This window comes from Phytohabitans rumicis, assembly GCF_011764445.1.
GTDB lineage: Bacteria > Actinomycetota > Actinomycetes > Mycobacteriales > Micromonosporaceae > Phytohabitans > Phytohabitans rumicis.
In genome coordinates this window covers 7,680,893-7,738,563 of sequence record NZ_BLPG01000001.1, presented here as the reverse complement: position 1 = coordinate 7,738,563, position 57,671 = coordinate 7,680,893, and the positions used below count along the sequence as shown (strand labels likewise).

Here is a 57,671-nt window from a genome sequence, read left to right as displayed (position 1 = left end):
TTTCGGGGTACGGCGCAAAAGGCTACATCAGGTTGAGGTGCCCGAACGACGGAGCCACACGGTCGCTCCTCACCCGGCCGTTCAGCGGGAACCGCAACGATCCGGCATGTGGTGCACGGAGCGACCGGTAGCGGTGATGAACCAGCGTGACGTCGGCGAAAGTCAGCGTGATCGGATCGACGAATAGCCTCGCCACATCGTCAACGAGCGAGTCGTAGTCGCGGCAAGGACGCTTCATGAAGCCCAAGCGCATGTGCACGAACCCGTGCCGAGCCGGATCGGTATCCCACGCCCGCCGACCCAGATTGAAATAACGGGGAAGCCGCGTGTTCAGGCGGTCCAGCAACCCGGACCTTCGTCCCGTCGAATCGTCGTCGGCGCAGCTACCGAGCAGCTGGAACCCATTGTCGGACAGATCCAACCGGTCAAGCCTGACCGTGATGGTGCCGAGTCCCTCCGTCTCGCGCGCCAGGATGTCGCACAATCGCTGCGTTTCAATTCCTGGCTTCACGAAGTCGGCGAGGCGGACGGGTCCCCAGGCGCTGCTACGGGTCAGCGTCAGGTGCGTGCAGTGCAGCTGTTCGATGTCGTAGAACTCGACCAACGGCTCGTCCGACCCGACGACCAGGTGACGGTCCAGCACCTTCTGCACGAGCCGCTGAAGCCGCAGCAGCGGGGCAGCCGACCCGCTCCGCGCGAACGAGACCAGGGTCAGCCCCCAGCGACGCTCCAGATCCCTCGCGGCGGCCAACGCGGAGAACTCCACGGCATCAGGGATATCACAGGGGTACGGGGTGGACCCGGTAGCCGCTGGCCTGGACGGTGAACAGTTGGGCGTACTCGCCACCGGCGGCGATCAGCTCGTCGTGCGTGCCCTGTTCGAGGATCAGCCCGCCGCCCAGGACCACGATCAGGTCGGCGTCCCGGACCGCCCCGAGCCGGTGCGAGATCAGCAGGCTGGTACGCCCCGCCCGGTGCTCCTGCAGCCGGCGGTGTACCCGATGTTCGGCCTGCGCGTCCAGGCCGGAGCTGGGTTCGTCGAGGATGAGCAGGTCACGGCCGTCGCGCAGGAGCGTGCGGGCCAGGGCCAGCCGCTGCCACTGCCCGCCGGACAGGGTTACTCCCGCCGCCGGATCGTCCTCGTCCGGTTGGCCGAAGAAGATCCGGCTCAGCAGCGTGTCGTACCCGCGCGGCAGGGCCTCGACGATGGTGTCGGCGTGGGCCATCCGAGCGGCGGTGGTGATCCGGGAGCGGTCCTGCAGCGCGTCCAGTTCACCGATCCCGACGTTCTCGGCCGCCGTCAGGTCGTAGCTCATGAAGTCCTGGAAGAGGACGCCCATCCGGCGGCGGAGCTCGCCGACGGGGACGTGCCGGATGTCCACGCCGTCCCACAAGATCACTCCACGGGTCGGGTCGTAGAACCGGCACAACAGCTTGACAAGGGTGCTCTTGCCGGCGCCGTTGAGCCCGACCAGCGCGACCGATCGGCCGTACGGGATGGTCAGATCGACCCCGCGCAGCACCCACGGAAGGCTCTCGTCGTAGCGGAACCACACGTCGCGTAGCTCGATCCCGCGGCGCAGGGGTGCCAGGGCCGCCGCCCGAGGCGGCGGGAGGTCGTCCGGCAGCGCCGTCACCGCCGCGTGATAGCCGAACAGCAGCAGGGCCTGGTGTGCGGTGGCCAGGTTGTCGACCAGCCCAACCAGGGCAGCCTGTGCGCCGGCCACGGCGGCGACGAAGGCCATCACGTCACCCACGCTCAGGTGGCCCGCCGTGGCGGATCGGGCCGCCCAGACGAGCCCGAGGCCGGCGACCCCCGCCGAGAAGAGTGCGAGGAGCGCCTGGGTCAGGGCCTCCCGGCGATCGAGCCGGCGCTCGCCGGCTTGGATGATGTCCAGCTGCCCGAGCAGCCGCTGCCGGAGGAAGTCGCCCAGCCCGAAGAGGCGGATCTCCTTGGCGGCCTGGACATCGGTGATGAGCGAGGAGTAGAAGAGCTGCCGCCGCCCGGCCGCGGAGAGCCCGGCGAGCACCGTCACCCGCCGCTTGGACAGTCTCACCCGGGCGATCAACACCGGCACCGCCGCCGCGGTGACCACGGCCGCCATCACCGGGCTCAGGACGGACAGCGTCGCCAGCAGGCTCACCAGCGTGATGACGTTGCGTACGCTGTCGAACAACCCGGTCGTCACCGGTCCCAGCGAGCCGCCCGTCGCCTGCGTGGCCATCCGGAGCTGGTCGAGGAAGTGCGGGTTCTCGAACCGCGACAGACCCTGGAACCGGTTGACCGCCGTGTACAGCTCGTCCTGCATCAGCCGGTCGAGCCGGCGGCTCAGTTCGGCGTGCAGATAGCCGGTCAGGTGCGGCAGCGCGGCGACGGCCAGCCCGATCGCGGCCAGCCCGGCCGCCCAGCCCAGCACGGCCCCGGACCGTCCGGCGGTGAGCCCGTCCACGAGCAGCTTCGTCAACCAGGTCGTGCCGGCTGGCAGGAGACCGGCCAGGCCGGCGACCACCAGGTGTCCAACGGTCTGGCCGCGCCCGGCGCACCAGCAGAGCCACCATGCCGTCCCGGCGTGCCGGATCAGCCGCCGCGCGTCGGGTGACGGCGGGCCGACCGGCGGTGTCACGCCGGCGCCGTCGCCATCAGGCCATCCACTGTGGTCAGTTGCGCGTGCAGTACGGTGCCTTCGGCGTCGACCCGCACGAAGGTGGGGTACGCCCGGATGCCCACGCTGGCCGACACGTCGGTGGCCCGCTTGCCCAGCAGCACGGTCGGACCGCCCGCCAGCAGGGCGACCAACTCGTCGACCCCTTGCCCCGTGCCGGTGACGACCGCGACGCTCGGAGCCCGCCGGGAGGCGACCGCGAAGTCCGGCGCCAGCTCGTGGCAGGACGAACAACCCGCGTCGAAGAAGCCCACCAGCTCGGGCCGGTCGCCGGTCGCGGTCACCAGGTCGGACAGGCTACGCCCGATCAGCGCGCCCGCCTCCTCGGCCGCCGGATCGGCCGGTCGCGACCGCAGCCGGTCCAGTTCGTCGGTGTGCTCCCGCAGCCGGCGCAGCACCGCGAAGATGAGCAGCAGGTTGAGCAGACAGATCGCGGCGAGCAGCACCACGGCCGCGGCCAGAAAAGCCATCATGGGTACCTCAACTGTGTCGGGGCGAGCGGCGGAGGCACGCCCGGGTCGGGTGGCCTGCGCGGGGGGCGCGCCGGTCAGCCACCCGACCCGGGGCAGAGCGTCAGCTCAGCAGCCGCCGCCCAGGATGCACGGCTCACAACTCGTCGTGCCGTTGATGTTGTGACACCGCTTGATCCACTTGGTGCCACCCGAGCAGTAGCAGGTGACCCAGTAGGTGGAGTCGGCCTTCGCGGTGGCCTTCGGCACCAGCCGCTCCAACATCCGGTCAGCGAACCGAAGCAAGCTATCTGTCATTGAGGTCCTCCTCCGTGTAGATCGGACCGGAGCTTGGCACCCTCGACTTGGCAAATCCTTGTCAAACGGTTGACCGAGGAGAGCCCCAGGTCCGCGAGCCAAACCTCCAAGATCGCGTTGATCAGGGACTGGCTCCCCCGACACACCGCAACACGCCCGAGCCACACCCTGATCAACACGTCGCCCTAGGATCGCTGCGATGTCAGGGTGGTTGGTGGGAGTGCTGGTCGTTGTCGGGTTGGCGGTCGCATTGGGCGTGCGTTCGGTCCGCGGCCGGTATGTCGTGGTCACGGTGGAGGGCGTGAGCATGGCGCCGACCCTCGTCGACGGCGACCGGGTGGTGGTACGCCGTCGATCGGCGACCGAGGTCCGTCCGGGCGACGTCGTGGTCCTGGAACCGCCCGCGGACGCATCCGCCGGTACCGGGCCCGGTGGCCCGGTTGGCCCGCGGTGGAATATCAAACGGGTCGTCGCGGTCGCGGGTGACCCGGTGCCCGATGATGTCCCGGTCGAGGGGGTCGATCGGGTGCCGGCCGGCTCGCTGGTGGTCTTCGGGGACAACCCGGACGGTGTCGACTCGCGGCAGCGTGGGCTCTTCGAGTCCGCTCGGCTCCTCGGCGTGGCGGTACGCCGGCTCGGCGGGCGCCCCCTGTGAGTACGGCTAGCCCAGCCTCGCTCGGGCTTCGCCGGCGTCCGGGTGGCCGAGTTCGTGCAGGATGGTCAGGGCACGGCGCCAGTGCTCCCGAGCGGTGTGGTGGTCCCCCACCGCGTGCCGGGTGTCGCCGAGGCGGATGAGCGTGTCGGCTTCGTTGTACCGGTCGCCGATCTCGCGGTACAGCTCCACGGCGTTTCGACCGCAGGCGGTGGCCTGTTCGTGGTGGCCGAGATGGCGGTGGGCGTACCCGAGGCTGTCCCAGGTGCTGGCCTCGCCTCTGCGGTCGCGGGAGTCCCGGTGCAGCGCGATGGCCGGTTCACAGTGGACCAGAGTCTGTTCGTAGTTGCCCAGTTGGGCGTGGTACCAGCCGACGGCGTTCAAGGCGTTCGCCTGTCCTGCCGCGTTGCCTGCCTCGCGGTACAGGGCGAGGGCCTGGATCGCGTGATCGAGTGCCTGCGGACGGCGGCCCTGGCGGTCGAACAGCCATGCCACCCCAAGGTGGGTATGGCCCTGGCTGGTCCGGTCGTCGAGCTCGGTGAACAGCTCAAGGGCCCGGTTGAAGTGTGTGAACGCGTCGTCGTGCCGGCTCAGCCGCGCGTACGCGATGGCGAGGCCCCGATGGGTGTGGGCCTGTCCAAGGTGGTCGGTCTGGCCATGGATGGCTTGCAGAGCGGTGCGGTGCGTGGCAGCCCACTCGTGCCAGTGGCCCTGCCGGGCGAAGAACTCCGTGAGCGCCCAGGCCAGTTGCCAGGAGTGGGTGTCGAAGCCTGCCTTGGCGGCCTGCGCCACGACGGCGACCAGGACGGCGCGCTCAGCGACGAACCAGGCAAGCGCCTGTACGTCGTCGGTGAGAGGCTCCGTGGCGACCTCCGGCACAGGTACGCCGACCGCGACCGGGTCTCGATGCGGGGTCAGCAGTCGATGCGCCGCGTGGGCGGTGTGCAGGTAGTGGTCGAACAGCCGGTGCAGCGCCGCGTGGCGTTCGGTGCCGTGGTCATGGGTATGGGCGAGCTCCGCGGCATACGCCCGCAGAAGGTCGTGGAAACCGTACCGGCCGGGGCTGTTCTCGCTGACCAGATGCGCTCGGGCCAGTTCGTCCAGCAGCAGGCGCGCCGGCCCGATCGGCGTGCCGGCGAGGCTCGCCGCGGCGGGCGCCGCGATGTCGGGCCCGGGGTGCAGGCCGAGCAGCCGGAAGAGCCGCGCCGCGCCGTGGCTCAGTGATTGGTAGGACCAGGAGAAGACGGCGCGTACCCGGGTGGCCTGGTCGCCACCGTCGAGGGTGTCCAGGCTGACGCGCGGATCGTGTGACGCACCGACGAGCGCGGCGAGGGCGAACGCCGGGTGCGTCGCCGCGCGGGCCGCCACGATCGCCAACGCCAACGGCAGTCGCGCGCACTTGGCGATGATGTCGTCGACCGCGCCGGCCTCGGCGGCGACGCGTTCGGCACCGAGACGGTGGGCCAGCAGCTCGCGGGCCTCGTCCGCGGACAGCAGGTCCAGCGGCAGCAACCGGGCACCGTCGACGACCAGCAAGCTGGCGAGTTGGTTGCGGCTGGTTATCACGACGGCACAACCGGGCGCCCCGGGCAGCAACGGCCGCACCTGGTCCGCGTCGCGGACGTTGTCCAAGATGATCAACATGCGCCGGCCGGCCAAGAGGCCGCGGTAGGAGGCGACCTGGGCCTCCAGCGTGGCCGGGATCCGCTCCGCGGGCACCTGCAGTGTCTGCAGCAGTACCGGCAGCGTTTCGCTCGGGCCGGCCGGCGGGTCGACCGGATCGAAGCCGCGCAGGTTCAGGTACATCTGGCCGTCCGGAAAACGATCGCGGGCCCGCTGCGCCCAACGCACCGCCAGCGTCGTCTTACCCACCCCGGCCGTCCCGGTGACCAGGCAGATCGAGGGTGCGGTCGCGCTGCCATTCTCGGCCAGCAGCGCGTCGAGTCGGCGCAGTTCCTCGGAACGACCGGCGAAACTGGCCAGATCGGGCGGGAGTTGGGCCGGCACGACGCGCGCCCGCGTACCCACGGGGAGCAGGTCCTCGGTCCGGGCGGTGTCGGCGATGATGGACGCCTCCAGCGCGCGCAGCTGCGGACCCGGTTCCAGGCCGAGCTCGGTGACGAGCAGCTGGCGAGCTCGGCGGAAGGCATCGAGGGCGTCGGCGCGCCGGCCGCACCGGTACAGGGCCATCATCAGCTGGCCGTGCAGCCGTTCCCGCAACGGGTGCTCGATGGTGAGGCTGGACAGTTCGGCGACCACGTCCGCGTGCCGCCCGGCGTCGAGCTCCGCGTCGATCCGGTCGGAGATCGCCGCGAATCGCGACTCCTCCAGCTCACTGCACAACCGTTCGCGCGCGTCGCCCGTCGCCGCGTCCCCGAGCGCCGGCCCTCGCCACAGGTCAAGCGCCGAGGCCAGCCGCGCGGAGCGCGCGGAGGGATCCTGAACGGCGCGCGCCTCGTCCACGAGGCGGTTGAACCGGTGCAGGTCCACGCACTCCGGCCGGACCTGCAGCAGGTAGCCCCGCCCCGGGCCAGCAGCCGCACCGACTCGTCGGCGGCACCGTCGGTCGCCGACCGTAGCGCGGTCCGGATGTGCGACATCACGGTCTGCAGCGCCGCCCGAGCCATCGGCGGCGGCTTCTGGTTCCAGAGCAGGTCGACCAGGCGGTCGACGGGGACCGCCCGGCCGGGCTCCAACAGCAACACCGCCAGCGCGAGCCGTTCCTGGCGCCGCCGCAGTGGGATCAGCACGCCGGTCTCGGATCGGACTTCTACCGGCCCGAGCAGCCGCAACTCCACATCGGGCACGCTACGGTGATCCGCGGACCGGGCGCGGCGTGAACAGATAGATCAGGTCGTCCAGGCGGATCAGCACCAGCGCGCCGACCGCCCCGGCCGGCAACGCCACCGCCACGCCGGCCAGCCCGAGCGGCTGCACCCGGGCCGCGGCGATGCCCAGCACCGCGACCGCGACCGCCGCCAGCAGCAGGCCGTTTCGGACCAGGTGGCGGGCGCCCAACGGCTGCTCCGCCGCGCCGAAGCACGCGCACCGCGCGCCGGTGTCGCGGCGCACGGCGAGCGCCACACCCGCGGTGAACACCGCCAGCAGGCCGCCGGTCAGGGCGAGCATCACCGTCGCGAGCGGCCGCGCCGGTGACCACCCGCCGGCCACGGCCACGACGGCCAGGCCCAGGCCGAGTACGACGCCGGCCTCCGCCATGGTGGTCGCCGCCGCCGCCCGGTGCACCAGGCCAGCCGGTACGAACGGCAGCGGGCGCAGCGACTCCGCGAACGCCTTCTGGGCGGCACGGCTGCGCAGCTTGCTCCACGCGGACGCGGCGAACGTGCACCACAGCGTCGCCATCAACCCCAATGACAGGTACGACATCGTCCCCGACCGTACCGCAGTCGCCGTGCACCCATGTTGTATCAATAGATGTAAATATCGAGGTCGATTCCGTCCAGGAGGAACTCTCGCATGACTTCCAAGGCTCGATTGCGCGTCGGCGCGGTCGTCGCGGTGCTCGCCGCCGCCGTGGGCGCCGTCGCCATCACCACACCCGCGAGCGCCGCGTCTTCGTGGATATCCGTCAGCGCGGGCCAAAGCCTCACCTGCGGCATCAAGACGGACAACACCCTGTGGTGCTGGGGCGGCTACGCCGTCCTCATCTACGACGAGGACGTTCCGGTGCAGGTCACGACGCCGAACGTCCTGTGGGCGTCGGTGAGCGTCGGAGGCGTCCACGCTTGCGCGCTGACCACCGGCGGCACCGCGTACTGCTGGGGCAGCAACTTCTACGGCCAGCTTGGCACAAACGACAAGGTCACCTACCTGACACCGCGCAGCGTCGCCATCGCCCGCACCATGGTGGCGATCTCCGCCGGTGGCTCCCACACGTGCGCCATCGCCACCACCACTCAGCTCTACTGCTGGGGCGACGGCCGCTCCGGCTCCCTGGGCCTCGGCACGGAGACCGAGTGGACCTCACCGCGCCTGGTGAGTTCGGGCTGGTCGGTCGTGTCGGCAGGCGACTTCGCCACCTGCGCCATCAACACGTCCGGCACCGCGCACTGCTGGGGCTCGAACTACCACAGCGAGCTCGGCATGGGGGACGTCGACGACCAGTGGTCGCCCGCCCCGATCTCCAGCACCGGCGACTGGCTCGACATCGACACCTCCGCCGGGCACACCTGCGGCGTCTCGACCGCTCACCGGCTCTACTGCTGGGGCGCCAACCGCAGCGGTGAGCTGGGCATCGGTACCCTCAGCACCACCTCGACCAACGTACCGACCCGGGTCGGCTCGACCAGCAACTGGTCCAGCGTGGATGCCGGTGGTCACCGCGACAACACCTGGTACGACGCCTCCACGTGCGGGCTATACACCAACGGCACCCGATTCTGCTGGGGCTACAACGGGGACGGCCAGCTCGGCATCGGTGACAACACGAACCGCAACGCACCGCGCCGGCTGCTCGATGAGGCCGGCTGGTCGGTCATCTCCGTCGGCGACGACCACACCTGCGGCATCAGGTTGACCGGCACGCTGCAGTGCTGGGGTCAAAACCACTACGGCCAGCTCGGTGTCGGCGACGAGGTCGACCGCAACGTCCCGGCGACGGTGCCGTGAACCCGGCCCGGCGTCACTCCACTGTGTAGTCGACCAGGTCGTAGGAGCCGCCCTCCTGCCAGGCGTCGACCTGCCAGGCATCCGCCCGCTTCAGCATCAGGAAGAGGAACTCGACGCTGGTGCCGCTCTGGTAGTCGAGGCGGACCAGGAGCTTGGCGAGGCTGCTCCAGCGGCCGTCGGACGAGCGTGCGCGGGTGAACTGCCCGCGCACGATCTCGCAGTGCGCGATGTACTCGGGAAAGTCACTTGCCGGGCGGCCGGGCGACAGCGCCTCGCGCTGCTCGGGAACCATCTGCCCGCGGGCGAGCTCGTCGTCGGACCGGTTGACGCCGGCGAGGAAGATCTGCAGCGCCCTCTCGACCGACTTGATCGTCCGGCGGGCGGATCCCCTGGCCAGATACCGGAGGAGCAGAAGGACGACCACCAGCGCGACGACGACGGCTCCGCAGGCGTACACAATGGATCCACCGGGCATACCGGGATGCTACTCAGCGACCGCCACGGATGTCCTGGATGAGCTCCGTCACCAGCGCCGCCCGCTCCGGCATGCCCGCGATCACGACGTACTCGCCCTCGGCGTGCGCGCCGGCCCCGACCGCGCCGAGACCGTCCAGCGTCGGGCAGCCCGCCGCCGCGGTGAAGTTGCCGTCCGATCCGCCGCCCACCGCGACGCCCGCCAGTGGGCCGACGCCCAGCACCGCCGCGGCGGCCGTCGCCCGCGCGAACAGGGCCGCGCTGGAGGTGGCCGGCATCGGAGGCCGGTTCGGGCCGCCGGTGAGGGCGAGCGTGACATCCGGCATCCCGGGTGCAAGACCGCGCATCTGATCGTCGACGCGCTCGGCTTCGCCCTCGACGGCCACCCGGACGTCGACCTGAAGCCACGCGTGCGCGGGCACCACGTTGCTCGCCGTCCCGCCCGCGGCCAGGGTCGGCGTCACTGTCGTACCCACGTCGGGCCGGGCCATGGCACCGACGTCCAGCAGGAGCTTGCCCAGGACGGTGAGCGCGTTGCGGCCGTTCTCCGGCTCCAGCCCCGCGTGCGCGGCGCGCCCGTGCACGTCGAACCGGTACCGGCCGATTCCCTTGCGGCTGGTCTTGAGCGCGCCGCCCGCCGACGGCTCGAGGATGAGCGCGGCGGCGGCGCGGCGGGCCAGCTCCCGCACGAGCTCCTGGCTCGTCGGCGACCCGAGCTCCTCGTCGCACGTCAGCAGGACCTCCAGGCCGGCGCGGTCCGGCAGCGCCGCGATCGCGTGGAAGAGCTGGACGATCCCGGCCTTCATGTCGAAGCAGCCCGGGCCCGTCGCGGTGCCGGCGGTCTGGTCCAGGGTGAACGGCCAGCGGTCCAGGGTCCCCATCGGCCACACGGTGTCGTAGTGCCCGATCAGCCCGATCGTCGGCCGGTCCGGGCCGGCGGGCCAGCTCCAGCGCAGGTGGACACGTCCGTCGACCTCGACGGGCTCCGCCTGGTCGCCCATGATCTCCTCGCCGACGGCGCCGACCACGTCGGCGCCGGCGCGGCAGGCCGCCAGATCTTCCGACGGAGTTTCGACCGAGACCAGGCGGTCGAGGTAACGAACCATCTCCGCGGTACGGGAGCGCAGGTCGCCGAGGCGACGGATGGGCACATCGAGCGTCATACGCCGATCATCGCTGACGCGCCCCAGCCGATGAACGTGGCGATGCAGTTTCGATGAATGTGCCGGCGCATGCTGCGTCGATGGATAGATCGTGGCGGTCGAGGCCGAGGCATGCGCGGGTCCGCGCCGACGGGACCCGGCGGTGGTTCGCGCTCTGGCTCGTGCTCGCGGTCACCGCGTCGCTCACGGTCGTCGCGTTGGCCTGGTTGCCTCGCCTGGCGTCGGCCGCGGAGACGGACCCGCTGCCGCGTGAGCCGACCGCGGCGGTGGGCGCGCTGGACGGCACGCACGGCGTCACCGACGACGGCCACTCCACGTACACGGTGCCGATCGAGGCGCCGCCGGGGATCGCCGGTCTGACCCCGAGCATCGCGCTGTCGTACACGTCCGGGAGCAGCGACGGGATCGCCGGCGAGGGTTGGGCGGTCTCCGGCTTCTCCGTGATCGAGCGCTGCGCGTTGGCCTCGGCACAGTCGGACGGCTACGCGCGGCCGGTCGAGGACCCTGGTGGGCGGGCGGACGCGTTCTGCCTCGACGGGCAGCTGCTCGTGATGGTGCGGGGCACCTACGGCGCGGACGGTTCGGAGTACCGCACCGAGGTGGACACCTTCTCCCGCGTCGTGCTGAGCCGGCCGGGTGGGGCCGCGGCCGGGCCGGAGGGCTTCGAGGTACGCCGCAAGGACGGCCGGATCCTGCGCTACGGCTTCGCCACCGACGCGGTGACCACAGTGGACGGGATCAAGCGGCGGTGGACGGTCAAGGAGGAGCAGGACCGCAACGGCAACTACCTGGAGATGGTGTACACGCAGCGGTGTACGCAAACCCCGGTGCTGACCTGTACCCGGTACGCGCCGTCGGAGGTGCGCTTCGGCGGTCACCGCTCGTCCGGGACCGGCGCGCGGGCACACGACCGGTTGATCCGATTCGTGTACGACGACCGGGCCGACGGGTGGTCGTCGTTCAACCGCGGGCTGCGCGACCTGGAGTGGCGGCGGATCAACCGGATCGAGACGGTGGTTGGCGGTGCGGTGGTACGCCGGTACAAGTTCGAGTACGACGCGCGCACGGACGTCAGCCGGCTCCTGCGGCTGCGCGAGTGTGTCGACGACGCGAGCGGTGAGGTGTGCAAGCCGCCGACCACGTTCACGTACGACAACTCGCAGGGGTTCTCGGCCACGCCGACGAACGGGCCGGTCGTTCCGCTGCTGTTCGGCAACGGGCTGGGCAGCCAGGCGGTCGGTCGTACGATCGTGCTCGACGCGAACGGCGACGGCTTCGACGACCTCCTGTATCCCGCACCGACGACACGGTACACGTGTGACCCGGCGCTGAGCAGCTGTAGCGGATCGTGGACGTACCAGCTCGCGCTTGCCACCGGCAACCGGGCCAGCCCGTACACCGTGCGGGACACCGGGCTCGGGTCGCAGCCCTCCCTCGGCTTCAGCTTCTGGTGCATCTCGCAGGACAGCGTCGTGGACTACAACGGCGACGGCCGCGACGACCTGGTCAGCACGTGTGACATCCACACGAACGGCGAGGTGCTCGTGTCCACCGGCACGACCTTCACCCGCGATCACATCCCGGTGATACCGACGACCGGACCCGCGGATCCGTTCTGGCTGGCCGACCTCAACGGCGACGCGCTCGCCGATGTGCTGGTGTGCCGGCGGACCGACCTGTTGCTGCACCTCAACCGCGGTCCCGGTGCTGGGTTCGACGCCGGCCGCGCGTTGCCGAACTACGGCCACCAGGGCCAGTCGCCGCTGACCGGCTTCGCCGGCGGCACGCCGGAGCCGTGCGAGGCACCGACGCTCGTCGACGTCGACGGCGACGGCGCGGTCAACGCACTCAAGCGACAGTGGACGTTCGTCAACTCGCCCGCCGCGAACACGTACGTGTGGGCCCAGACGTGGAAGGCGCTGTCGATCGACGCGAGCGGCGCCCGCTGGGTCGACACCGGGCTGACGTTCAACGAGACGATCGACGCCTCGGTGCCCGCCCCGGAGGAGATCTACGACCTTACGCCGTACTGGGCGGGCGACGTGACCAACACGGACCCCGGCGACGACAGCGGCCAGGTCACGGTCACGACGTACGCGCGGAAGTGGCAGCTGCGCGTGTTGGACGTCAACGGCGACGGCCTGGACGACATCCTGCGCTACGACGGGAGCCTGGCCAACCCGGTACGGCTGCACGTCAACACCGGCAAGGGCTTCGCCACCGGGTCCGGGTCGCCCACGTTGATCGGCGACGCGGCGTGGACCTGGTACCGGGTCAGCGCGTACGGCTTCGCCCGCGCGCAGTTCCTCGACTACAACAACGACGGCCGCGACGACGTGCTGGTGCCGATCGGTGACCCGCGGCAGCCGGCGAGCCTGCGCTGGGTCGTCCACAAGACGCAGGAGAATTCCACGTACCGGCCCGAAGAGGTCGGCACGATGAGCCTGGCCGAGCGGGCGCTGCCGATGCGCGGCGACGTCGACGGCGACGGCAGCAGCGACCTCATCCTGGTGGCCGACGCGCCGGGCCTGGTCGACGCGGCCGGCAACACGGCTGCCCAGCTGACGATCCGGTGGGGTGCCCACGCCAAAGGCAACCTGCTCGTGGTCGCGCGCGACGGCCTGGGCGAAAGCATCCTGTTCGACTATTCGCACCGCGACGCGCAGGGGGAACGCGTCTACGAACGCACGACCAGCTGCGTATCGGCGCAGACCTGGTGCCTGAACCGGGCCGGCCCGCTGGTGTCCAGCGTCATGGTCCGCGCGGCGGAGCGGCAACCCGGTAGTCCATTGGAGACGCTGCGCCGGGTCAAATGGCAGACGTTCCGGTACCAGAACGGCCGGAGCGCCTGGTACGGGCGTGGGAACCTGGGCTTCGCCCGGCGTCTCGACAGGACGTTCGGGGAGACCAACAGCGTCCTGGTCGAGACGGCCCTCCGCGACTTCGACAACGCCACGCACGTGGACGCGACGGCCGGTTCGCCGATCCGGCACTGGTACCCGTACGCCGGCCGGGTGACCAACGCGCTGGCCACGTCCGGGACGGTGCAGCACGGCTTGGGCACCGCGGTGACCGTGGGGCAACAGGTGCGCCAAGGCCCGATCGGGTACTCGGTGAAGCTGTCCGGGGATTCCGTGCCGTTCGTCGTGGAGGAGCGCGCGGCCAGGAGTGTGGACATGCTGCCCGCGCCCACGGGGACCCGGCGGAGCGTGATGTCGTCGGACACGGTGATGCTGTACGACGCGAACGGCAACGCGACGTCCACGGACACCGTGCTGCGCAACGGCTCCGGGACGGTGATCGAACGAACCGTCGAAGAGAGCGGGTACGACACCAGCGCGGCCCGGCGCAATCAATGGCTGATCGGCCTGCGACTGCGGCACAAGGCCACCAGTATCCGCCAGGGCAACACCGAGGTGCGCACGACCGCGTTCACCTACAACGACCGCGGTCTGCCCTTCACGGCCATCCGGGAACCGGACGACGCCGCGTACACCATGACCGAGACCGGCGTCCACGACGAGTACGGCCACGTGATCAGCCAGCAGGTCAGCGCGCCGGGCCTGGCGACGCGGACGACGCAGACCGGGTACGACATGGCGACCCTCTTCCCGGTGCGGGAGGTCAACCCCAGGGGTCACGTCACGACGATGGTCACCGACACCAAGCTCGGCAAGGTGCTCGTGCGCGTCGACCCGAACGGCGTCGTCACCCGGTCCGCGTACGACGGCTTCGGCAGGCAGGTCCGCCTGCGCGGGCCGAACGGGGACACCGTCACCGCGTACGCCCGCGCCGACACGGACACGAGCGCGAACCTGCGGGCCCGCACCCGCACCACGCAACAGATCGCGGGCGGTGCCTCCTCGACCGAGTTCCAGGACGCGCTCGGCCGGACCGTGGAGACGTGGGCGAACGGGTACGCCGGCACGACGGTGGTCACCGAGTCCACATTCGACCACGACGGCCGCCCGCTCTCGGTGTCCCGCCCGCATTTGCCGGGCGACACCACGCAGGGCGTCATCCGAAACACGTACGACCAGCTCGGCCGCCTCATCACCGTGAGCCGGCCGGACGAAGACGCCACCGGCGACGTGGCCGTCACGAACGTGCGGTACGGCTGGCCCGACGAGGCGCCGTCGGTGGCGTCGTTCACCTCCGTCGTCCGCGCCTCGGCGGTCGAAGCAGTCGCGGTCACCGACCCGCTGAACCGGCGCACTGTGCAGGTCAAGGACGTCAACGACGCGCTGGCGGCCACCGTGGACCCGGTCGGCTCGGTCACCCAGGTCGAGTATGGACCGTTCGGCGCGGCGCGCCGGGCCGTGGACCCGCGCGGCGTCGTCACCACGTTCGACACCGACCGGTGGGGCCGCACCACCGCCGTCACGACCCGCGACGGGGGCCGGCAGGCGTACACCTGGACGGCGTTCGGTCAGGTGGCCACGCACAACGACCCGCGCGGGATCGCGACGCAGTACACGTACGACGAGCTCGGCCGGATGACCAGGCGTGCCGATCCGCGCGGCGCGGCGACCTGGGCCTACGACGGGCCGGGGGCCAACACGATCGGCAAGCTCGTGCAGGCGCGCAGTGCGGAAGGCGACATCACCCGGCTCAGCTACGAGGCGGTGCCGGCGAGCGCTCCGAACCGCGGCCTGCTCGCCGCGACGGAGCAGGTCGTGGACGGACGCACATACCGCCTCGGCTACGGCTACGACCAGTTCGGCCGCACCATACGCGTGGAGTACCCGAGCGCCGCCGGCGAGGCGTTCGCTGTGACGTACTCGTACGACGCCGGCGGCCTGCTCACCACCGTCAGCGACGGCACCACGAGCCCGCCGTACTGGACCTTTGTGGACGACAACCAGGGCTACCGCATCGGCGAGGAACGGCTCCGCAACGGCACCACGACGACGTCGAGCTTCCAGCCGTTGAGCGGAAGGTTGGCGTCCTCGTCCGCGATATCCAGTCCCGGCAGGGTGCTGCAGCTCTTTTACGGCTACGACGCGGTCGGCAACGTCAAACACATGCGCGACGTCGTACGCGCGAACCGCTCCCGTTACTACACCTACGACACTCTCAACCGCCTGACGCAGACGCAGCTGTTGCAAGGCAACGACCCCGCGTTGCCCGGTGACGTGGTCGAGTCGTTCGCCTACAACGCCTCCGGCGGCTTCACGTCCAAGAGCGGCGTCGGGGCGTACAACTACCGTCCGGCGACCGACATCCTGCCCAACGCCGCCTTCGCGGCCGGGCAGAACGCCTACAGCTACGACTTGGCCGGCAACCAGGTCGGCCGCGTCGGTCCCGGCGTCGCCGGCGGCCGGCAGGCGATCACGTGGTCGCCGGCGAACCTGCCGACCTCCGTCGCCGTGGGCACCGGGGCGAACCTGGTCACCACCACGTTCCGGTACAACGCCGCCGAAGAGCGGGTGCAGCGCCGCGCCCCGAACGCCACGACCACGTACATCTCCGGACTGTACGAGCGCCGCGAGGCGGCCGGCGGCGGCAGCATCGAGCACCGCTACTACGTACAGGCCGGCGACAAGAACGTCGCGCAGGTCGTGAAGACCGAGGTCGCCGGCGCGGTCCAGAGCAGGTTCACCAACTACCCGCACGCCGACCGGCTCGGCTCGCCATTGGAATTTACCAACTCGACCCCGATTCCCAACAACAGCCAACGGTTCGAGGCGTTCGGCACGAACCTCGACCCGAACTGGCGCACGACCGGTGAGCGCGGCTTCGCCGGGCACGACCACGACGCCGACCTCGGCCTGATCGACATGGACGGACGGCTCTACGACCCGGTCCTGGGCAGGTTCCTCACCGTCGACCCGAAACTGTTCGCGGTGGACGCGGGCGCGGCACCCGCGGACACGTTCATCGCGCGGGCGGCCGAGGCCGGCGCGCCCGGTGGCGGCGCCGCCCCGACGATGGCCGCCGCCGATCTGCTCCAGCCGTACGCGTACGCCGCGAACAACCCGGTCGCCTACCTGGACCCGACCGGTCAGGACCCGAGGGCGTTCTACACCATGCAGGCGGCCGTGGAGCAGGTTGCCGACGCGGTCCGCGATTCGACACTGGGCGAGGCCGTCGCCGGATTCACCGCCGGTGTGGCGATCGCCGCCGTACCCGGTGGCTCGATCGCCGGAGCCGCACTGTCGCTGGACCCGCCCAGCCGGACGTTCGAGTTCTTCCGCGGCGCCGGTGAGGCCGCGTACGGCGTCGGCCAGTTCATCGCCGGCGGTGTCGGGACGGCCGGCGGTGGGGCCCTCACCGCGACCGGGGCCGGTGCCCCCGCCGGCGTGCCGGTAGTGGCCGTCTCGGGGGCCGCGATGGGCGAGGCCGCCATCGACGTGGCTTCCGGCGTGGCGACGATGTTGCACGCCACGTCGATGCCCCCCGACCGGCCGACGGGCGGCGGCGAGGGCACCGCCGGTTCGGTCATCGCGGCCCCGCCCGCCGGGCCAGCGCCCGCCGGCGCACCCAAGTCGGGGAACGGGCCGCCGACCGCGCCGAAGCCCGAAAAGGCGAGTTCCAAGGTCCTCGGCAGGAACCTCGTGGATGCCGGCGTGCAGCGCCCGGAGGGCACCGACGCGCACCACATCGTGGCGGGCGAGAAGGCGATTGCGGACCCGGCGCGGCAAGTGCTGGAGGCATACGGAATCAGCATCAACGCGGCGGAGAACGGCGTATTCCTGCCGGCGCACACGAAGTCGCCGAATCCGACGGGCGCGACGGTCCACCGCACGTTGCCCGACAAGTACTACACCAAGGTCAACGAGCTGGTCCTCCGCGCCGGCGCCACCGGTCGCAAGGAAGAGGTGCTGGAAACGCTAGAGTCCATCAGGACAGGGCTGTTGCAGGGAGACTTTGTTGAGCACCAACCGTACTAGCCCTCCCCAGGTCTACGAACCGGAGGTCGAGGAGGGCTTCGAGTGGGCGCTGCCGCTCGATGGCAAGCACGCCTTGCTCTTCGGCGGGTTCGACGGCACACCACGCGCCGGCGCCTGGTCTCCCGTGCCGATGTACCTGCTGCGGTCGGATGAGGGCGGGCCACGGCGGCGCGCGGACCTGCCGTGGTTGGGCAGCCACGTCCTCATCCTCCGGGACGAGGCGATCGCCGAGGTCGGCCCGATCCTCGCCGACCACGGCGAACTGCTGCCGCTCGAGTGCGCCGACGCGGGCCTGGTCGTCCTCAACGTCACCCGGGTCGTCGACGCGCTCGACGAGGAGCGCTCCGACATTGTCCGGTTCAGCTCGGGGCGAATCATGGACATCAAGAAGGCCACGTTCCGCGGTGAGCTCCTGACGGGACCGGCCGTGTTCAAGATCCCGCAGATGCCCTTTGGGCCCCTCTATTTCACATCCGACACGGTGGAGCTCATCCGTGCCACCGGACGCCATCGCGGGGTCACGTTCCGGCCGGCGTGATGGCGCGCCCGGCGCAGTCGAGCCGTCCCGTAGCGGCGACCGCGGCGAAGGCATATGCGCTGGGCTTGGGGATCCGGGCGAAGTCCTTGTCGTGGTCGACGGCGATCAGGCCGAACGTGGGGGCGTACCCTTCGCTCCACTCGAAGTTGTCGAACGCGGACCAGTGCAGGTACCCGCGTACGTCGACGCCCTCGTTGATGGCCAGGGCCAGGGCCGCGAGGTGTGACTTGAGGTAGTCGAGGCGTTCGCTGTCGTCGCCGGTGGCGATGCCGTTCTCGGTGACGACGAGCGGCAGGCCGGTGGCGGCGGCCCGGTGCAGGACCTGGCGCAGGCCGTCCGGGTGGACGGCCCAGCCCATCTGGGTCAGCCGGTAGCCGTCCGGCGGGGCGGCGAAGACCGTCGGCGAGGCTGGGTCGACCCACTGCTTGCGGTAGTACTGCACGCCGAGCCAGTCGCCGCGGTCCGGGCCGACCAGTCCGTCCAGGTACCGGTCGACGATCTCGTGCCGCAGGTGGCCGTGGAACGCCCAGCACGCCTCGTCGTTGCGCAGCGGCGCCAGCAGCGGCAGTTGCACCGCCAGGCCCACCTGCGACGCGGGCGACCGGTCCCGCACCGCACGGACGGCCGCCCGGTGGGCGTCGAGCAGCACCCGGCCGACCCGCTTCCACAGGATCGGGTTGGTGATGCCGGGCGCGTGGTAGCCCTCCAGATATCCGTGCAGGGCGACCATCTGCGGCTCGTTGACCGTGCACACGTACGGCATCAGGTCGCCGAGTTCGGCGGCCGCGCGGGCGCAGTACCGGCCGAACACGGCGACGGCGTCGGGGGCGAGCCAGCCGCCACGGGCGGCGAACCAGCGCGGCAGCGTGAAGTGGTGCAGGGTCACGAACGCGGTCAGGCCGGCATCGGCGAGCGCGGTCAGGACGCGCCGGTAGTGCGCGATCGCGGCACGGCTGAACTCCCCGGCGCGGGTTCGATCCGCGACCACTCCAGCGACAGCCGGTGCGCGTTGTGGCCCAGCGAGGCCAGCAGCGCGAAATCTTCGGCGTACCGGTGGAAGTGGTCGATCCCGTCGCCGGACGACTCGCGGGCCGCCGTGCCGGGGGCGTGCTCGAAGTCCCACCAGTCGTTGTTGACGTTACCGCCTTCCACCTGGTGCGCGGCCGTGGCCGCGCCCCAGAGGAAGTCGGCCGGAAACTCACTCATGCGGGTACGGACACGAAGGTGAACGAGCCGGACGGCACGCGGTAGACGGCGTAGTCGCCGTCGACGCGGACGTACTCGGCCCGGTGTGGCTTGGCGGCGACGTGCCCGCCTCGCAGCGGCACCCAGACCTCGGCGGCGGTGTTCGTGGGGACGTCCACCGTGAGCCGGAACCAGCGGTCCGCCCTGCTCCAGGTCGAGCGGACGGCGCCCTGCGGTGTCTGGTAGCTGCCCTGCACGAACGTGACGTCGCCGACGAGCTTGGGTTGGACGACCAGCGACCGGTAGGCGACGGAGCCGTCCGCCGGCCGGATGCCCGCGAGTCCACTGTGGAGCCACTCCTCGATCTGGGCGAGAATCATGTGGTTCTTGGAGTCCCGGCGGTTCCACCGCTCCCCCATCGTGGTCATGCCGTTGGGGTTGGCGACGGTGGGCTCCATGAAGAACCCGTAGCTGGGCTCCTCGTCCTCCTGGAGCAGATCCCACAGCACCTCGTCGCGGCCGGCGGCGGCGAGCGCGCGGACGGTCGCGGCCATGCCGATGGTGCCGCCGCTGAAGTGCGGGCCGTCGCCGCTGGGGTGGAACGCGTACACGAGCTCGACGAGCGCGTCCAGGACGGCCGCACGTTCGCCGTCCGGGACCAGCCCGGCGTCGAGCGCGAGCGCTTGGGCCGCCTGCGTGGCTCCGGCGGTGCCGGCGTTGCCCGCGGTGGTGTACCGGCGCAGCGAGATGTTGTAGAAGTGGGCGTTGAAGGCGTTCTTGATGTCACCGGCGAGCGTGCGGTAGCGCGCGGCGTCGGCTGAGTGGCCGGTCAGCTCCGCCATCATGGCGAGCTTGCTGATCATCGTGTAGTAGCCCCAGGTGCCGGTGATCCGGCCGGAGGTCTGGTCGGCCGAGACCCAATCGGCGAGGGCGGCGTCGACGATATGCGCGTCGGCACCGGTCAGCACCTTCTGCCGCTGGATGTAGTCGGCGAAGTCGACCATCCGGTCGTAGTAGCGCGCCATCGTCTGGGTGTCGCCGTACAGCTCGTACAGCAGGGCGGGCACCAGGACGATGGCGTTGCCCCAGTTGATTTCGTCGCCGAAGCGCCCGGTGTAGCCCCAGTCGTAGACCGGGGTCTTCAGCGCCACGTTGCCGAACATCGGAGTGTCCGCAATGGACTGACCTTCGACGAGGTGGTGCATGGTGGTACGCAGATACGCGCCCAGCTCGTGGTTTCGGTGGATGGCGCCCATCGGCATGGTGTAGTCCGCCGGGTACGACAGCTTCTCCCGGCCTGGGCAGTCGGTGAACACCGACATGACGTTGGCCGCGAACGAGTACCGCGCCATCGTATGGATCCGGTTGATCCGCGCGTTGGAGGTGGTCACGTCGCCGGCCTGGGGCGTGGCGGCCTGCAGCCGCAGACCCTTGACCGTGTCCTTGGTCGGGACGTACCCCTCCGGCAGTCCGGTCACCTGGACCCACTGCATGCCGAAGTAGTTGAAGTCCGGATGCCACGTCTCCCCGCCGGGCAGCCCGGCAGTGGTGTACGTGTTGAAAAGGTCCCGGCCGCGACCGCCTCCGCCGCCCATCAGCGATGCCTGGTCGACCGTGCCGTCCGCGGCCAGCGACTCGGCCGGCGACATCCGGACGGTGGTGCCCGCCGGCACGTCTTCGGCGAGGCGCAGTTGCGGCCAGCCGACGATGTTCTGCCCGAAGTCGAACACCCAGGTGCCCGGGACAGGATTGGTCACCGACACCGGCGTGAACGTCTCGACGAGCGTGACCGGCTCGGCGGCGCGGGCGACCAGTGTGGTGGCCAGGTTCGGCTGCGGCGCGATGCCGGCGTCGATCCAGCCGGTGGCGGTTCCGTCGCGGCGCTTGGCGGTGGCGGACAGGTCGGACCCGGGCCGGTCCCAGCCGGGCTGTTCGCGGCGGGCGTCGTAGTCCGCGCCGGAGTACCAGGCGTCGGTGACGAGCGCGCCGAGCGCCGTACGCCAGCCCCGGTCGGAGACGACGACGTCACGGGTGCCGTTGGTGTACGAGATCTCCAGCCGGGCGATCAGCCGCGGGGTGACGGCGGCGCCGGCGCTGGGATCGCTGGCGGCGACGTTGTTGCCCGACCCGGTCACGAGCGCGCCGGTGGTGTGCGGCTTGGTCAGGCCGGGGGCAAAGGAGATGTCCGCCGTGCCGATCGCGGTGATGACGCGGGATTCCAGGCTGTCGCCGCCATCGCCGGTGTCGACGTTGATGGTGCCGCCCACGTGGTAGTTGGCGACGTTGTCGAGCTTCACGGTGGTGGCGCCGGATTCGGCGTCGGCCGCCAAGGCTCCGGCACCCTTGAGTTGGCTCTGCCACCACGAGTACGGCGCGGTGCGACCGACGGCGGGGTTGGTGACGCTGCGGCGCACGTACGCCGGGCCGTTGCCGAGCCGCACGCCGAGCGTGTTGCCGCCCTTGCGCAGCTCGCCGGTGACGTCGTAGGTCCGGTACTCGCTGGAGAGCTGGTAGTTGGAGTTGCCGGGGGCGAGAACCTCGTCGGTCAGCGTCCGGCCGTTGATGGTCGGCAGATGCAGGCCGACGCCGGACAGGTAGAGGCGGGCGCCGGCGACGTGCCGGCGGTGGTCGACGGTGAACTGGCGGGCGAAGACCGGCATCGGCTGGCTCTCGGTCCGGCCCGGGTACTCGATCCAGCGGGCCGATCCCCAGTCACTCTGGTCGAGCAGCCCCATCTCCCACGAGCCCGGCTCGCTCCAGTCGGACGGGCGCCGGTCGGCGTCCCAGACCCGCACCCGCCAGACGACCCGGTCGCGGGAGGCCAGCGGCTTGCCCGCGTACGCGATGCCGGTCTGCCGGTCTGCGGCAACCTTGCCGGTGTCCCAGATCAGTCTGCCGCGCTTGAGGTTGGACTCGCTGGTGGCGGCCTGGATCTGGTACGCGGTCTGCCGGTCACCCGGGTGGCCGGCGGCCCGCCGGGTTTCGATGAACTGCCAGCCGAGTGTGGGGTTGGGATTGTCGATGCCGAGGAGCTCATCGTGCCGGCCGTCGACCGTCAGGTTGACGACCTCGACGTTCGGTCGATCGGTGCCATGCCCGGCGGCGGGCGTGGCGATCAGCGCTTGCGATGCGAGCAGGGTCATGCATACTCCCACGCCCGCGAACACGCGCCGGCGATGCTTGGTTGGTGACACTGGTGCCCTCCCCTGCTCGTGACTAGCTGCCGGCCTTGTAGTCGGCGTCCATGGCGGCGAGCATCTTGTCGGGCGTGGACTGTCCACTAAAGACTTCCTGGATCCCCGAGAGCATCGTCTGCTGCACCTTGGCGTTGGGCCACAGCTGGTCCATGAACGGCACCGTGCGGTTGCCCTGGATGAACGTGGTCAGCTCGGTGAGCGCCGGGTCGACCGCCGAGCCGCTGTCCGGCAGGGAGGGCAGGCTGCCCTGCTTGCCGTTGAACACCTTCATGCCCGCCGGTGACATGACGAAGTCGACGAACTTCAGCGCCAGCTCCTTGTTCTTCGCCTTGGCGTTCACGCCGTAGCCGGCGCCCGCGGCGGCGGGCATGATGAACGTGGCCGGGTCATCGGTGGCCGGTAGCGCCTTGAGGGTGAAGGTGCCGGCCGGGTTCTTGCCCTTGAGCAGGGCGACGACCCAGTTGCCCTGGATGATGCCGAGGGTCTTGCCGGTGGCGGCGAGTTCCTGGCTGGCCTCGTAGCTGGTGCCGAGTGGGTTCTTCTGGAAGCAGCCGGTCTTGTTCATCTCCTGGTACTTGGCCATGGCGGTGGTCCACGGCGACCCGGCGAAGGTGGCCTGGCCGGCCTGCATCTTCTTGTCGAAGTCCTTGTCGCCGGCGTAGACGGTGGTGGCGACCAACGCGTAGAGGGCGATCTGGGTCACCCAGTTGTCCTGGATGCCGAGCGCGAACGCCGGCGTCTTCTTGGCGGCCGCGGCCCTGCAGAAGGCCAGCAGTTCGGTCCAGGTGCCCGGCGCTGTCAGCCCGGCCTTGTCCATGGCCTGCTGGTTGTAGATGGCGCCGATCCCGTTGAGCCCGAACACCGCGTTGTACGTCTTGCCGTCGTACTGCGCGACGCTCTTGACGGACTCTGGATACCTCGCGGCCCATGGCCGGTCCGACAGGTCGAGCAGGTAGCCCGGCTTGGCCAGCACGTAGGTGGCGCCGGGGTTGCCGTTGCCCGGCCACACCGTCATCACGTCCGGCGCGGTGCCGGAGGCCAGCTGGGTACGGATCTGCTGCTGGTACTGGTCGGCGCCGCTGGTGGTGAAGTTGACCTTCACGCCGGGGTTGGCCGCCTCGAACGCCTTGACGACGTCCTCAACGGACCCCTGGTCGACCGAGGCCAGGGTCAGGGTCTTGTTGTCGCCGTCGCCGGAGCCGGCGTTGGTGCCGCCGCTGCACGCGGTCAAGAGGGTCGCCGCGGTGAACGCGGCGGCCAGGGCCGGAAGTGTGCGTATCTTCATGGTGTCTCCCATGGGGAAGGAGCCGATTGAGCCTGAGCGGTGACGGTGTAGCTGCCGGACGCCAGCCGCAGGGTGACCCCCGCGGCGGACGGCTCGACCCCGAGAACCCCGGCCGCCCCGACATGGGCGCGCCGTCTTCGCGGACGCTGTCCGGGTCGGCGGTGGGGATCTCCAGTACTGCGGTGCTGCCGGGTGGCACCGTTGCGGTCACGGTGATCCGGCCGTCCTCGACCTGCCAGCCGCAGGCGATTCGCCCCCGTACGGTCTCCTGCTCCGCGCGGGCCCAGGTGAGCCGGCCACCGGGGAGCGGGCGCAGGAGCAGTTCCCGGTACGCGACCGACCGCGGTGTCTGGTCGATGCCGGCGACGCGGCCGTAGAGCCAGTCGCCGACGCTGCCGAGGCTGTAGTGGTTGAACGAGTTCATCGCCGGCGACTGGAACCCGGCGTGCTCGGTCCAGCCGTCCCAGCGCTCCCAGATCGTGGTGGCGCCGTGCCGGATCGAGTAGCCCCACGACGGGTACTCGTCCTGGTGCAGCAGCGCGTACGCCAGGTCCGCGCGGCCGTGGTCGGTCAGCACCGGGCATAGCAGCGCCACTCCCACGAACCCGGTGGTGAGCCGGTTGTCCCGCTTCTCGATGTCGGCGGCCAGGTGCCCGACCGCCGCCGGCACCAGCGCGTCCGGGAGCAGCCCGAACGCCAGCGCCAACAGGTAGCCGGTCTGGGTACCGCCCTCCACGGTGCCGTCGTCATCCACATAGGACTCGATGAACGCCGCCCGTATCGCGGCGTGCAGGGCCCGCATCTCTTCCGCCTCGGCGTGCCGGCCCAGCACCTCGGCGGACAACCCGACGATCTGCGCGCTGCGGGCGAAGTACGCCGTCGCCAGCACGTCCCGCGGGGTGGCGGCGTCGACCTGGAGCCAGTCCCCGTACGAGTTGCCCGTGCGGTGCCGCCATCGCAGATCGGGATTGTGCTTGTGGACGTACCGGACCCAGGCGACCATCGCGTCGAACGAACGCTCCAGCACGCGCCGATCGCCGTACGTCCGCCACAGGTGCCACGGGATGATCGCCCCGGCGTCGCCCCACGCCGGCGCCGCCTCCCGGTACATCGAGACGACCGGGGCGACGTCCCGGAACGCACCCTCGACGTCCTGCCCGTCCACCACGTCGCGCATCCAGCGGGCGAAGAACGCGGACACGTCGGCGTTGCGGCTGGCGGTCGGGGCAAAGATCTGCGCGTCGGCCAGCCAGCCCAGGCGCTCGTCCCGCTGCGGGCAGTCCGTGGGTACGGCGAGGAAGTTTCCCCGCTGCCCCCACACGATGTTGGACTGCAACTGGTTGACCATCGGGTCAGAGCACTGGAAGGTCCCCGTGTACGGCGTATCGTTGTGCAGTACCTGTGCCACGACGTCCGATGTGGACAGGTCGCCGGGGTGGTTGGCTATCTCGACGTACCGGAAGCCGTGGAAGGTGAACCGCGGCTCGAACACCTCGATCTCGCCGCCGCCGGTGACGTAGACGTCGGTGGCCTTCGCGCGGCGCAGGCTGTCCACGTACAGCTCGCCGGCGTCGAGCATCTCCGCGTGCCGCAGCACGATCCGATGCCCGGCCTCGGCCGCCCGCACGTTGAGGCGGACCCGGCCGACCAGGTTCTGTCCGAAGTCGACGATGAACCGGCCCGGAGCCCGGCGCTCGACCTTGGCAGCCGGCATCTCGTGGGTGACGCGGATCGGGTCGTCGGGCTCGGCAACCAGCGGTCCTGGCTCGGCGTCGAGCACGGCGACCGGCCGGAAGCCGCCGACCGGACCGGGCTGATCCCAGCCGGGCACGTGGTGCCGGGCATCGACATGCTCGCCCATGAGCAGGTCGGCGGCGCGGATCGCGCCAGGCTGTTCGGTCCAGCCGGCGTCGGTGGCCACCACCTGCTGGGAGCCGTCGGTGAAGTCGAGCACCAGCTGGGCGAGGAACGCCGGCTGGTCGCCGTAGTGATGCGCGGGGCGGCGCGGGTCGAAGCCGACGAAGCCGCACCACCACCCGTCCGCGACGATCGCCGCGAGCGTGTTCGCGCCCTCACGCAGCTGGTCAGTGACGTCGTACGTCTGGTACTGCAACCGGTGGTGGTACTCCGTCCACCCTGGAGCCAGCTCGAGGTCGCCGACCCAGTCGCCGTTGAGCCGGGGCTCGTACACGCCGCGCGCGGTCGCGTACAGCCGGGCCCGTACCGGCCGTTGCGCCACGCGGAACTCGCGGCGCAGGTACAACGGCGCCGCCCCCGTGGGGCCGTCGTTATCGCTCGGCGGATCGACGTGCGGCGCGGCGAACGGATCCCGGCCGACCCACACCGCGGTCCAGTCCTCGCGGTGCAGCAGCCCGGTCTCGAACCAGGTCTGCGCCGCCCCTGCCGGGGTGCCGGTCTCGTCCCAGATCTCGACGCGCCAGTGGTAGCGGGTGGCCGAGCGCAGCGCAGGGCCCTGCCATGGCACGCCGATCGAGTCGGTGGCGTCGCGGCGGCCGGTGTCCCACAGCAGCCGGTCGGCGTCGTCCAGGTCCGCCGCGCGTTCGGCGGCGGTGATCCGGTACGCGCTCTGCGCCGCCCCGCGTCGCTCGGAATCGAGCTTCCAGGACAGCCGCGGGCGCGGCTCCCCCATCCCGAGCGGCTGGCACCGCTGCTCCGTCGTCAGACCGTACAGTGTCATCCTTTGTGCCCTCCGGCGAAGCCGTTGATGATGCTGCGTCATCCCTTGAGCCCTCCGGCGAAGCCGTTGATGATGCTGCGTTGCAGCGCGAAGTAGACGGCCAGGATCGGCACGATGCTGATCACCAGCGCGGCGAAGATGAGGTTCCAGTCCGACACGAACTGGCCCACGAACCCCGCGAGGGCGACCGGCACGGTCTGCTGGTCGCTGCCGGACAGGTACAGCAGCGGGGTGAAGAAGTCGTTCCACACCGCGATCGCGTTGAGCACCAACGCGGTCACCGTGATCGGCTTGAGCATGGGAAAGACGATGTACCGGAACGCCTCCAGTGGCCGGCATCCGTCGATCAGTGCGGCGTCCTCGAAGTCGCGCGGTAGGGCGCGTATGAATCCGATGTAGAGGAACGTGGTGAAGGGCACCTGCAGGCCGGAGTAGAACAGGATCAGCGCCCATACCGTGCCGAGCAGGCCGAGGTCGCGCATCGTCTGGTACAGCGGCAGGGCCGCGAGCTGGAACGGCAGGATCAGCCCCAACATGATCAGCAGGAACATCCCGCGTGACCAGCGCGCGGTGGCGCGGGCGATCGGGTACGCGGCCAGCGACGAGACCGCCAGGACGATGAGAACGCTGCCGGCGGTCACCAGCACGCTGTTGACCAGTGCGCCGCCGAGCCCGCCTTCCTGCCATGCCTGGGTGAAGTTGTCCAATGTGGGCCTGACCGTCGGCCGGATCGGCGAGGAGTTGTCCGACGGCGGCCGGATCGCCAGGTTGACCAGCACGTACACCGGGAAGGCGACCACCACGGCGGCGGCGATCATCACCATCTCCAGGGCGAAGGTGCGCCAGCGGTACCGGTTCACGACGCCGCCCTCTCGTTGCGGGCCAGCACGAAGTACTGGCTGGTCGAGGCGACCGCCACGATGATCGTCAACACCACGGCGAGGGCGATGCTGTAGCCGAACTCGCCCAGCGTGAACGCGTCCTTGTAGATGAGCGTGGAGATGGTGTCGGTGGCGTGCCCCGGCCCGCCCCCGGTCAGCGCGTACACCTGGTCGAACAGCTTGATCCCGCCGATGATCGACAGCATCAGGTTGATGGTGAACGCCGGCGCCAGCAGCGGACGGGTCACCGACCAGAACCGCCGCACCGGCCCGGTGCCGTCGATCGCCGCGGCCTCGTAGATCTCCTTGGGCACCGATTGCAGCCCGGCCAGGAAGATGACCATCGAATAGCCGCCGAACTGCCACACGATCACGCCGACGATCGACCACAGCGCCAGTTGCGGGTCCCCCAGCCAGTCCTGCTGCCACGAGTCCAGCCCGACCGCGCCGAACAGGCTGTTGACCGCGCCATCGGGACCCAGCAGGTTCCGCCACAGGTACGCTGTCACGATCGGGGTCACCACCGCTGGCGCGAACAGCAGCACCCGCAGCAGGTTTCGAGACTTGATCATGCTGTTGACGCCGAGCGCGAGCAGCAGCCCGAATCCGTTCTGGATGACGGTGATGGCCACGGCGATCACCAGCGTGTGCCAGACCGCCTGCCGCGCGTCCGGGTCACGCGCCATGTCGGCGAAGTTGCCGAGCCCGACGAACGAGAAGTCCGGGCTCAGACCGTCCCAGTCGGTAAAGGCGTAGTACACGCCCCGCGCGCTGGGCACCAAAACCACGAAAGCGAACAGCAACATCGCCGGCGCCGCGAACCACCACGGCGGCGCCGTGCTCCGTCCGTCTCTCTTGGAACGTTTCATCTATGTGTCCCGCCGAATGGGTAACGTTTCCCAAATATTTCGCCTGACCCTAGGAGGTCACCGTTCCGACGTCAAGAGCGGCAAGGTCTACACTCGGGCAACGTTCCCCACGAGGCATCGAAGGAAAGGCCGGATGGACAAGCCGCCAGCACCGTCGCGACGCATCACCATCGTCGACGTCGCGCAGCACGCCCGGGTCTCCACGACCGCCGTCTCCAAGGTGCTGCGCAACGCCTACGGGGTCAGCCCGACGATGCAGGCCAAGGTGCGCCAGGCGATCGCCGAACTCGGCTACCGGCCCAGCGCCGCCGCGCGGGGCATGCGGGGTCAGACGTACACCATCGGCGTGATGCTGCCCGACATCCGCAACCCGTTCTTCGCCGAGATCCTCGACGGCCTCAACGACCACCTCGCGGACACCGACTACCAGGTGCTCCTCGGACCCGGCTGCAACGGCGAGGAGGCCGAGGCCAAGGTCACCCACGCCATGATCGACCGCAGCATGGACGGGATGATCCTCATCGCGCCGGTCTCCTCGCGCGCGCATCTCGAACACGTCGCCCGTACCGTGCCCACCGTCGTCGTCGGCCGGCACGGACGCTCCGCGACCTACGACACCGTGGCGGACGACGACTTCGCCGGCGCCGGCCTCGTCGTCGACCACCTCGCCGACCTCGGCCACCGGCGGATCGCGCACATCGAGCACCACGAGACCGACCCCGACCGTCTCGCCGAAATGCCCAACGCGATCCGCGCCGACGGCTACCAGCACGCCATGCGTGCCCGCGGCCTGGCCGGCGAGATCGACATCGCCTCCACCAGCTACACCCAAGAAGGCGGCTACCTCGGCGCCCAGCAACTGCTCGCCCGGCCCGTACGGCCCACCGCCATCTTCGCCGGCGCCGACATCGTCGCCATGGGCGCCCTCGACGCGATCGCCGAGGCCGGCCTGCGCGTCCCCGAGGACATCTCCGTCGCCGCCTACGACAACACCACCTTCGCCGCCTTCCGCCCCATCTCGCTGACCAGCGTCGACCAGGCCGGCCATCAGATCGGGAGGAACGCCGCCCGTCTCCTGCTAGACCGCATCGCCGACCGCCAGCGGCCAGCCACCCAGATCAAGCTCTCCCCCACGCTGGTCACCCGCCGCACGACCGCTCCGCCTCCGGCGTAGTAGCGGAGCGTCGCCGCGGCGACGGCGCGGCCATCTCATCGATTCACGTATGGCTTTCGATGCTGACGCGTGCTAAATTTCCGCCTCATTAGCGAAAGTTTCTAAAGCTCAGCTCAGTTCACGATCCTGCGAGGGAACGACGTCCCGCGGTTCGAATCGGTTCGATAGCACACCCGTGTGACCTCTTCGAAAGGACAGCGATGACCACTTCACGGCGGAACTTCCTGGGCCTCCTCGGCCTGGGCGCCGCGGCGACCGCCGGCGGACCGCTGCTGGCGGGATGCAGCGAGAAGCCGGCCGGCACCGGTGCGGCAGCGAACCTGGACAAGTTCGCCGGCCTCCTGCCGGCGCAGAAGGACCCGGCGCTGGGCATCTCCCCGGACGTCAAGGGCACCCGTCCGGTGCCCGACGGCTACGTCAAATACCCCGGCACGCTCGTCGACGCGATCACCGACAAGCCCGGTACCAGCGGAAAGGCCGTGACCGCGATGACGCCGGTGTGGGGTCCCGCCCCGCCCGGCTACCAGCAGAGCGCCTACCTGCAAGCGGTCAACGCCGAGCTGGGCACACCGGTCAACTTCACCATCCAGGACGGCAACACGTACGCGGACAAGCTCAACGCGATGTTCGGCGCCCGCGACGTACCCGAGCTGCTGTGCGTACCGGGCTGGGAGGTGGGGAAGATCCCCCGCTTCGACGAGGCCGCCAAGGTGCTCTTCGAGGACCTCACCGACTACGTCAAGGGCGACGCGGTCAACGCGTACCCGATGCTCGCGACGTTCCCGACCGGCGCTTGGCGCAACGCGATCTGGAACCAGCGGCTGTACGCGGTGCCCAACCCCAGCGAAGGCCCGTTCCCGTGGGCGCTGTTCACCCGCAAGGACCTACTGGACGCCCGCGGCCTGACGATGCCGAAGAGCCTGGACGAGCTGCTGACCGTGGCCAAGGAGGTCACCGACCCGGCCAAGAAGGTGTGGGCGTTCGACGACGTCTTCGCAATGATCCAGATTTACCACAAGGTGCCCGGCTCGAAGCAGGGCTGGCGGCTCAAGGCCGATAAGACGCCCGAGTTCAAGTACGAGACACCGGAGTACCGCCAGGCGCTCGAGGCCATGGCCAAGATCTACAAGGACGGCCTGGTCCACCCGGACGTCGTCGCCAGCAAGGGCGCCGACGCCAACCTGTTGTTCGCGCAGGCCGGCAGCATCATCTTCAAGCAGGCCGGCGTGGGCTTCTGGCAGGGCGCCCAGGCCGAGCACCAGAAGGTGAACCCGAAGCTGAACATCCAGCCGGTGCCGGTCTTCTCCGCCGCCGGTGGCGATCCCCTGATGTGGCGCGCCGACGAGCCGATTTCCTACACCTTCGTCAAGAAGGGCGTCGGCAAGGAGCGGATCGAGGAGCTGCTGCGGATCATCAACTGGTGTTCCGCCCCGCTGGGATCTCAGGAGGCGCAGCTGCGCGACTACGGCGTGGAAGGCAAGCACCACACCAAGACCCCGGGCGGACCGGTCAAGACCGACCTGGCCTTCAAGGAGATCGCCAACCAGTACTTCTTCATCAGTGGCCGCAACCCGGTCATCGGGCCGTTCCCCGACACCCCGCACTTCGTGCCGGACCTGCTCACCTGGTCGAACGAGACGGTCAAGTACCTCGAGCCGGACCCGTGGGACGGGCTGAAGCTGGAGATGCCGGCCGCGTTCAAGGGATTTGCCGTACCGGCCGAGGAGAAGTTCACCGACGTCGTGCGCGGCCGCCGACCGGTGTCCGATGTGGACTCCATTGTGCAGGAGTGGAAGGCCAACGGCGGCGAGGAGGCGCGGCAACTGCTGGCGAAGGCGCTGTCCGAGGCCGGACGATGAGTGGGAGCCGGCGCCAGCCGCTGCGGGTACGCCTGCGGCGCGACTGGCAACTGCTGGTGATGCTGGTGCCCGGCTTCCTCATCCTGCTGGTCTTCAGCTACGTGCCGATCCTCGGCAACGTCATCGCGTTCCAGGACTACAACCCGTACGTCGGCAGCAATCCGCTGGAGGCGTTCCTGCACAGCAACTGGATCGGCTTCGGCCAGTTCCAGCTGCTGTTCGAGGACCCGGCGTTCTGGCACGCGTTCCGCAACACGCTCACGATCACCGCGTTCCAGATCGTCTTTTTCTTCCCGCTGCCGATCGCCCTGGCGATCATGTTGCACAACCTGCTGTCCAGCCGGCTGCGCGGCTTCATCCAGACCGTCGTGTACCTGCCGCACTTCTTCAGCTGGGTGCTGGTGGTGACGTTCTTCGTGCAGATGCTCGGCGGCGCCGGGCTGCTGGCCCAGACGATGCGCGACGCCGGGCTCGAGCCGTGGAACGTCATGACCAATCCGGACACGTTCATCCTCCTGGTCACCGCGGAGGCGTTGTGGAAGGACATCGGCTGGGGCACCATCGTGTTCCTCGCCGCACTGTCCACTATCGACCAGAACCTGTACGAGGCGGCCGCCGCGGACGGCGCCGGGCGGTGGCGACGGCTGTGGCACATCACGCTGCCCGGCCTGCGCCCGGTGATCGTGCTGCTGCTGATCCTCCGCCTCGGCGACGCGCTGTCGGTCGGCTTCGAACAGTTCATCCTGCAGCGCGACGCGGTGGGTCGGGAGGCGTCGGAGGTGCTCGACACCTTCGTCTACTACTTCTCCATCGCCACCGGCAACTACGGCTACGGCGCCGCGGCCGGCCTGTTCAAGGCCGCGATCGGCCTGTGCCTGATCCTGGCCGCCAACAAGGTGGCGCACAAGCTCGGCGAACAAGGGATCTACTCGAAGTGACAGCCACCACCCGCCGTCCGGTCTGGGAAGAGCAACCGACACGGATCGGCCAGGTCCTCAAGGCCATCGTGCTCACCCTGCTGGTGCTGGGCGTGCTGTTTCCACTGTGGGTGATCCTCGTGACCAGCCTGTCCTCTCGCGAGACCATCGCGCGGGCCGGTGGGTTCGTGGTCATTCCCCGAGGAATCGACGCCTCGGCGTACGAGACCATCTTCGCCGGCGGCGCGGTGACCCGGGCGATGTGGATCAGCACGTTGGTCACCGTCATCGGCACCGCCGTCGCGCTGGCCGTCACCGTGCTCGCCGCGTACGGCCTGTCCCGCCCCCGCTCGCTCGGCTACCGCTGGCTTCTCGGCTACTTCCTGCTGCCGTTCCTGGTCTACCCGCCGCTCGTGCCCAAGTACCTGGTGGTCACCGGCCTCGGCCTCAAAGACACCATCTGGGCGCTGATCCTGCCGCCGGCCATCAGCGTGTTCAACCTCGTCGTCGTCCGCGGCTTCTTCCAGGGCATCCCCGCGGAACTGCTCGACAGCGCCCGCATCGACGGCGCCAGCGACTTCCGGATCCTGAGCCGCATCGTGCTACCGCTGTCCAAGGCGGTCATCGCCGTCGTCGGCCTGTTCTACGCGGTCGGCTACTGGAACGTCTGGTTCGACGCGCTGCTGTTCATCGACCGCAACGACATGTACCCGATCCAGCGGGTCCTGCAGAGCTACCTGCTGGCCGGCCAGGCACCGCACACGTCCGGCGCCAACGTCGGCGTCACCATGCCACCCACCGAGGCGATCAAGATGGCCGTCGTCGTCCTCACGGTCGCACCCATCGTCGCGGTCTACCCGTTCATCCAGCGCCACTTCATCAAGGGCGTACTCATCGGCGCGGTCAAAGGCTGACACCACATGATCACTATGCGCACCAGCCCGCACGCGGTCGACTTCGGAGACGTACGGGCCACCAACCTCGCGGTGGTGCTGCGGCACGTACGCGCCAACGGCCCGTGCTCCCGCGCCGACATCGCCGCCGCCACCGGTCTGAACAAGGCCACCGTCTCCAGCATCGTCGGCGACCTGATCCGGCGCCGGCTGCTGCGCGAGACCGGCCCCAGCGGCCACCGCATCGGCCGCCCCGCCATCATGCTCGCCCTCGACGGGGAGCCGTACGCGGCGATCGGGATCGCGGTCGGTTCCGACCACCTCACCGCGATGGCGGTGGACCTGCCGGGCACCTGCCTGCTGTCCTGGCACCGGTCCTTCGCCGAGCACGCCGCCTCCCCCGGCCTGGCGGTGGCGGCGATCTCCACGCTGGCCCGGCGCGCCGCGGCCCGCGTCACCAGCCAGGGCCGGTACGTGCTCGGCCTCACCGTGGGCGTACCCGGTCTGGTCGACGGGGATGGGGTGGTACGCCGCTCCCCCACCCTCGGTTGGCGTGACATGGATCTGCGCGGCGAACTGGTGACCGCGCTGCGCCAACCGGGTTACGCCATCGCCGTGGACAACGAAGCAAACCTCGCGGTGCTCGCCGAGCAGCGGTACGGCCCGTACCCCGAGGCCACGAACCTGGCGTACCTGACCGGCGGCGCCTCGATCGGCGCGGGCGTGGTCGTCGACGGCCGGCTGCTGCGCGGGAATCGAGGTTTCAGCGGCGGCATCGGACACATCCAGGTGCTGCCGGACGGCCCCGCCTGTGTGTGCGGCCGGCGCGGCTGCCTGGAGGCGCTGGCCGGAGTTCCGGCGCTGATCCGGCGCGCGCTGCCCGACCTGGACGTAGACGTCAGCCTCGCGCTGGACATTCAGGAAATCGTGCGCCGCGCCAAGGCGCACGAGCCGGCCACATTGGACGCGCTCGCCGAAACGGGACGCTGGCTTGGGTACGGCGCGTCGCTGCTGGCCAACATTGTCAACCCGGAGGTGGTCATCCTGGGCGGCTACTTCGCACCCCTGACGCCCTGGCTGTTGGCAACCGTCGAGGCGGAGCTGGCGGTGCGGACCGTCGCCCCGCAAGCCGGCGGCTGCCGCATCGCGCCGGCCACGCTCGGCACCGAATCGTCGGCGCTCGGCGCGGCCGCTCGCATACTCGACCACATCGACGCCGGCCACCTCCCCGAGCTTCCGGACGATTAGTCCGCCGGTGGCGCGGTGCTCTCGCGGACGGTGAGGCTTGTGGCGAGTTCGAGTCCGCCCTGGGACGTCTCCCCGCGCCCCAGCGCGAGCGCCAACTCGGTGGCGGCCGCGGCCATCTCGGCGAGCGGCTGATGGACGGTCGTGAGTGGAGGATCGACCAGGGCGGCGATCGGCAGGTCGTCGAAGCCGACCACACTCAGGTCCGCGGGGATCGTCAGCCCGAGTGCCTTGGCCGCCCGATAGACACCGAGCGCCTGGAGGTCGTTACCCGCGAAGATCGCCGTCGGGCGCTGCGGACGGGACAGCAGGTCGAGCGCGGCCGCGTAGCCGTCCTCCAGGGTCAGCGCCGTGCTGACGACGAGGCCACCGTCCATCGCCAGGCCGGCGGCGTCCATGGCGGCGCGGTAGCCGTCCAGCCGGGCCCGGCAGCACAGGACGTGCTCCGGACCGCCGATCGTCGCGATGCGGCGGTGTCCCAGCCCGATCAGGTGACGGGTGGCCGACCGGCCACCGCTCCAATTCGTCGCCCCGACAAACGGAACGTCATCCGGCAACTCCATCGTGGGATCGAACACCACGCACGGAATCCCCCGGGCGCGCAGCTGGTTACGCTGCTCCTCCGACAACTGCGCCACCGTCACCACACAAGCCGGACGCCGCGCCAGCGTGTCGTCGATCCAGTAGCGGATCGTGCTGCGCTCCGGGCCGAACTCGGTCAGCACGACACCCAGCCGGTTCTCCCGGGCCACCCGCTGCACCCCGCGGATGATCTCGACCCCCACATGTGCTCCAACTCGTCGAAGACGAGCTCCATCGTGGTGCTGCGCTGGGCCGGCGTCGACTTGCGGTACCCATAGCGATTGACCAGTGCCTCAACCCGGGCGCGGGTGTCCGCGGCCACGCCGGAACGGCCGTTGATGACCTTGGACACCGTCGGGACCGACACTCCGGCCGACTCGGCGATGTAGGCAATGGTCACCGGGGTAGCCGGACGGTCACGCGCGTCGCTCACGGCGCAACGCCAGGCTCATAGTCGAACCAGTCGAACCGGACCGTGCCGGCCGCGGCGTACATTCCGATCACCCGCCCGGTGAAGCCTCCGGCGACCTCGGTCGACAGGTATCGGCCGTCGAGCTCGGCCAGCACCTCGAACGCGCCGTCCGCGCCTTCCACACCGAGCCGCAGTACGTCGGGCTCCTTGCACGGATGCCAATCGCCGGGCGGCGGGGCGACGTCGATCCGTAGCCGGACCGGACCGGCCGGCGCGCGCCGGGTGGCCACCGTCGGCCGCACCGAGCCGACCCGCGCCACCACCCGCACCTCGCCGTCGCCCACCTCGATGTCGTAGTGGTGCCGCTCGTCGACGCGTACCGCCAGCCCGCCGCGCCCGCCTGCGGTGTCGACCAGTGCCCGTACGCGGCAGGACGAATGCTGCTGGCGGCGGCCGGCGAACGTGACCTCGGGTTGGTCGAGGGACTCGTCGCGCGCGTGCAGGGTGAGCCAGCCGGGGCGATCCGTCAACGACCAGCGATCCGTGGGACGGGAACGGACCGAGACCCACCGCGGGTGCAGTACGTCCCCATCGAAGTCGTCCCGCGCCGGCGGCGCGGCCACCGGGTGTGCCGGCCACGGTGGCGCCGCCATGACCGGTGCGACCTCGCCGACCACCGGCCAACCGTCCACCCAGGACACCGGAGCCAGGAAGGTCTCCCGGCCCAGCACGTGCCACCCCGGCGTGCCGCCGCCCGGCCGTACCCCGAGCAGGACCATCCACCACGAACCGTCCGGCGCCTCCACCAGGTCGGCGTGGCCGGTGTTCTGGATCGGCCAGTTGCGGCCGCGGTGGGTCAGGATCGGGTTGGCCGGGCACGGCTCGAACGGCCCGTCCGGCGCCGGCCCGCGCGCGATCGAAACGGCGTGCCCCCGCTCGGTCCCGCCCTCGGCGATCAGCAGATACCAGTAGCCGCCGATCCGGAACAGGTGCGGGGCCTCCGGCGCCTGCGCACCGGGCGTACCCGACCAGAGCCGGCGCGGCTCGCCGAGCGTCCGTCCGGTCGCCGGGTCGATGCGCACCTGCCCGACGCCGGCGTAAGTGCAGAAGCACCGGCCCTCCTCGTCCCAGGCCAGATCCGGGTCGATGCCCGGGACACCGGGCAGCCAGACGGGTTCGGACCAAGGCCCCGCGGCGTCCACAGCGGTGACGACCAGCGTGCCCCCGCCCTCCGAAACGTTCGTGGTGATCAGAGCGAAGCGGCCGTCATGATGGCGCAGCGTCGGTGCGTAGACGCCACCGGACGAGGGGGTCGCCGCCGGCAGGGAGAGCTGGCTGGGGCGATCCAGCGCGTTGCCGATCTGCTCCCAGTGCACCAGGTCCCTGCTGTGGAAGATCGGTACGCCGGGGAAGTACTCGAAGCCGGAGCAGGCCAGGTAGTAGTCGTCGCCGACCCGGCAGATGCTCGGATCCGGGTGCAGCCCGGCGACCACGGGGTTGGTGAACGTGCCGTCAACCCACCCGTCCGTGGCGGCCGGCCCACCGGCAGCGCTCAGCTGGACCACGCTCATGCAGGTGGTTTCCTTCCTCTACCCCGAAACTTTCCGGACATTGCACCAGTAATCTCTCCCTGAGGGTAGTTAAGGCCAGAGGATCACGTCAACGGGCAAGTCCATTGACGAACATCTTGGAAAGAGCGTAGCGTGCCGGCACAGAAACTTTCGCTGCGGGAGCCATGCAGCGTTCGCGGAGGCGACGGGCAGCGTCCGCGGGCACCCATCTCATTCCAAGAGTGCTGGGAGGCCCCATGTCCTCGTTCAAAAGACTGCGCCGACCCCTGGTGGTCGCCGCGCTGACCCTGCCCGTCCTCACCCTCCTTTTGATCAATCCCCAGCCCGCGGCGGCGCACGGCTCGGCCATCGACCCGCCGTCCCGCCACTACGGCTGCGCCACACGGTGGGTGGACTGGCTGAATCCGGCGATGAAGACCCAGGATCCGATGTGCTGGCAGGCGTACCAGGCGAACCCGGCCGCGATGTGGACCTGGAACGGTCTCATCCAGGACAACGTGAACAACGACCACCAGGCCCGCGTCCCGGACGGCCAGTTGTGCGGCGGCGGCGATGACACGTACGCCGCGCTGGACAACCCGGGCCTGTGGCGCGCCCAGGACGTCAACAACACCTTCAACTGGACCTTCCACGACCAGGCCCGGCACGGCGCGGCGTACATCCGCATCTACGTCACCAGGCAGGGCTTTGACCCGCTCACCCAGCGGCTGCGCTGGAACGACCTGGAACTAGTCAAGGACACCGGCGCGTTCCCGGACACGGGGTGGCCCACCAGACCAAACGACCCGCTCCTCAACGGTGTGGACTACGGCCCGTTCCAGATCAGCGCCCCCGGTCGGACCGGCCGGCACATCGTGTACGCCGTCTGGCGCGCCGGCCACGCCGACCAGAACTACTACATGTGCTCCGACGTCCGCTTCCCCGGCGGCACGCCGGACCCGACCACCCCGCCGCCGTCCCCACCGGCCCCGAACGACGGCTGCTCGGCCAGCTACGCCCTCGCCAGCCAGTGGAACGGCGGCTTCCAGGCAGCCGTGACCGTGACCGCCGGGGCCACCGCGATCAACGGCTGGACCGTGACCATGCGGTTCCCCGACGGGCAGGTGGTCGGCCAGGCGTGGAACGCCTCGGTCACCTCGGACGACACGACCGTGACCGCGCGGAACGTCAGCTACAACGGCAGCCTGTCCGCCAGCGCCAGCACCACCTTCGGCTTCCTCGGCTCATGGCTCGGCACGAACCGAGCCCCCACCCTCAGTTGCGCCGCGACGAGATAAGGAGTTGTCCCAGTGACTCTGCAAACCATACGAAGAACCCGTTGGCGGGTCGGCATGGTCGCCGGCGGCGCGGCCGCGCTGCTGATGGCCGGAACCGTGATGGCTGTGAACGCCCAAGCCGCGGCCGGCTGCCGCGTGGCGTACGCGGTGTCGGCTCAATGGCCGGGTGGCTTCACCGCCAACGTGAACGTCACCAACCTCGGCGACGCCATCAACGGCTGGAGTCTGGTGTGGACGTTCCCGTCCGGCCAGCAGGTCACCCAAGCCTGGAACGCGACCGTCACCGCATCGGGTGGCCAGGTCACCGCGACGAACGCCAGCTACAACCCGGCCATCGCGACGAACGCGACCGTCTCCTTCGGCTTCAACGGCTCGTGGACCGGCAGCAACGCGGCCCCGACCTCGTTCGCGCTCAACGGCGTCGCTTGCACCGGGAACGTCGGCGGCACGACGTCGCCGACCGCGAGCACGTCGCCGTCGGTGTCGCCCACGGTGTCGCCGTCGACGTCACCGCAACCCGGCAACGCGATGGCGACGGTGGCGGCGATGCAGCCCGGCTGGAACCTGGGCAACACGCTCGACGCCATCCCGGACGAGACCGCCTGGGGCAACCCCCTGACGACCCAGACCCTGCTGCGCCACGTGCGATCCCAGGGCTACAACAGCATCCGGCTCCCGGTGACCTGGAGCAACCACCACGGTCCGGCACCGGACTACACGATCGACACGGTATGGCTCAACCGAGTGCGCCAGATCGTCGACTGGTCCCTGGCCGAGGGCTTCTACGTGATGCTCAACCTGCACCACGACTCCTGGCAGTGGATCAACACGTACCCCAACGACCGCACCAACGTCATGGCGCGGTACCGGGCACTGTGGACACAGCTCACCGCCGCGTTCCGCAACCACTCCTCGAAGCTGGTGCTCGAAAGCATCAACGAACCGCAGTTCGCCAACAGCACCGACGACCAGAGCTACACCCTGCTGCACGAGCTCAACGTCGAGTTCGTCCGCATCGTGCGCCAGTCCGGCGGCAACAACGCCACCCGGCTGCTGGTCCTGCCGACCCTGTTCACCAACGCCGACCAGGGCCGGCTGGACGCCTTGAACGCCACGTTCAACCAGCTGAACGACCGCAACCTCGCCGCGACCGTCCACTTCTACGGCTGGTGGCCCTTCAGTGTCAACATCGCCGGCGGCACCCGCTACGACTCCAATGTGGAGCAGGACCTGATCGGCACCTTCGACCGCGTCCAGAACGCGTTCGTGAACCGCGGGATCCCGGTCATCATCGGCGAATGGGCCCTGCTCAACTGGGACCACAACCGGCCCGGTGTCATCGAACGAGGCGAGTTCCTCAAGTTCCTCGAAGCGGTCGGCTACCACGCCCGGATCCGGAACCTCACCACCCAGGTGTGGGACGCGGGCCAGTTCCTGAACCGCAACGAACTGCGCTGGCGCGACCAGGGCGTGTACGACATGTTCAAGGCGAGCTGGACGGCCCGCTCCGGCACCGCCTCCTCGGACCAGGTCTACGTACCCCGCACCGGCACCATCACCAGCAAGACGCTCACCCTCAACCTCAACGGCACCTCGTTCCAGGGGCTGCGGCAGGGCAGCACCAACCTGGCCAACGGCACCGACTACACCGTGTCCGGCAACACGCTCACGCTCACGGCGTCGGCCTTGACCCGGCTGGTCGGCAACCGCGCGTACGGCGTCAACGCCACCATCGAGGCCCGCTTCTCCACGGGTGTGCCCTGGCAGATCAACGTCATCACCAGCGACCCGCCGACCCAGGCCGGCGCCACCGGCACGACGAGCTCGTTCGCCATCCCGACCCAGTTCCGCGGTGACCAGCTCGCCACGATGGAGGCCAAGTACGCCGACGGCACCCCCGCCGGCCCGGCCAACTGGACCCCGTACAAGGAGTTCTGGCAGCACTTCCAACCCGACTACAACGCCAACACCATCCTGCTGAAGACCGAGTTCTTCAACGAGGTCAACGACGGCCGCGTCACCCTCACGTTCCACTTCTGGAGCGGGGCGCAGGTCACGTACTACATCACGAAGTCCGGCACCGCGGTGACCGGCAGCACCACCTGACGTCGATCAAGGACGTCTGCGTCGATCAAGGGCAAAGGGTCGTGGATCGGAGATCCAACCACGGCCGTTCGCCCTTGATCGACGCGGAAGTCCTTGATCGACGCACATGGCGGGGGCCCGGTGGGCGGAGGCCCGGTGGGCGGGGCGCGGTCGGCGGGGCGCGGTCGGCGGGGGTGGGCGGGGCGCGGTGGGGGCGCTGTCGTTACCGCTGCGGCGCGGACGTGACGCGGTCCTCTCCGGCGTCTCGGGCGGAGCTGGGTGACCGTCCGGTGTGCCGCTTGTACTGGCGGCTGAAGTAGGCGACGTCGGCGTAGCCGAGCGCGGCGGCGATCTGGGTGACCGACATGTTGGTCTCGGTGAGCAGTTCGTGGGCGCGGGCGAGCCGGACGTTGATCAGGTATCGGGCCGGGCTCAGCCCGGTGTAGGCGACGAATCGCCGATTGAACTGGGCACGGGACAGTGCCGCTCCCCGGGCGAGCTCGCTGACGCGCCACCGCCGGGTGGGGTCCTGCCGCATGACGGCGGTGATCTTTTCCAGCTCGGCGTCGAGCGGGCCGAGCGCCGGGTACGTGGCCTCCTCGTGCAGGAAGCACAGGATCTGCTCCAGACAGAGCAGACTGTGCCGGGCCGCGACCGGCCCGCCGCGGCGGAAGCTGCGGTCACACCGGCGTGCCAGCGCGTCCAGCAGTGTCCGGTCCTGCACGCGCACCGGGCCACGGGGCAGGTCCTCGTCCAGGTCGGTGTCGAAGTGCAGGCCGAAGACCAGCAGGCGCCGGCGCGGATCGTGCCTGGCGATCGGGGCGTCTCCGGGGCGGAACACCGCGCAGCTGCCCGGTCCGAGCAGGTGCCGCCGGCCGTCCAGGGTCAGCTCGCCGACGCCGTCCAGCACGCACCACAGCAGGTGGTCGCCCAGCGGGCGGGAGTGCCAAAACCAGCCCGGCTCGCAGCGCCAGTACGTGGGCGGCGAGTTGAAGCGCAGGTGCGTCAAAAGTGCAACTCCTCGCGCGTCCATGGACCTACGACGAGCATGGGGCAGCGCAGATGCTTCCGTACATGAGCGTTTCTTTCAAGGCGTCCTTTGACCGGGACGGGTACGCGGTGGCGCGCGGCCTGTTCCACACCGCCGAGGTGGACCGGCTGCGCGAGCACTACATGACCCTGCGCCGGCGCGGTGCCTACGACCACGATGTGGTCGGAGTCCAGCAGCACAGCCGGGATCCGCTACGCCGGTACCCCCGGATGGCCCAGATGCACCGCTGGGACGACATCTCGCTGCGCTGGCTGCTCGACCCCCGGTTGCGCGACCTGCTGGTGGCGCTGGTGGGGACCGAGCCGTACGCGGTGCAGACCATGCTGTACTTCAAACCGCCCGGCTCCCGTGGCCAGGCGCTGCATCAGGACAACTTCTACCTGCGCGCGCAGCCCGGCACCTGCGTCGCCGCCTGGATGGCGCTCGATCGCACCGACGAGACGAACGGCTGCATGCTCGTCGCGCCGGGCAGTCATCGGTGGCCGATCCTGTGCACCGAAAAGGCCGACACCACCGTCAGCTTCACCGACGTGACCGTGCCGCTGCCGCCCGGGCAGCGGGTCGAGCCCGTGCCGATGGACCCGGGTGACGTGCTGTTCTTCAACGGCTCGGCGGTGCACGGGAGCGCGCCGAACAGCACGACGGACCGGTTCCGGCGCGCCCTGATCGGCCACTACATCGAGGGCGATGCGGACCAGGTGGCCGACTACTACCACCCCGCGCTCCGGATGGACGGTACGCCGCTGCACCTTGCCGTCAGCGAAGGCGGCGGCGCGTGCGGCGAGTGGAACGACGGCGACATCACGCTGACCGGCCAGCACGAGGTCGCACGCCGGCACGAGTAACGTCCACCAGCTTCAGAGCATGAGGGTTATCGCTCCGCGGTACTCGGTGCCGGGCGTGATGGGTGTCGCCACACCGTCGACCGTCATCGACGGCACGCGCCCATCGTCGCCGATCACCCGCGAGTCCGCGTCGATGGTGAGCCTGCTCAGATAGGACGTGCCCGTGACCCGCCAGGTGGAGCCCGCGGCCAACGTGACGATGACGCCGTTGTTGACAACCGGCTGGGCAGTGTTGGTGACGACGCCGATCTGGTCGTGGTTGTCGAAGGTGATGGGGCTTTCGTTGTGCATCGCCAGCGTGGCCGAGATGACGCCGCGCACCGTCGCACCGGTGAAGTTCAGGACCAGATTCTTTCCCTGCAGGCCGCCGACGCCCCCGCCGAGGATCGCGTTGTAGAAGTCGCCCTCCAGCGTGATGTGGGAGAACGCGGCCTTGGCGTCGGCGGCGTAGACCGCCGTCGGGTCGAACGTCACCGACTTGACCGCCGGCGCGGTCGGCTGCACGTACGACAGGATGTACGCGTTCGACCAGGGGTACCCGGTGACGTTGACCCTACCCGGGTTGTCGTTGTCCATCAGTTGGAACAGGACGCCGTTGCGGGCCTTGAGGTCGACTCCGCCCGAGCCGTCGACGATGAGCGAGGAGGGGGCGGCCTTCGACAGGAACATCGTCTGCTCGGTCGTGATGCGCGTACCGCCGTCGATGAGCAGCGGGCCCGCGGCGTGCCACAGGAAGCCGAACTTGTCGGACTTGACGACCGAGGTCCTTGGCCGCACCGAGGCGATGTCCGCCGCGCTGAGTCCCAAGCCGAGACTGTCGTTGAGCGCCCGCACCGCTTCCGGGCTGCTGTCGCCATAGTGGACGATGGTGGCGCCCCGCAGGATCGTCGCGTACGTCGCCACCTTCATGGTGTTGCCGAGCAGGTGCTCGGTGGGATACCCGATGGCGTACGTGCCGTAGCCCGAGGTGCCGGTGTGCTTCAAGGTGCAATTGACCGCCACCAGCTTGATGCTCTCGCCCGAGTCGACCGAGAGCAGCGCCCAGTTCTCGTTGGTGATGGTGGAGTTGAGGAAGGTTGCCCGGGTGTTGGCGCCGAGCAGGTTCACCGCGCGCACCGTGCCGTACATGCCGAGTCCCCAGGGGCAGCTCATCATGAACGCCTGGTCGCTGGTGTCCATGTACTCGGTGGGCAGGACGCCGTCCTTGACCCGGATGGTGCTGTTCTTGAGGACCATGGTGGCGCCGGCATCGGCGATGAGCCCGTCGCGCACGACCCCCTCGTTGTCGATGTCGGCGCCGTCGACCACGAGGGTGGACCCGCCCGTGGCGACGATGGCCGAGCCGTACCCGATGAAGTCGTTGCGGCCGTTGCCCACCATGCGTACCTTCGGCGCGGTGAGCGTGTACCTTCCCCCGGCGACGTAGACGCCGTTGAACGCCTCGCTCCTCGACGTGATTGAGATGCCCGAGGCCGCGGCCGCGCTGAGCGCACCGCCCTTGACCGCGGCCAGGACCGATCGTTGTGCGTCGATTCCGTTGGCGTCGACGTACAGTGCCTGCCGGAAGGGCCATTGGCGGTCCTGGTAGGTGATGATGTTCGACGCCGCGACCGTGATGACGACCTCGCCGCAGTATGTGCCCGCACCGATGTACGCGTACGCGCCGGAGTTGACGTAGAGACTCTCCAGTGTGGAGCCCACCTCGATGCCGTTGACGGTCAGGGTGAGGCTGTACCCGCTCGGCGCGGCGAGGCGGCCGCCCGCACCGATGACCAGCTTGTCGACCGCCGTCGTCTGTGAGACCAGGTAGGTTTCGCCCGGCTCGACGGTCAGCGACGACCGTGCGGGCGCCGCCGATGCCGGGCCGGCGCTGCCGAACACCGCTGGCGCGGTGAGCCCGGCCGCCAGCATGAGCAGCGCGCGCGGCCGGGCACGAAAGCTGAACTCCCGGGTTAGCAGCGCCTGGATTCCACTTTCCTCGCGATTGGTCACCGAACTCTCCCTTGGCCTCATCGTCGGGTCACGAAAGGCCGCCGCCTCGGCCGCCGGTGCGCCAGGACGCTAGCAGTCGACACCCGACCAGTCAATGAAGTGTCGACAGAACATGGCCGTTTCGGGCAGATTACGACCTTGACTCGTCAAAGTGTCGACTGATAGCGTCGGCGCACTCTGGGGCCGAGGCGGCGACAGTCCAGAGACGCCCAACGCCAAAGGAGTGCTCAATGCTGAACCCTGAGGCACGCCGCCTCGACAAATCGTTGCTGGCACGCGATTTCACCTACCGCGCCCGTCCTCGCGCACTGCTTGTCGCGGCAGCGGCCATCGCTACGCCCTCGGCGGTTTTCGCGACCGCCACCTCGCCCTGCGAGACCACGCTGACCGTCGGGCCCGGCGAGACGTATCTGGTCCCCGAGACGATCGGGCTGACCACGCTGGTGATCGGCGCGGGAGGCACGCTGGCCGCCCCCACCGGCTACAGCCTCACCCTCACGGTCAACGGCGTGGAGGTGGGCTCCACTTTGGAGAGTCTCTACGTCAACGCCGGCGCCTACGCGTACATCGCCGCCGGCACGTACCAGGGCAAGGTGGTCATCACCGTGGCCGAGGCAAACATCATCACCTACAACACACGCCAATGGCCGATCCGGCAAGCACTCTACGTCGGCGCCGCCGGGGTCAACGCGGCCAAGTCCGCGCTGACCGCGATCGTGGGCGGCACCATCGGCGCGAGTTCGGCCAAGCGCATCTCGATCGCGTCCCGCGGCGAGGCGTTCAACGGCGTCTACGTCGACAGCGGCTCCTACACCCTCATCGCACCGAAGATCGACTTTGTCGGCAACGGTCGCAACGACTTCATCGGATACGGTTCGGCGATCCTGGGGACCGGCGCGAGCACCACGCTGGTCGTGGATGCGGCCACCATCCGCACCCGGGGTGTCGTCCGGGACGGGATCATCGCGGACGGCGGCGCCGTCGTGATCGTCAAGAACAGCACGATCAACGTCAAGGACGGCCAGCTTCCGGCCGAGTACGAGAACACCGGCGACACCTCGTTCATGATGACGTGCCCCTGGCTGCTGGGCATGTACGGCACGGTGCGCGCGACGAACCTGCTCGGCGTCAACACCCGGGCCACCTACCTCAACACCTCCGTCACGAACGAGAACTGGGCGTTGTTCTCGGTCGACGCGGGCCGCAACGGGGGCAACGGCTGCAAACTGGTCGTGGTCAACTGCGAGCTGCGGCATACCGGTACCTCGGGATACGGCTCGTACGCGATCGGCAGCCCGACCGAGCACTTCCTCGGCAACGAGTTCAACGTGGCGACCTATGTGGCGATCGTCTGGGGTGGCGCCGGTCTGTACTACGGCGACAGCAGCCCCGCTGCGGTCCAGGCGCTCAACGACAGCCTCGCGCTCGGACTCTCCGCGCAGGACATCGCCTCGGTCAAGCCCCGGACCTCGACCATCAGGTCCCGCAAATTCGGTTTCATGTGGCATTCGACGGGGCCGGTGTACATCGGCGGCGGTACGGAGCTGGTCACCGACCAGACCATGTTCCTGTCCAAGGCTTCCGCCTCGTCGGTCTTCGTCGACGGCTCCGGCGGAGCCCAGTTGCACGCCAAGAACGGCGTCATCTATCAGTTGATGGACAACGACAACCCGGGCCGGGTCAACGTCACCGGGTACCCCTGGACGGCCAACTACACCAAGTCATACGTGCAACCCACCGCCGACGCGGTGCGGTCGCTGACCTTCGACCCGACCGTCGAGCAGGCGTCCGACGCGAGAGGCAGCTTTTCCGGCATCACCCTGAAGGGCGACTTCTACAATGGAGTCCTCGGCGGCGGTGTCGGCAACATGCAAGGCAAGAACCTCGTCCTGACCTTCACCGACTCGGTCATCCGAGGGATCATCTCGGCCACCAAAGCGGTGCACCTGGAAAGCCCGATCAACTTCGACAACCATGACCAGCTCGGCGTCGTGACGAACACGCCCCAGCCAGTCGTCAACAACGGCGTGATCGTGACGCTAGGCGGCACGTCGACCTGGCAGGTCACCGGTACCTCGTACCTGAGCAAGCTCATCATCGGCGCGGACGCCAACGTCGTCGCGGCCGGCGCCGGTGAGCCGGCGCTGACGGTCAACGGGACGCCCACCGCCATCACGCCCGGGACCACCTACACGGGAGCGATCACGCTGACGGTGTGAGCAGGACCTGCGCGGGCGGTCCGCCTACCGCCCGCGCAGCTCGCCACCGCTCAGGTCGAGGTGCCGCAGCGCTCGGCGTCGCCGGGTGAGTAGCAGACCGAGCGTCGCGCCGTACGTCGCGATCGGCAGCCAGAGGACGAGTTCCGGCCCGAAGGGGAAGGGATTGTCGTCGGAGAAAATGATGACCGCCATCGCCACCAGGCAGGACGTGAGTGACCAGTAGAACGCCTTCGTCCAGGGGCTGCCGTGCTGAGCACGGTAGGCGAGCCGGTCGGCGGCGAGCGGGTCGGGCAGCCAGTCCAGGCCGCGGCGGTCATGCCAGGTGTCGACGAGCCTCTGCATCTCAAGGGAGAACGACGACCCGTGGCGCGCGACGTTGAGGTTGTCGAGGTAGGGCAGAGTCACCTTGCGGCCGAGCCGGTCGAAGAGGATCGCGCGTTCCGAGGGGGCCGCGTTGCTCATCGCCGCGGCGGCCACGCTGGCCTCGACGGTGATGTGCTGGATGTCGGGCCAGGCGAATACCCGGTGTGTCCACAGCATCCGGACGTGGACGCCTTGATCGTCTGTCCAGGTGCTGGACAGCGTCGACCACACACCCAGCACGCCGCCGGCCGCCACCGCCATCACGATGGCCACCCTCGCGAGCATCGGCACGCCGTCAACGGCGGCGAAGGCGGCGAACGCCACGGCACCTGCGGAAATCGCCACGAGACCACGTAGGAAGATCGAGCGGCTGACCCGGTACGGACCCACGCCGATCAAAATATCAACAACTATCAACCGCCGAAGACGGCGACGTCGGCCGTGCCTGTCACGTCGCCGCGGGATAGGCGCGGGTTTCGGTGGCTTTCACGGCGGCCCACACCGTCTGGCCGGGGATCAGGTGCAGGTGGGCGGCTGCGGCCGGAGTGATGTCGGCGGCCACGGGGATGGGGCCGTCGAGCTGGACACGCAGGTTGTCGCCGTGGCGCTGGATGCCGGCGATGGTGGCCGCCCAGACATTGCGAGGACTGCCGTCAGGCCGTTCCGGGTGCAGGGCTACCGCCGAGGGCGGGAACGCGACGAACGCTTCGCCGTCGAGCCGCTCCGCGGTCGTGAGCGTGAAGCCGTCGCCGATCAGGACGGTGTGCCCGTCGGCGGTGCCGCGGTAGAGGTTGAGGCCGACGAGGCGAGCGACGTAGTCGGTACGGGGTCGGGCGGTGATGGTGGCGGCGTCGCCTTCCTGGACCACGCGGCCGTCTTCGACGATGACGAGCCGGTCGGCCAGGACGAGCGCGTCGAGCGGGTCGTGGGTGACCAGCAGCGTGGCGCCGGGGTGCTCGGCGAGATGTTTGTGCAGTTCGGTGCGGGTGTCCAGGCGGGTACGGGCGTCCAGCGCGGCGAGGGGTTCGTCGAGTAGCAGCAGAGCGGGCTCGACCGCGAGGGCGCGGGCGAGGGCGACGCGTTGGGCCTGGCCGCCCGACAGGTGACGCGGCTTGCGGGAGACGTACTCGCCCAAGCCGACCCGGTCCAGCCAGCTGGCGGCTCGGGCGCGGGCCGGCTCCCGGCGCATGCCGTGCCGGCGTGGGCCGAACGCGACATTGTCCAGTGCGGACATGTGTGGAAACAGCAGGTAGTCCTGGAAGACGACACCGATCGGCCGCCGCTCGGTGGGGGTCCACACCCGGCGGTCGGGGTGGTCGAGGATGCGCCCGTCGAGCGTGATGTGACCGGCGGTCAACGGTTGCAGGCCGGCGAGGGCGCGTAGGGCGGTGGTCTTGCCGGCGCCGTTCGGGCCGAGCAGGGCGACGACCTCGCCCTTGTCGATGCCGATGCGCAGGTCGAGGCGGAAGCCGCCGCGGTCGACGACCAGGTGCGCGTCGAGCAGCGGCCCGGTCTGGCGGACGGGACCGAAGTCGGTCATGGGCTGGCGATCCATCTGTCGCGCAGACTGGCCAGGATGGCGACCGAGACGACGAGCAGGATGAGGCTGAGCACGATCGCGGCCTGCAGGTCGGTTTCCAGTGCGAGGTAGACGGCCAAGGGCATGGTCTGGGTACGGCCGGGAAAGTTGCCGGCGAACGTGATGGTGGCGCCGAACTCGCCGAGGGCGCGGGCCCAGCACAGCACGGCGCCGGCGGCGATGCCGGGGGCGACCAGCGGCAGGGTGATGTGGGTGAAGGTGGTCCACCGGCCGGCGCCGAGGGTGGCGGCGGCCTCCTCGAAGCGGGTGTCGGCGCCGCGCAGCGCGCCCTCGACCGCGATGACCAGGAACGGCATGGCAACGAACGCCTCGGCGAGCACCACACCCGTGGTGGTGAACGGAATCGTGATGCCGAACGCCGCGTCAAGCCATTGGCCGACGATGCCGCGGCGGCCGAAGACCAGCAACAGGGCCACACCCCCGACCACTGGGGGCAGCACGAGCGGCACGGTGACCAGTGCCCGCACGACGCGACGGCCGGGGAACTCGACGCGGGCCAGCAGCCACGCCAGGGGTACACCGAGCACCAGGCACAGGATGGTGGCCGTGGTCGCGGTTTGCAGCGACAGCCGAAGCGCGGTGAGCACGCCCGGCTCGGTTAACCGCTGCGGGAGAGTGGTCCAGGGGGCGCGGATGAGCAGCCCGGCCAGCGGCAGGACGAGGAAGAGCAGCCCGAGCCCGGCGGGGATGAGCAGTGGCGCCGGCACCCGGCGCCGGGCACGGGCGGTCATCAGGGCGCCTGGAACCCGGCCGCGGTCAGGACGGCTTTGGCCTTGTCGGATTGGACGTAGGTGACGAACGCTTGCGCGGCCGTCTTGTTCGGGGCGGCCTTCAGCACCACCAAGGGGTAGTCGTTGATCGCACCGGCGGACTCGGGGAACTCGATACCGTCCACATCGGAGGCAGCGGCCTTGGCGTCGGTGCGGTACACCAGCGCCGCGTCCACCTCACCAAGCGTCACTTTGGACAGTGCGGATTTGACGTTCTCCTCCAGCGTGACCGGGGTCAGCCTCACACCGGCCGCGTCGATGGCCTTCTTCGCCGCGGCGCCGCAGGGCACCTGCTCCGCGCACAGCGCGACCTTCACCCCCGCCTTGGTCAGGTCCGCGAGGCCGGTCACCCCCTTGGGATTTCCTTTGGGTACGGCGATGACGAGCTGGTTCTTCACGAAGATGACCGGGGTGCCGTCGCCATTGCCGGCGTCGGTGACCGTCTTCATGGTCGCCGGGGAGGCGGAGGCGAACACGTCCGCCGGGGCGCCCTGGTTGATCTGGGTGGCCAGCGCGGAGCTGGCGGCGTAGTTGAACGTCACCTTCGTCCCCGGGTTGGCCGCCTCGAAGTCCTTGCCGATCTGGTTGAAGGACTCGGTCAGCGACGACGCGGCGAACACCGTCACGCTGCCGGTCACACCCGATCCGCTGGCGCTGGCCGCTGGCGTGGCGGTGTCGTCACCGTCGCCGCCGCAGCCAGCCAACCCGAGCAACGCCACCGCGGCTAGCGCGGCCAACCGGGTCCGGATCCCATCGAGTCTCACGAGCTGGTCCTCCCTCTATTCGCCACGGTCGGGGCGGACCGCTCCACCACCACCGTGGTCGACTTGATCACCGCGATGGCCACCGACCCAACCTCCAGATCGAGGTCGTCGACCGCTTCCCGACTCATCAGGGACACCACCCGGAACGGCCCGGCCTGGATGTCCACCTGCGCCATGACCGTGTCCTTCACGACGGCGGTCACGATGCCCCGCAGCCGGTTACGCGCCGAGGACGCCTCCGACCGGTCCTCCGGGTCGGCTGCCTGCGCCCGGGCGAACCCGGCCAGGTCCACGCCATCGATCGCCCGGTGGCCGTGCTCGTCCCGGACGGCGGTCAGCCGGCCCGCGTCCACCCACCGGCGCACCGTGTCCGCGCTGACCCCGAGCAGCTCGGCGGCCTCACTGATCCGAAACACCGTCACAGCGATAGCCTATCGGCACGCATCTGCGATGCAAATCGCCTCATCTGGCTGGCATTTTCTGGATCACTAGCCATCATGCGGCTGCAACTGCATGACTGGCCTCGCCATCGCCGACCGCCGGTAACACGGACGGCGGCTACGGCCTACCGGCGGTGCTCGATGCCGCGCAGGGCCAGATCCACGTGATGCTCGATCTCACCGGGTCGGCCGTCCGGGAGCAGCTGGATGATGCGTACCAAGGCGAGGAACTGGTAGGCGATGTCGGTTGCGGTGATGTCGGTGGCCAGCGTTCGGTCGCTTTCGGAGCGTGCGACGGCTTCGTGGCCGATGCCGGTCAGGTGGTTCACGCACTGCTCCAAGTCGCTGTCGGACACCTCGGCGCTGGCAAGGAGGTCGATCATCGCCCGGTTGCGTGCGAGGTGATCGAGAGCGACGGTGAAGAACTGCCGCAGTGCGTCGATGGCCGGCAGGTCCGGGGGGAGTCTGGAGTCGGCGAGTCGGGTCAGGTCGACGCCGGTGATCTCGTGCACGAGGTGCTCGCGGGTCGGAAAGTGCCGGTAGAGCGTGCCGATCCCCACGCCCGCCGCCTTGGCGATCGCGCGCATGTCTGTGCTCATACCGTGCTCGCGCAGCATGGTCGCCGCGGCATCGATGATCCGGGCACGGTTGGCGACCACATCGCGCCGCTGTCGTTGCACCTCGGCCATTCCCCGATCCTACCAATACGGAACCTGTGTTCCGATGTGCTAGCCTCGGCAAAACGGAACACGAGTTCCGATATTGGGAGGCGGCATGAAAACCGTGGTGATCACCGGCGGGACCGACGGCATGGGAGCGGCGCTCGCACGCCACCACCTCCGGCAGGGCGACGAGGTGACCATCGTGGGCCGCAACCGGGCCAAGTTCGACGCGCTCGTCGCCGCGCTCACGACCGAAGGCGTCCCTTCGATCGCCGCGCGGGCACACTTCGTCGGCGCCGACCTGTCACTCGTCGCCGACAGCGAACGCGTGGTGGCACAACTCAAGGACCGGTACGAGCGGATAGACGCGCTCGTCCTGGCGGCGTCGTTCATTCGCCAGAAGCGGCATGTCACCGCCGAGGGTCGTGAGGCGTCGTGGGTGCTGTTCTTCGTCTCCAAATACCTCCTCGTCACCGGCCTCGCGGACCGGCTCGCGGCCGCCGCCCGGCCGGTCATCCTCAACACCTCGGTCCCCGGCACCAAGACCAGCGCGATCGACTTCGACGACCTCGAACTCGCCGCAACCTTCAGCTTCGCCAGGTCCAACGCGCAGCAACGCCGCGCCAACGAACTCCTCGGGATCCTGGCCACGCGCAACTCGACGGTCAGCTACATCACCTGGGGACCCAGGAGGCTGGTCAAGACCAGCTTCGCCGGCGAGGTCGGGCCGCTGATGAGGTACGCCTCGACCCTGCTCGCACCACTCGTCGGACAAGAGCCCGACGAGGCAATCCAACCGCTCATCGCCCTGATCGCCGATCCCCCTGGCGGACGCACCGCATACCGAGGCGCCAAAAGGGTTCCCCTCAACGAAGGACCCGACGACAACCACGACATCAACCGCCTCGCATCGTTGCTGAGCGACTCGGCCGCGACCTACAGTCGGCTTCATGTCGAGGCCCGCCGCGAAGACCCGGACGTTTGCGATCGGCGAGGTGGCCGAGCGGTTCGGGATCCCGATATCGACGTTGCGGTGGTGGGAGAAGTGCGGCCTGTTGACGCCGAGCGGCCGGGAGTCGGGCCGGCGGAGGTATGACGAGGCGGACCTGCGGCGGATCGCAGTGATCCAGTTGTGTCAGAACACCGCCTTGATGAGCCTGGATGAGATACGTGTGGTCCTGGCCGGCGGCGATCAGACTCAGGGCTGGCGGGAGGCGGTACAGGGTCGGCTTCAGGCGTGTGACGAGCAGTTGGCGCGGTTGTCGTCCGCCCGGGCCTACCTGGCACATGTGCTGGAGTGTCCGAGTGAGGATCCGGTGCAGCAGTGTCCGTATCTGGCCAAGGAGATCGACGAGCATCTGACGCAGGCGCCGTCCCGTCAGGCACGCCGCGCAGTTCGTTGACGGCGGCTCGTCGCCGCGAGTAGCACGGCGGTGGCCAGGGTCACCGCGCCGGCGACATAAGCGCCGGTGTGCATGCCGTTCACGAAGCTGGTGGCGTATGCGTCGGTGCCGACCCGGTGGCCAGAAGTGGCGTGGACGATGAACATGCCGAGGATCGCGATGCCGAGGGTGGTGCCGACTTGCCGGCTGGTGTTCGCGGTCGCGGAGGCGAGTCCGGAACGCTGCGGGGTAGCGCGGTGACCGCGGCGGCTTGGGTGGGCGTGATCGAGGCGCCCATGCCAAGGCCGAGCAGGACGGTGAGCGGGATGAACACGGCCGGTCCGGTGTGCGCGTCGAGTAAGGCGATGCCGAACAGGCCGGCGGCGGCGACGAGGTAGCCGATGGCCATGACCGGGAAGGGCCCGCGCCGCCCGGACCTCTTGCCGGCAAACGGGGAGATCAGGCAGATGGCGATGGTCAGCGGCAGGAACAGCAGCCCGGTGGCGATCGCCGAACGGCCCTGCGTCTGTTGCAGGTACAGGGACAGCAGCACGAACATGCCGCTGGTACCGAAGCCGAGTACGAGGGCGGCCAGGTTCGCGACACTGAACCGGGGGTCGGTGAACAGTCCCAGCGGAAGCATCGGCCGCGCGGCCCGCGCTTCGACCGCGAGGAACGTCGCCAACGCGGCCACGGCGACGCCGAGGGAGACGACGGTGCGCGGCGAGCCCCATCCGTGCTCGCCGCTGGTGATCAACCCGTACGTCAGGGAACCGAGCAGCAGCAGGGCGAGCAACTGCCCCGGCACGTCGATGTTGGCGTGCTCCGGGTCGGAGCTCTCCGGGATCGCGCGCAGGATCAGCCAGACGGCGAAGACCCCGATCGGCACGTTGATCAGGAAGATGGCACGCCAGCCGACCTCGTCGACCAGCAGCCCGCCCAGCACCGGTCCGAGCGCGATCGACGATCCACCGATGGCGCCGTTCAGCCCGATCATCTGTGCCCTCTTCGCCGGATCCGGGTACGCCTGAACCAGCAGCGACAGAGCCCCGGTCAACACGAGCGCCCCGGCCGCGCCCTGCACCGCGCGGGCGGCGACCAACACGCCGATGCTCGGGGCAGCGGCGCAGACAATCGAGGCGAGGGTGAAGCCGGCCAACCCGATCAGGTAGAGCCGGCGGCGGCCGAACTTGTCCCCCAGGCTCCCCGCCCCCAGCAACAACGCCGACAGCACCAGCGTGTACCCGTCGAGCATCCACTGCAGGCCGGTCGTCCTCGCGTCCAGGTCGGCACCGATCGACGGCAGCGCCACCATCACGATGGTCACGTCGAGCAGCACCATGAACGCCCCAAGCGCCGCGCCTACGAAAACGCGCGGCGGCGCGATACCGACTTCCGGCGAGGAACCGGTCGGCAGAACTCTCGATGTCGTCTCCATGCGCCCACCATGCGAGCTGAAGCCGTCTTCAGGTCAAGCGTGCCGTCAGATCGTCATCTGTGATGGGGCGCAGCACCCGGCAGGGCGTCCCGACGGCGACCACCATCGGAGGGACATCGCGACTGACGACACTGCCCGCGCCGATGACGGAGCCGTATCCGATACGGACGCCCGGCAGGACAACGGCGTTGCTACCGATCCAGACCTTGTCTTCGATCACGATCGGTTCCGAGAACCGCGCGTAGTCGACCCGGCGCGCAGGGTGCACCGGGTGCCCCGTCGTCGTGAGCGTCACGCTGGGCGCGATCATGACACCGTCGCCGATGCGTATGTCCACGTCATCGACGAACGTGAGATTGACGTTCCCGAAGAAGTCGTCACCGATATAGACATTGCTTCCAAATCCGGCGTGGAAGGGCGGAAGCAGTACGGCGCGCTCGCCGACCGACCCGAGGATCGCGACGAGCAAAGACCCGCGCTTGTCAACTTCGCTGGGCGGCGTGTGGTTGTACTCGAAGATGAGATCGGTACGTCGCTGAGAAGCCTGGAACGATGCCTCCGACTCCGTATAGACCAGACCCTGCCGGATCCGGTCCAAGACCGCCTGCTCGTCACTGTGCGGCACGCTGGAATTCTCCCTTCAACCCCTGTACACCCACGCTACGAGACCCTAGGTGGACCGCTGCCTGCGGATCCGGGGCTGACCAGGGTCGGTCACCGATGCCGCTCGGGCGCCGCCGGCCGGACGCTGTAGGTGTCGAACGCTACTGCTACCCAAAGGAAGATCTCGTGGACACCGTTCATGACACGTTCCGCCACCAAGGGCTGGTCCGGCCGCGGGAAGGCCGGATCCTCGGCGGAGTCTGTGCAGGGCTGGGACGACGCTTCGGCATCGACCCGTGGACCGCCCGCCTGCTGTTCGTGCTGATCCTGCTCGTCATCCCGGGCAGCCAGATCCTGATCTACCCGATCCTGTGGATCCTGTTGCCACCGGAGATCGAGCCGGTCAATCCGACCGCCACTCCGTCATCCAGCATCCCGCCAGCACCCGCCGCCTGACCTCTGGACACGGTCTATAGTGGACGCGTGTTGGGGGTCATCGCGGCCGCGCTCGGCGGGCCTGAGGTACTGCGGGTGGCTGAACTGCCTGAGCCCGAGGCGCAGCCAGGGCAGGTGGTCGTCCGGGTCCGCGCGGTCTGCGTGCAACCGGCCGACGTCGCCGCCACCACCGGAGAAATCCCCCGCGGACCGGTGCCGACACCGTTTCTGCCCGGGTGGGACATCGCTGGCGAGGTGGCCTCGGTCGGCCCCGACACGGCGGACTTCCGGGTCGGTGATCGCGTCGTCGGGATGATCCCGTGGTACCTGACCCGGGGTGCACCCGGTGGCTACGCCGAGTTCGTGGCCGCCGATGCGGACTGGTTGGTGCCGTTGCCGGACGAGCTCGACTTCGCGCCCGCCGCCACGGTGCCGCTCAACGCCCAGACCGCACACCAAGGGCTGGCGCTGCTGTTGTCGGACGCGCTGCCCGCCGGCAGCAGCATTCTGGTCACCGGCGCCAGCGGCGGTGTCGGCGGCTTCGGCGCCCAGTTCGCCGCTCAGGGCGGTTACCGTGTCCTGGCACAGGCCAGCCACGGAGATGAGGAATGGGTACGCGGTCTCGGCGCCCAAGAAGTGATCCCTCGCTCCGCCGACCTGGCCCAGGTGGGGCCGGTGGCCGCGGTGTTTGACGCGATCCCCCTCGGCGAGGCGGCGACCGTCGCCGTGGAGAACAGGGGAATCGTGGTCACCACCCGGCCCACGCCGCCCATCGATCCGGCCCGCCGGGTGCGCCAGGACCTGCAGCTCATCCGGCACGACCGGAAGCTGCTGGCCGACCTGGTGAGCCAGGTGGCGGCGGGCAGCTTGCGCACGCGCGTGGCGGCCACCATGCCGTTGACCGAAGCGGCCGACGCGCACCGGCGGGTGCTGGCCGGCGGCCTGCGCGGAAAGCTCGTGCTGACCTTGGGCTGAGCGGCGGCAAGAGCCCCTCTCGCGTACAACCCTGGTCTGGACCGGCTCGACCCGCCAGTTCACCCGTTCACCCCGCGTACCCGGATCGGCTGGCATCGGCCGTCCTATCGTGGCCCCATGTCCAGATCGGTGGTATGCACCGCGATAGCGGTGCTTGCATTCGCGGCCTGCGCCGCCGGGTGCGGCGGCGAGGAACCCGACGCCGCCGAGCCCACCGAGGTGTCGGTCCCAGCCACGGCACCGGACCCGAACGACCGGTGCGCCATCGACATCCCGGCCGAAAGGGTCGTGCTGACCGCCGAAGACGGCGTGCGAGTGGCCGCCGCCACATTCGGCTCCGGCCCGCGCGGGCTGGTGCTGCTCCCGCAGCGCGGCAGCGACCTATGCGGCTGGGCCGACCACCTGCCCACATTCGTCAACGCCGGCATGCACGTGCTGGCCATCGACCCGCGCTGCACCGGGTACAGCGACTGCCCGGCTGACGACCCCGGCGACGACAGCAGCGGGCGTGACTACGCCGCGGACGCCGGCGCCGCCATCGCCGAACTGCACCGGCTCGGCGCGGCCAAGGTCGTGGTCATGGGCGCGTCGCTCGGCGCCGCGACCGCGTTCGTGGCCGCCGGACGCTACCCCGACCAGGTCAGCGGCGTCATCGCGCTCTCCATCTTCAGCACGTCCTTCTCCGCCTCGCTGTCCAGCGTGCGCACCGCCACCGATGCGGCACCGCACATCACGGCACCGATCCTCATCACCCTGTCCACGATGGACTCCAGCAGCATCAAAGAGGGCGCGGCCGAATCGCTGATCCACGCCGCCAAATCGCGATCCACCAGCTCCACGGTGGTGCTGGAAGGCAGCGCCCACGGCTGGCACATGCTCAACGACGACAAGGTGAGCAACGCCGTGACCGCGTTCCTGACCACCAACGCCTAATGCGGGCGCATCGGGCGCGCCCATCGCCAATGGGCACTCGCGACAAGCCCGATGATGAGAGCCACCAACAACCACGAGAAGACGGCTGGATGCGGTTGCGGCAGACCTGACAGGCAGTACCCGAGCATGCAGATGACGCCGGTCAAGCCGATGGCGTCGAGGATCGGCAGGGTTCGTGGATGAAGCGCGATGACCTTTTGGGATTCGCGCGTCGTCGCCAGGCGGGCCCTTTTCGCATGCACGGCATAGTTGATCGCCGCAATGAATCCGGTGCCCCACATCAAGATGGTGAGGAACAGGAACTCCGCGATCGGCGCGTCCAGGGCAGCGATCATCACGCCCTGACCGGCGCCGAGCAGGAACGGTACGAGCGCGTCGACCGGACCTGGTATCCACGCGTACATCGTGGAACCGACGGCGTACTCCTGCCAGATCACCACGATGGCGAGGAATGCCGCGACGGCTCGCCCGGCTTTGTCCAGACCGATGTCGCGGTAGTCCGCACCGATAGCCTGTATCAGGAAACCCAGAGCGACGCCTTGAATGATGCTCACCAACGTCAGGTAGACGTCGCGGAAAGAACCCTCGACGCGCTCGATCGCTTTCGCGTGAGCGGCGTCATCGCGCCGATCGTCGAAACCGCCGGCCATAACCGCATCATGACAGCCGGCCACAATAAGACGGGATCGATCTTCACCCGATCGGTGGGCTAGGTGGGCGTGGGCGTCCGGCGGTTGGCGTGTTGGATGCGGCACACGACTGCGGTCAGACCGAGCAGTGCCGTGGCCGGGGTGACGTACCCGGGCACGGTCGAGGTGGTGTAGGTGGTGCCGTCGGTGAGCTGGCATTCGAAGCGGAGCGGTACGAAGTCGACGTCGTACCCGATGACCTGGCTCACGATCTGCTCGCCCGCCTCCCGACATGGCCTGAGCGGGGAAGAGCCGGTGCCCCCGTCCTCCGCCTCCAGCACCGCCCACAAGACGTGGAGCATCCCCCACACGTACAGGGCCACGGCACCCGAGCAGGCGAGCAGAGCTGCCATGCGTAGCCATCCCAGGCGAGGATTCCCCCTGTTCTTACGCACCGCCAGGAGCCCACGCACCGCGAGGACCACCGCGCCGACGGCACCGGCCAGCGACGCGAATGCTAGAAAGAGAAAAAGCCCGACGGGATGCATGGCCGCCTCCGGGGTAGTCGCGGTTAGGTCCACAACTGGGCGAGTTCCTGTTTGAACTCGGTGAGCGTGAGCGACCCGCCCTCGGCCGGCACGACTCGCAGGGAGTAGGTCGC

Annotated in this window: 48 protein-coding genes and 3 pseudogenes (1 of these 51 cut by a window edge); 20 read left to right on the top strand and 31 right to left on the bottom strand. The window is 69.6% G+C overall.

The genetic code is table 11. The features are described 5' to 3' along the window. Window positions 1–22: 22 nt before the first annotated feature. From Prum_RS35175 to Prum_RS35160, 4 genes are all read right to left on the bottom strand, one after another. On the bottom strand, window positions 23–766 hold the full coding sequence (locus tag Prum_RS35175) for a hypothetical protein (protein ID WP_173080658.1): 744 nt from the start codon (window positions 764–766) through the stop codon (window positions 23–25). 13 nt (window positions 767–779) lie between these two features. Continuing rightward, entirely contained in the window at window positions 780–2,624 is a 1,845-nt protein-coding gene (locus Prum_RS35170; RefSeq protein WP_246278294.1) for an ABC transporter ATP-binding protein, read from the bottom strand. After that, window positions 2,621–3,133 carry a TlpA family protein disulfide reductase gene (locus Prum_RS35165; RefSeq protein WP_173080656.1) on the bottom strand — a complete coding sequence of 171 codons (513 nt, stop codon included), beginning with the start codon at window positions 3,131–3,133 and terminating at the stop codon, window positions 2,621–2,623. Before Prum_RS35165 ends, Prum_RS35170 begins: the two co-directional genes overlap by 4 nt. Before the next feature lie 108 nt (window positions 3,134–3,241). Next, window positions 3,242–3,430, bottom strand: coding sequence for a hypothetical protein (locus Prum_RS35160; RefSeq protein WP_173080654.1), 189 nt, complete (start codon window positions 3,428–3,430; stop codon window positions 3,242–3,244). 199 nt (window positions 3,431–3,629) lie between these two features. Here Prum_RS35160 and Prum_RS35155 point away from each other — a divergent pair, with 199 nt between their 5' ends. Beyond that, window positions 3,630–4,085 carry a S26 family signal peptidase gene (locus tag Prum_RS35155; RefSeq protein WP_173080652.1) on the top strand — a complete coding sequence of 152 codons (456 nt, stop codon included), beginning with the start codon at window positions 3,630–3,632 and terminating at the stop codon, window positions 4,083–4,085. A 6-nt stretch (window positions 4,086–4,091) separates the two neighbouring features. Here Prum_RS35155 and Prum_RS35150 read toward each other — a convergent pair whose 3' ends face one another. Then, window positions 4,092–6,572, bottom strand: coding sequence for a BTAD domain-containing putative transcriptional regulator (locus tag Prum_RS35150; protein ID WP_218577491.1), 2,481 nt, complete (start codon window positions 6,570–6,572; stop codon window positions 4,092–4,094). On the opposite strand from Prum_RS35150, the gene Prum_RS49970 reads away from it, so the two are divergent. Next, a complete protein-coding gene (locus Prum_RS49970; RefSeq protein WP_218577490.1) occupies window positions 6,561–6,899 on the top strand; it encodes a hypothetical protein in 339 nt (112 codons plus the stop codon). The two genes, Prum_RS35150 and Prum_RS49970, sit on opposite strands and share 12 nt — an antisense overlap. Here the strand turns inward: Prum_RS49970 and Prum_RS35145 are convergent. Then, window positions 6,891–7,469 (bottom strand): MauE/DoxX family redox-associated membrane protein, encoded by a 579-nt coding sequence (locus Prum_RS35145; RefSeq protein ID WP_173080650.1) that lies wholly within the window; start codon window positions 7,467–7,469, stop codon window positions 6,891–6,893. The genes Prum_RS49970 and Prum_RS35145 overlap by 9 nt on opposite strands. Window positions 7,470–7,559: 90 nt before the next feature. Between Prum_RS35145 and Prum_RS35140 the strand changes: the two genes are divergently transcribed. Further along, on the top strand, window positions 7,560–8,711 hold the full coding sequence (locus Prum_RS35140; RefSeq protein ID WP_173080648.1) for an RCC1 domain-containing protein: 1,152 nt from the start codon (window positions 7,560–7,562) through the stop codon (window positions 8,709–8,711). A 13-nt stretch (window positions 8,712–8,724) separates the two neighbouring features. Here Prum_RS35140 and Prum_RS35135 read toward each other — a convergent pair whose 3' ends face one another. Both Prum_RS35135 and Prum_RS35130 read right to left on the bottom strand, forming a co-directional pair. After that, a complete protein-coding gene (locus Prum_RS35135) occupies window positions 8,725–9,186 on the bottom strand; it encodes a hypothetical protein (protein WP_173080646.1) in 462 nt (153 codons plus the stop codon). A 13-nt stretch (window positions 9,187–9,199) separates the two neighbouring features. Then, entirely contained in the window at window positions 9,200–10,348 is a 1,149-nt protein-coding gene (locus Prum_RS35130) for a M20/M25/M40 family metallo-hydrolase (protein WP_246278293.1), read from the bottom strand. A gap of 80 nt (window positions 10,349–10,428) precedes the next feature. On the opposite strand from Prum_RS35130, the gene Prum_RS35125 reads away from it, so the two are divergent. Both Prum_RS35125 and Prum_RS35120 read left to right on the top strand, forming a co-directional pair. Next, entirely contained in the window at window positions 10,429–17,241 is a 6,813-nt protein-coding gene (locus Prum_RS35125) for an FG-GAP-like repeat-containing protein (RefSeq protein WP_173080644.1), read from the top strand. Then, window positions 17,222–17,779 carry an imm11 family protein gene (locus tag Prum_RS35120; protein WP_173080642.1) on the top strand — a complete coding sequence of 186 codons (558 nt, stop codon included), beginning with the start codon at window positions 17,222–17,224 and terminating at the stop codon, window positions 17,777–17,779. Before Prum_RS35125 ends, Prum_RS35120 begins: the two co-directional genes overlap by 20 nt. Here Prum_RS35120 and Prum_RS52400 read toward each other — a convergent pair. From Prum_RS52400 to Prum_RS35090, 7 genes and pseudogenes are all read right to left on the bottom strand, one after another. Continuing rightward, entirely contained in the window at window positions 17,760–18,137 is a 378-nt protein-coding gene (locus tag Prum_RS52400; RefSeq protein ID WP_503826945.1) for a family 1 glycosylhydrolase, read from the bottom strand. The two genes, Prum_RS35120 and Prum_RS52400, sit on opposite strands and share 20 nt — an antisense overlap. Before the next feature lie 237 nt (window positions 18,138–18,374). Beyond that, window positions 18,375–18,985 (bottom strand): annotated as a pseudogene (locus tag Prum_RS52395) (family 1 glycosylhydrolase); the annotation flags it as partial. Continuing rightward, window positions 18,982–22,107, bottom strand: coding sequence for an alpha-L-rhamnosidase (locus Prum_RS35110; RefSeq protein WP_173080640.1), 3,126 nt, complete (start codon window positions 22,105–22,107; stop codon window positions 18,982–18,984). The gene Prum_RS35110 and the pseudogene Prum_RS52395, both read right to left, overlap by 4 nt. A 73-nt stretch (window positions 22,108–22,180) precedes the next feature. Then, a complete protein-coding gene (locus Prum_RS52390) occupies window positions 22,181–23,392 on the bottom strand; it encodes an ABC transporter substrate-binding protein (protein ID WP_246278664.1) in 1,212 nt (403 codons plus the stop codon). Next, a complete protein-coding gene (locus Prum_RS35100; RefSeq protein ID WP_218577489.1) occupies window positions 23,301–26,144 on the bottom strand; it encodes an alpha-L-rhamnosidase in 2,844 nt (947 codons plus the stop codon). Before Prum_RS35100 ends, Prum_RS52390 begins: the two co-directional genes overlap by 92 nt. A 38-nt stretch (window positions 26,145–26,182) precedes the next feature. Continuing rightward, window positions 26,183–27,004: a carbohydrate ABC transporter permease gene (locus Prum_RS35095; protein ID WP_173080636.1), complete on the bottom strand. Its 822-nt coding sequence runs from the start codon at window positions 27,002–27,004 to the stop codon at window positions 26,183–26,185. Beyond that, a complete protein-coding gene (locus Prum_RS35090) occupies window positions 27,001–27,831 on the bottom strand; it encodes a carbohydrate ABC transporter permease (protein ID WP_246278292.1) in 831 nt (276 codons plus the stop codon). The genes Prum_RS35095 and Prum_RS35090 overlap by 4 nt, the downstream gene beginning before the upstream one ends. 196 nt (window positions 27,832–28,027) lie before the next feature. Between Prum_RS35090 and Prum_RS35085 the strand changes: the two genes are divergently transcribed. The 5 genes from Prum_RS35085 (at window position 28,028) to Prum_RS35065 (ending at window position 33,985) form a co-directional block, all read left to right on the top strand. After that, window positions 28,028–29,068, top strand: coding sequence for a LacI family DNA-binding transcriptional regulator (locus tag Prum_RS35085; protein ID WP_173080632.1), 1,041 nt, complete (start codon window positions 28,028–28,030; stop codon window positions 29,066–29,068). A 200-nt stretch (window positions 29,069–29,268) separates the two neighbouring features. Then, window positions 29,269–30,927: an extracellular solute-binding protein gene (locus Prum_RS35080; protein ID WP_173080630.1), complete on the top strand. Its 1,659-nt coding sequence runs from the start codon at window positions 29,269–29,271 to the stop codon at window positions 30,925–30,927. Next, entirely contained in the window at window positions 30,924–31,865 is a 942-nt protein-coding gene (locus Prum_RS35075) for an ABC transporter permease (RefSeq protein ID WP_173080628.1), read from the top strand. Before Prum_RS35080 ends, Prum_RS35075 begins: the two co-directional genes overlap by 4 nt. Beyond that, window positions 31,862–32,758: a carbohydrate ABC transporter permease gene (locus tag Prum_RS35070; RefSeq protein ID WP_173080626.1), complete on the top strand. Its 897-nt coding sequence runs from the start codon at window positions 31,862–31,864 to the stop codon at window positions 32,756–32,758. The genes Prum_RS35075 and Prum_RS35070 overlap by 4 nt, the downstream gene beginning before the upstream one ends. Before the next feature lie 6 nt (window positions 32,759–32,764). Then, window positions 32,765–33,985: an ROK family transcriptional regulator gene (locus Prum_RS35065; RefSeq protein ID WP_173080624.1), complete on the top strand. Its 1,221-nt coding sequence runs from the start codon at window positions 32,765–32,767 to the stop codon at window positions 33,983–33,985. Here the strand turns inward: Prum_RS35065 and Prum_RS35060 are convergent. The 3 genes from Prum_RS35060 to Prum_RS35055 are packed head-to-tail and all read right to left on the bottom strand — an operon-like array spanning window position 33,982 to window position 36,547. Then, window positions 33,982–34,767 carry a substrate-binding domain-containing protein gene (locus Prum_RS35060; protein WP_246278291.1) on the bottom strand — a complete coding sequence of 262 codons (786 nt, stop codon included), beginning with the start codon at window positions 34,765–34,767 and terminating at the stop codon, window positions 33,982–33,984. The genes Prum_RS35065 and Prum_RS35060 overlap by 4 nt on opposite strands. Further along, window positions 34,701–34,997 carry a LacI family DNA-binding transcriptional regulator gene (locus Prum_RS52385; protein ID WP_246278290.1) on the bottom strand — a complete coding sequence of 99 codons (297 nt, stop codon included), beginning with the start codon at window positions 34,995–34,997 and terminating at the stop codon, window positions 34,701–34,703. Before Prum_RS52385 ends, Prum_RS35060 begins: the two co-directional genes overlap by 67 nt. Beyond that, window positions 34,994–36,547, bottom strand: coding sequence for a glycoside hydrolase family 43 protein (locus tag Prum_RS35055; protein WP_173080622.1), 1,554 nt, complete (start codon window positions 36,545–36,547; stop codon window positions 34,994–34,996). The genes Prum_RS52385 and Prum_RS35055 overlap by 4 nt, the downstream gene beginning before the upstream one ends. Before the next feature lie 236 nt (window positions 36,548–36,783). Between Prum_RS35055 and Prum_RS35050 the strand changes: the two genes are divergently transcribed. Together Prum_RS35050 and Prum_RS35045 are read left to right on the top strand one after the other, a co-directional pair. Beyond that, window positions 36,784–37,824: a lytic polysaccharide monooxygenase auxiliary activity family 9 protein gene (locus tag Prum_RS35050; RefSeq protein WP_173080620.1), complete on the top strand. Its 1,041-nt coding sequence runs from the start codon at window positions 36,784–36,786 to the stop codon at window positions 37,822–37,824. 12 nt (window positions 37,825–37,836) lie between these two features. Continuing rightward, window positions 37,837–39,930 carry a cellulase family glycosylhydrolase gene (locus Prum_RS35045; protein WP_371871305.1) on the top strand — a complete coding sequence of 698 codons (2,094 nt, stop codon included), beginning with the start codon at window positions 37,837–37,839 and terminating at the stop codon, window positions 39,928–39,930. Between the two features lie 202 nt (window positions 39,931–40,132). On the opposite strand, the gene Prum_RS35040 is transcribed toward Prum_RS35045, so the two are convergent. Next, window positions 40,133–40,918, bottom strand: coding sequence for an AraC family transcriptional regulator (locus Prum_RS35040; protein ID WP_218577488.1), 786 nt, complete (start codon window positions 40,916–40,918; stop codon window positions 40,133–40,135). A gap of 65 nt (window positions 40,919–40,983) precedes the next feature. Between Prum_RS35040 and Prum_RS35035 the strand changes: the two genes are divergently transcribed. Next, window positions 40,984–41,805 carry a phytanoyl-CoA dioxygenase family protein gene (locus Prum_RS35035; protein WP_173080616.1) on the top strand — a complete coding sequence of 274 codons (822 nt, stop codon included), beginning with the start codon at window positions 40,984–40,986 and terminating at the stop codon, window positions 41,803–41,805. A 12-nt stretch (window positions 41,806–41,817) separates the two neighbouring features. Here Prum_RS35035 and Prum_RS35030 read toward each other — a convergent pair whose 3' ends face one another. Next, on the bottom strand, window positions 41,818–43,797 hold the full coding sequence (locus tag Prum_RS35030) for a hypothetical protein (RefSeq protein WP_218577487.1): 1,980 nt from the start codon (window positions 43,795–43,797) through the stop codon (window positions 41,818–41,820). A 230-nt stretch (window positions 43,798–44,027) separates the two neighbouring features. Here Prum_RS35030 and Prum_RS35025 point away from each other — a divergent pair, with 230 nt between their 5' ends. Continuing rightward, window positions 44,028–46,016 (top strand): hypothetical protein, encoded by a 1,989-nt coding sequence (locus tag Prum_RS35025; RefSeq protein ID WP_218577486.1) that lies wholly within the window; start codon window positions 44,028–44,030, stop codon window positions 46,014–46,016. Window positions 46,017–46,040: 24 nt separating this feature from the next. Here Prum_RS35025 and Prum_RS35020 read toward each other — a convergent pair whose 3' ends face one another. The 6 genes from Prum_RS35020 to Prum_RS34995 all read right to left on the bottom strand — a co-directional run bounded on the left by Prum_RS35020 (window position 46,041) and on the right by Prum_RS34995 (window position 50,642). Next, window positions 46,041–46,724 (bottom strand): hypothetical protein, encoded by a 684-nt coding sequence (locus Prum_RS35020; protein WP_173080612.1) that lies wholly within the window; start codon window positions 46,722–46,724, stop codon window positions 46,041–46,043. Window positions 46,725–46,827: 103 nt separating this feature from the next. Continuing rightward, the gene (locus Prum_RS35015; RefSeq protein ID WP_173080610.1) at window positions 46,828–47,919 is read right to left on the bottom strand and encodes an ABC transporter ATP-binding protein; all 1,092 of its coding nucleotides are present in this window, start codon (window positions 47,917–47,919) and stop codon (window positions 46,828–46,830) included. Further along, window positions 47,916–48,710: an ABC transporter permease gene (locus tag Prum_RS35010; RefSeq protein WP_173080608.1), complete on the bottom strand. Its 795-nt coding sequence runs from the start codon at window positions 48,708–48,710 to the stop codon at window positions 47,916–47,918. Before Prum_RS35010 ends, Prum_RS35015 begins: the two co-directional genes overlap by 4 nt. Further along, a complete protein-coding gene (gene modA, locus Prum_RS35005; protein WP_371871401.1) occupies window positions 48,710–49,498 on the bottom strand; it encodes a molybdate ABC transporter substrate-binding protein in 789 nt (262 codons plus the stop codon). Before modA ends, Prum_RS35010 begins: the two co-directional genes overlap by 1 nt. An 11-nt stretch (window positions 49,499–49,509) precedes the next feature. Further along, complete coding sequence (locus Prum_RS35000) at window positions 49,510–49,935, bottom strand: TOBE domain-containing protein (RefSeq protein WP_173080596.1); 426 nt, start codon at window positions 49,933–49,935, stop codon at window positions 49,510–49,512. Between the two features lie 143 nt (window positions 49,936–50,078). Beyond that, the gene (locus tag Prum_RS34995) at window positions 50,079–50,642 is read right to left on the bottom strand and encodes a TetR/AcrR family transcriptional regulator (RefSeq protein WP_173080595.1); all 564 of its coding nucleotides are present in this window, start codon (window positions 50,640–50,642) and stop codon (window positions 50,079–50,081) included. Between the two features lie 85 nt (window positions 50,643–50,727). On the opposite strand from Prum_RS34995, the pseudogene Prum_RS55335 reads away from it, so the two are divergent. The 3 genes and pseudogenes from Prum_RS55335 to Prum_RS55325 form a co-directional block, all read left to right on the top strand. Continuing rightward, window positions 50,728–51,135, top strand: a pseudogene (locus Prum_RS55335) (SDR family NAD(P)-dependent oxidoreductase); the annotation flags it as partial. Window positions 51,136–51,565: 430 nt separating this feature from the next. Beyond that, a pseudogene (locus Prum_RS55330) lies at window positions 51,566–51,739 on the top strand (MerR family transcriptional regulator); the annotation flags it as partial. A gap of 27 nt (window positions 51,740–51,766) precedes the next feature. Further along, window positions 51,767–52,018, top strand: coding sequence for a MerR family transcriptional regulator (locus Prum_RS55325; RefSeq protein ID WP_246278289.1), 252 nt, complete (start codon window positions 51,767–51,769; stop codon window positions 52,016–52,018). 79 nt (window positions 52,019–52,097) lie between these two features. Here Prum_RS55325 and Prum_RS34980 read toward each other — a convergent pair whose 3' ends face one another. Further along, complete coding sequence (locus Prum_RS34980; protein WP_281369076.1) at window positions 52,098–53,435, bottom strand: DHA2 family efflux MFS transporter permease subunit; 1,338 nt, start codon at window positions 53,433–53,435, stop codon at window positions 52,098–52,100. Between the two features lie 28 nt (window positions 53,436–53,463). Continuing rightward, window positions 53,464–54,060, bottom strand: a complete 597-nt coding sequence (locus tag Prum_RS34975; protein ID WP_173080587.1) for a sugar O-acetyltransferase — start codon at window positions 54,058–54,060, stop codon at window positions 53,464–53,466. Between the two features lie 164 nt (window positions 54,061–54,224). On the opposite strand from Prum_RS34975, the gene Prum_RS34970 reads away from it, so the two are divergent. The 3 genes from Prum_RS34970 (at window position 54,225) to Prum_RS34960 (ending at window position 56,381) form a co-directional block, all read left to right on the top strand. After that, on the top strand, window positions 54,225–54,494 hold the full coding sequence (locus Prum_RS34970; protein ID WP_246278288.1) for a PspC domain-containing protein: 270 nt from the start codon (window positions 54,225–54,227) through the stop codon (window positions 54,492–54,494). A 27-nt stretch (window positions 54,495–54,521) separates the two neighbouring features. Then, window positions 54,522–55,448, top strand: coding sequence for an NADP-dependent oxidoreductase (locus Prum_RS34965; RefSeq protein WP_173080584.1), 927 nt, complete (start codon window positions 54,522–54,524; stop codon window positions 55,446–55,448). Window positions 55,449–55,565: 117 nt separating this feature from the next. Next, a complete protein-coding gene (locus Prum_RS34960; RefSeq protein ID WP_173080582.1) occupies window positions 55,566–56,381 on the top strand; it encodes an alpha/beta hydrolase in 816 nt (271 codons plus the stop codon). Here Prum_RS34960 and Prum_RS34955 read toward each other — a convergent pair. The 3 genes from Prum_RS34955 to Prum_RS34945 all read right to left on the bottom strand — a co-directional run. Further along, complete coding sequence (locus tag Prum_RS34955) at window positions 56,378–57,031, bottom strand: hypothetical protein (RefSeq protein ID WP_173080580.1); 654 nt, start codon at window positions 57,029–57,031, stop codon at window positions 56,378–56,380. The genes Prum_RS34960 and Prum_RS34955 overlap by 4 nt on opposite strands. A gap of 59 nt (window positions 57,032–57,090) precedes the next feature. Beyond that, on the bottom strand, window positions 57,091–57,423 hold the full coding sequence (locus tag Prum_RS34950; RefSeq protein WP_173080578.1) for a hypothetical protein: 333 nt from the start codon (window positions 57,421–57,423) through the stop codon (window positions 57,091–57,093). 158 nt (window positions 57,424–57,581) lie between these two features. Then, window positions 57,582–57,671, bottom strand: partial view of a hypothetical protein gene (locus Prum_RS34945; RefSeq protein WP_173080576.1) — the 3' portion only. The gene runs 87 nt beyond the window's last position; only the last 90 of its 177 coding nucleotides appear in the window; its start codon lies off the right edge, out of view; its stop codon occupies window positions 57,582–57,584.

Excerpts from the sequence above, each read along its gene's own strand:
- Prum_RS35015 (WP_173080610.1), bottom strand. The coding sequence starts at position 47,919 with ATGACCGACTTCGGTCCCGTCCGCCAGACCGGGCCGCTGCTCGACGCG.
- Prum_RS35155 (WP_173080652.1), top strand. The coding sequence starts at position 3,630 with ATGTCAGGGTGGTTGGTGGGAGTGCTGGTCGTTGTCGGGTTGGCGGTC.
- Prum_RS55325 (WP_246278289.1), top strand. The coding sequence starts at position 51,767 with ATGAGCCTGGATGAGATACGTGTGGTCCTGGCCGGCGGCGATCAGACT.
- Prum_RS34980 (WP_281369076.1), bottom strand. The coding sequence starts at position 53,435 with ATGGAGACGACATCGAGAGTTCTGCCGACCGGTTCCTCGCCGGAAGTC.
- Prum_RS35160 (WP_173080654.1), bottom strand. The coding sequence starts at position 3,430 with ATGACAGATAGCTTGCTTCGGTTCGCTGACCGGATGTTGGAGCGGCTG.
- Prum_RS35065 (WP_173080624.1), top strand. The coding sequence starts at position 32,765 with ATGATCACTATGCGCACCAGCCCGCACGCGGTCGACTTCGGAGACGTA.
- Prum_RS34955 (WP_173080580.1), bottom strand. The coding sequence starts at position 57,031 with ATGGCCGGCGGTTTCGACGATCGGCGCGATGACGCCGCTCACGCGAAA.
- Prum_RS35140 (WP_173080648.1), top strand. The coding sequence starts at position 7,560 with ATGACTTCCAAGGCTCGATTGCGCGTCGGCGCGGTCGTCGCGGTGCTC.
- Prum_RS35090 (WP_246278292.1), bottom strand. The coding sequence starts at position 27,831 with ATGTTGCTGTTCGCTTTCGTGGTTTTGGTGCCCAGCGCGCGGGGCGTG.
- Prum_RS35075 (WP_173080628.1), top strand. The coding sequence starts at position 30,924 with ATGAGTGGGAGCCGGCGCCAGCCGCTGCGGGTACGCCTGCGGCGCGAC.
- Prum_RS35165 (WP_173080656.1), bottom strand. The coding sequence starts at position 3,133 with ATGGCTTTTCTGGCCGCGGCCGTGGTGCTGCTCGCCGCGATCTGTCTG.
- Prum_RS35050 (WP_173080620.1), top strand. The coding sequence starts at position 36,784 with ATGTCCTCGTTCAAAAGACTGCGCCGACCCCTGGTGGTCGCCGCGCTG.
- Prum_RS35085 (WP_173080632.1), top strand. The coding sequence starts at position 28,028 with ATGGACAAGCCGCCAGCACCGTCGCGACGCATCACCATCGTCGACGTC.
- Prum_RS35130 (WP_246278293.1), bottom strand. The coding sequence starts at position 10,348 with ATGACGCTCGATGTGCCCATCCGTCGCCTCGGCGACCTGCGCTCCCGT.
- Prum_RS35100 (WP_218577489.1), bottom strand. The coding sequence starts at position 26,144 with ATGACACTGTACGGTCTGACGACGGAGCAGCGGTGCCAGCCGCTCGGG.
- Prum_RS35010 (WP_173080608.1), bottom strand. The coding sequence starts at position 48,710 with ATGACCGCCCGTGCCCGGCGCCGGGTGCCGGCGCCACTGCTCATCCCC.
- Prum_RS34960 (WP_173080582.1), top strand. The coding sequence starts at position 55,566 with ATGTCCAGATCGGTGGTATGCACCGCGATAGCGGTGCTTGCATTCGCG.
- Prum_RS35055 (WP_173080622.1), bottom strand. The coding sequence starts at position 36,547 with ATGAGCGTGGTCCAGCTGAGCGCTGCCGGTGGGCCGGCCGCCACGGAC.
- Prum_RS35080 (WP_173080630.1), top strand. The coding sequence starts at position 29,269 with ATGACCACTTCACGGCGGAACTTCCTGGGCCTCCTCGGCCTGGGCGCC.
- Prum_RS35035 (WP_173080616.1), top strand. The coding sequence starts at position 40,984 with ATGAGCGTTTCTTTCAAGGCGTCCTTTGACCGGGACGGGTACGCGGTG.
- Prum_RS35145 (WP_173080650.1), bottom strand. The coding sequence starts at position 7,469 with ATGTCGTACCTGTCATTGGGGTTGATGGCGACGCTGTGGTGCACGTTC.
- Prum_RS35110 (WP_173080640.1), bottom strand. The coding sequence starts at position 22,107 with ATGACCCTGCTCGCATCGCAAGCGCTGATCGCCACGCCCGCCGCCGGG.
- Prum_RS34995 (WP_173080595.1), bottom strand. The coding sequence starts at position 50,642 with ATGGCCGAGGTGCAACGACAGCGGCGCGATGTGGTCGCCAACCGTGCC.
- Prum_RS35135 (WP_173080646.1), bottom strand. The coding sequence starts at position 9,186 with ATGCCCGGTGGATCCATTGTGTACGCCTGCGGAGCCGTCGTCGTCGCG.
- Prum_RS35125 (WP_173080644.1), top strand. The coding sequence starts at position 10,429 with ATGGATAGATCGTGGCGGTCGAGGCCGAGGCATGCGCGGGTCCGCGCC.
- Prum_RS52400 (WP_503826945.1), bottom strand. The coding sequence starts at position 18,137 with ATGGGCTGGGCCGTCCACCCGGACGGCCTGCGCCAGGTCCTGCACCGG.
- Prum_RS34950 (WP_173080578.1), bottom strand. The coding sequence starts at position 57,423 with ATGGCAGCTCTGCTCGCCTGCTCGGGTGCCGTGGCCCTGTACGTGTGG.
- Prum_RS35025 (WP_218577486.1), top strand. The coding sequence starts at position 44,028 with ATGCTGAACCCTGAGGCACGCCGCCTCGACAAATCGTTGCTGGCACGC.